Below are 57,671 nucleotides of genomic sequence, written 5' to 3' on the forward strand. Positions count from 1 at the left end.
TTCCAAGCTTAATTTTAAACTTTCCTCATTCATATACGCTAACATTAGCACTTGTTTTGTGTTGTAGTCTTGCACAATTACAGGAATAAGACCTCTTTCATCAAACTTTAATTTCTCTATATCAATCATTCTCTACATCCTTTCGATAAATTTAAATTCTCACTGGTATACCCTCTTCTTTTAAATATTTTTTAACTTCTTTTATTTCCAACTCCCTGTAATGAAACACAGAAGCCGCTAACGCAGCATCAGCTTTGCCTTCAGTAAAAACCTCTTTAAAATGCTCTTTCTTTCCTGCACCTCCAGAAGCTATAACAGGAATATTTACAGCCTCGCTTATCCTCCTTGTAAGTTCTATATCATACCCATCTTTAGTACCGTCTTTGTCCATACTTGTAAGAAGTATTTCTCCTGCTCCTAAAGACTCTACTTTTTTAGCCCACTCAACAGCATCAAGTCCTGTGTTTACCCTTCCGCCATTTATATACACATCAAAGCCCGAGCCATCACTTCGCCTCTTGGCATCAATTGCTACGACCACACATTGGCTTCCAAAACGCACAGCGGCCTGACAAATAAGGGTTGGTTGTTTCACAGCTTGGGTATTTATTGAAACCTTATCAGCCCCTGCTCTTAGAATATCTTTTATATCGTCAAGGTCTGAAATTCCACCACCAACAGTTAAAGGAATAAATACTTTTTCAGAAGTCCTTTTTACAACTTCTATCATTATTTTTCGTTTTTCATAAGAAGCAGTAATGTCCAAAAATACAAGCTCATCTGCTCCTAATTCATTGTACTCTGATGCTATCTGGACAGGGTCTCCCGCATCTTTTAAATTTAAAAAGTTAACTCCTTTTACTACCCTTCCGTCTTTCACATCTAAACAAGGAATTATTCTTTTTGCAAGCATTTATATTACCTCCAAAGAGTTTCTAGATTTATTTTCCCAGTATAAAGGGCTTTTCCAATTATCGCACCATATGCTCCCATCTCTTTAAGCTTTTTTAAATCCTCAATTGAGGATATACCTCCTGATGCTATCACTTGAACACCTGTTTTTAAAATATTTTCTAAAGCTTTAAAATTTGGTCCATTAAGAGTTCCATCCTTAGAAATATCAGTGAAAATTATCGTTTTTACTCCTATTTCTTTCATTTTTTTAGCTAACTCAACATCTTTTATTTTAGTCTTTTCAAGCCATCCACTTACGGCAACTTCTCCATTCTTTGAATCTATACCTACTATCGTCCTTTCTCCGTAATTGAAAAGGGAATAAAGAAGAAGGTCGTTGTCATATATTGCCGCTGAACCTAAAATTACATACTTAACACCTACAGAAAAAAGATAATCGATAGTTTCTCTATTCCTTATTCCTCCACCTACTTCTATCTCGGCTTTACAGTTTTTTATAATCTGTTCGATGACCTTGCCATTTACCAAATGACCTTGTTTTGCCCCATCTAAATCTACCACATGAATTCTCTTTGCTCCTAATTCCTCCCACATTTTTGCTACGTCAACGGGATTTTCATAATAAACCTCTTTGGTATTAAAATCTCCTTTTGTAAGCCTTACACATTTTTCTTCCATAATATCAATTGCAGGTATTAAAACCATTTTGCCATCTCTCCAAAATTCTTTAAAATTTTAAGTCCCACTTTTCCGCTCTTCTCAGGATGAAATTGACAAGAAAAAACATTGTCTTTAATTATAACTGCAGGAATCTGAACACCATAATCAGTCACTGCATACACATATTTCTCTTCATTGTTGGCTACATAATAAGAATGAACAAAATACGCATAATCTCCATTCTCCACTCCTTTAAGAAGTGAAGTTTCCCTTTTTATTTCAAGACTATTCCATCCCATGTGAGGAATTTTGTTATGCTTTGGAAGTTCTATTACTTGCCCTTTAAAAATCTTAAAGCCCTCAGTTTCCTTTATCTCAAAGCCTTTTTCAAATAAAAGCTGCATCCCCAAACATATCCCAAGAAACAACTTACCTTTGTCGATTTGTCTTTTTATCTCCTCTAACATGCCTGTTTTAATGAGAGTATCCATCGCATCAGGGAAAGCGCCCACTCCAGGAAGAACTAATGCATGAGCCTCTTTCACCGAGTCTACATCTTTTATAATTTTTGCCTCATAGCCTACGTATTCAAATGCCTTTTCTACACTTCTTAAATTTCCCATTCCATAGTCAATAATCCCTATCAATTTTTCACCGCCTCACTTAAGTTACGTGTAAAGTATATGCAATTCTCGCTTAAACCATATTTTTATAAAATCCCTTTAGTAGAAGGTATCCCTTCTACCTTTTCATCTATCTTTAGCGCTTCATCAAGAGCCCTCCCCAGTGCTTTAAAAGTTGCCTCTATAATGTGATGACTGTTACTGCCGTGCAAAAGCTCCACATGCAGTGTAATGCCAAAGTTGTAAGCAAAAGCTCTCAAAAATTCCTCCACATTTTCCGTTTCAAAATTTCCAACTCTTTCAGCTTTTAAAGGCAAATCACAGTATAAAAAAGGCCTTCCACTTATGTCTACAGAAACTCTCACTAAGGCTTCGTCCATGGGTACATAAAAAGTACTAAACCTCTTAATAGATTTTTTATCGCCGGCAGCCTTTAAAAAAGCATTACCCAATACAATACCTACGTCTTCAACAGTATGATGAGTGTCTACCTCTAAATCTCCCTTTGCCACCACTTTTAAATCAAAAAGTCCATGCCTGGCAAATAAAGAAAGCATGTGGTCAAAAAAACCTATTCCTGTAGCTATGTCATAATTTCCTTTTCCGTCAATATTAAGTTCAACGTATATATCCGTCTCTCTAGTTTTTCTTTTAACTTCCGCCTTCCTCATAGCAATAACTCCTTTAACCCATTTATTAAATAATCATTAGCCTCGCAACTACTCACTGTTATCCTTAAAGCTCCTTCAAGCCCTTCTACCTTTGAAAAATCCCTCACCAAAATTCCTCGTTCTAAAAGTCCTTTGTACACATAATCTGCATCTTTAAATTTTACCAATATAAAATTCGTTTTTGAGGGATAAACTTTAACGCCAGGAATTTTGCCTAGCTCTTTTATAAGACGCTCTCTTTCTTCTAAAATGTAGTTAATTCTTTCTTTTAAAACATCTGTCCTTAAAACCTTCAAAGCTATTACTTGAGATAAAGAGTTAATGTTATAAGGTGATTTCACAAGGTTTAAATACTTTAAAATATTCTCGTTAGCCACAGCATATCCCACTCTCAAACCGGCAAGCCCAAAAGCCTTAGATAAGGTTCTTAAAACAATCAAGTTTTCAAATTCATTTATAGCATCTACAATTGTATTACCATAAAACTCAAAATAAGCTTCGTCAACAACTACAATTCCATTGCTCTTTTGTATTATTTTAATTATATCTTCTCTTTCTATAACACTTCCTGTTGGATTATTAGGGTTGCACAAAAACACTAATTTAGGCTGATATTTTTCTATAACTTTAATAAAACTATCAACATCGTAATTATAATCTTCTCTCAACCTTACAGGTATTTCGACTGCTCCCGCGATTTTGCTGTATACACTGTACATAGCAAAAGAAGGATGAGGATATGCTACCACATCACCTTTGTTTATGAAAGCCAGCATAATAAGGTGGATTATCTCATCCGAGCCATTTCCCACAAATATGTTTGTAGGCACTACTCCACAATATCGTGCCAATTCTTCTTTTAACTTTTCTGCAGTAGGGTCTGGATATACATTTACTTGGGAATATTTTACAATCTCTTGAATATTTTTTATCACTTCTTCAGGAAGTTCAAAAGGCGTTTCATTTGCATCCATCTTATATCTGTAGGGAATACTGTGCACTTCATAATTTTTAAATCCTTTAATTTCTTCTCTCACCAAATTCTCAATCATTTTAAAACCTCACTTTTATAGAATTAGCATGAGCGGTAAGCCCTTCTGAATTTGCTAAAGTGATTACATCCTCTTTTACCTCTCTCAAAGAATCTTTAGAATAATAGAGAATATTCATCTTTTTGATAAAGTCCGTCACAGAAAGAGGCGAGAAAAACCTTGCTGTTCCACTAGTAGGAAGTACATGGTTAGGGCCAGCAAGGTAGTCCCCTAAGGGTTCTGGAGAATATTCTCCCACAAAGACTGCTCCTGCATTCTTGATTTCACCAATTATTTCAAAGGCATTGGAAATGTTAAGCTCTAAATGCTCTGGAGCTATGTCGTTTGCAATACCAATTGCTTCTTGTAAATCATTTACAACAATTATCGCGCCAAAATTTTTCAAAGACTTTTCAATTATTTCTTTCCTTTCAAGATATTCCATTTGCCTTTCAATTTCTATTTTTACTTGTTGCGCAACCTCCAAAGATGTGGTTACAAGTATTGAAGATGCCATTACATCATGTTCCGCCTGTGACAATAGATCCGCCGCCACATATTTAGGATTAGCAGTTTCGTCAGCTATAACTAAAACTTCACTGGGACCTGCCACCATATCAATATCCACATGTCCATAAAGAGCTCTTTTAGCCATTGCGACAAAAATATTTCCCGGGCCAACTATTTTATCCACCTTAGGTATTGACTCTGTACCAAAGGCCAAGGCTGCAACAGCCTGTGCGCCTCCAACTTTATATATTTCATTTATACCTATCCTGTCTGCAGCCACCAATACGTAAGGGTTTATACCCTTTTTGCTAGCTGGTGAAACCATCACTATCCTTTCAACCCCTGCAACTTTAGCAGGTATTCCATTCATCAAAACTGAAGAAGGATATGCAGCAGTTCCCCCTGGAACATAAATGCCAACTTGAGAAAGAGGTCTTATTATCTGCCCATAAACTATACCTTCTTTAAAATCCATCCAAGTAGACTGTTTTTGCTTTTCATGAAATTCTGTTATGTTTTTGATAGCTTTGTCAATCGCTTTTAAAAATTCTCCTTCCACTTCTTTATAAGCATTTTTTATTTCCTCTTTCGTAACTTTTACAGTACTTTTGTCAAGATTTATTCCGTCAAACATGTAAGTATACTCAAACAAAGCTTTGTCTTTTCTCTCTCTTACGTTTGAAATTATTTCTTCCACTTTTTTTGCTATTTCTTTATTCTCTAATTTACTTCTGTTGTGAAGCTTTTGCAAAATGCCATTGTCAATTCCCTTTCGAAAATCAAATATCTCAATCATTTTTGACCTCCTTAAAAGTTTCCACAACCTCTTTTAATTTTATAATTATCTCTTTTATTCTCTGGCTTTTTGTTTTAAGACTGGCTTTATTCACTATCAATCTCGCACTGGAAGGAAAAATTTCTTCAATGACTATAAGACCATTTTCTCTTAAAGTATTACCTGTCTCTACAATGTCTACAATTACCTCTGACAACCCCACAATAGGAGCAAGCTCCACAGAACCATTCAGCTTAATTATTTCTACATTTTCTCCCTTTTGCCTGAAAAATTCTTCTGCAATATTGGGAAACTTTGTTGCAACTCTTTTATTAGTAAGAAAACTGTCCTTTGCCTCTTTAGGCCCCGCAACCACCATTTTACAAAAACCAAATTTTAAATCTAAAACTTCATAGCAATCTTTTTTTTGTTCTAAGAGAATATCTTTTCCACAAATCCCCAAATCAGCTGCCCCGTGTTCTACATATGTGGGCACATCCATTGGCTTTACCAACATAAACTTCATAGAATTTTTTTGGTCATTCACCACAAGTTTTCGAGAAATATCTTTTAAAACATTCTCAGCAATTGCTGCCTTTTCAAACAAAGTTATAGCACTATCTGCCATTCTGCCCTTTGGCAAAGCGATAGAGATATTTTCCATGTTATTCCCCCATATCTATAATTTCGTCAAAGCTATTTTCATCAACATGCTTCGCTTTTTCATAACTATACATCTCTACAATTTTTCCCTCATCTCTTAAGAAAGTAGCTTTCTTGTAAGCATTACTTCTTAAGTTTTCCTTGTATTTTATTAAAACTCTCCAGGATTTATCAACAATATCTTTTTTCTGTTTTTGAAGTGCCAGCATTGACCTTTCCACACTTATAGCAAAACCTGTCGCTGGAATGTGCTCTCCAAAAATTCCCAAAAGGCCATCATACCTTCCTCCGGTACATATAGCATAACCAATCCCTTTAACAAAACACCTGAATATGATACCAGTATAATAATTAAGATTTTGCACCATTCCTAAGTCAAAACTTATATACTCTTCCATACCAAAATCTTTTAATATTCTATATACTCTTTCAAGGTAATCTATCGTTTCACCTAGTTTAGGAGTATCATAAAGCTCTTTTGCTCTTTTAAGCACTTCTTCGCCACCAAATAAAAGAGGAAGTTCACTTAAAAACTTTGCTTTTTTGCCCCTAATTCCTTTATCATTTATGAATTCTTCTATCGCAGATTGATTTTTCTGTTGCAAAAACTCTCTTAAAAGGTTTATTTCTTCATTTTGTAGCTCTAAATCTTCCACTACTCTTTTAAAAAATTCCACCTGTCCCACATCCACTTTAAAGTCCTCTATTCCAATACTTTTTAAAGCCTCTATCGCAACTGTTATTATCTCTGCATCAGATTCTTCATGATTTGTACCTATAAGTTCAATCCCTGCCTGAGTAAATTCTCTCATTTTTCCTACCTGAGGGTCATCATAGCGATAGACATTAGCGACATAGCATAACTTAAGTGGGAAACTACCTTTTAACTTTGTAGACACAATTCTCGCTATTTGAGTAGTCACATCTGGCCTTAAAGCTAATATATTTCCCTTTTTATCGAAAAACCTGTACAAATTGTTTTCATCAAACAAAACAGAAAAATTATCGCTATATTCAAAAGTAGGAGGCATTATCTCTTGATAGCCAAATTTTATAAAAACCTCTCTAAACTTTTCTTCTATTTTGCGCTTAACTCTATATTCTTCCGGCAAAAAATCTTGTACACCATCAGGCAAATATATCATTAAAACACCCCACAATTTACTCTGTCTTTGTAACGTGATAAAGTAATAAACTGTATCTCTTTTATTGTATCCTAATTTTCAATGTATGTCAAGCATAGACAAATAGGCAGAAACGTACTGAATATTATCCTGCTTACATTGTAAATCCACGCGCAAAATCAAAAAAGTGAAATTTTACATTATTTGAAGAAAACTTAAGGTTGTTGTGGTATAATTAAATGTAAAAGGAGTTAAATGGTTAAATGTGAGTAATGTATTTGCTGTTAGATGAAAAAGGTGTGGATGTTTTGGCAATTTACATAAGAGGAATAAAAGCTTTTAATCTAATTTGAAAGAAGGTGTTAAATATGCCTTTGCCAAAAGAAATATATACTTATGCAGATTATATAGCGTGGCCAGACAATGAAAGAATAGAACTGATTGATGGCCAAATTTACTTGATGATTTCCCCTTCAAGAACTCATCAAAGGATCTTGGGACAGCTTTTCTACCAATTCTTTGATTATCTCAAAGATAAATCGTGTGAAGTATATATGGCACCTTTTGATGTAAGGTTTCCTGACGGAAATGAGAAGGACGAGAAAGATATAAAGACTGTAGTTCAGCCTGATATAGTTGTTGTGTGTGATGAATCCAAGCTTGATGAGAAGGGATGTACGGGAGCTCCTGATTTGATAATCGAAATTATTTCGCCTTCAACAGCGCAGAAAGATAAACTCCACAAGTTTAACTTGTATGAAAAGTATGGTGTGAAAGAATATTGGATAGTAGAACCCGAAAACAAAATCCTAAGTGTGTTTATTTTACAGGATAATGAAAGATATGGACGACCCAACATATATACACAAGATGATAAAGTTAAAGTTTCTATTTTTGAAGATCTTGTAATTGATTTAAAAACAGTACTAATATGAATAGAAACTGATACTGTAGAAAATTTTGTGTAAACTGAATTCCTTTTTTCTTTAACATTTCTTCCGGAACTAAAAATGTTACAGTTGCTACTCCTGCAAGCGTTGATGGATAAAAGGGAGAGTTTAATAAAGAGGTGTTTTTTATGATAGAAGCTACTGAATTATTAAAGTATTCCTTAGAAGATGAGCTAAAGAGGATAACGAATATTATTATTGAAAAGTGCAATCCAGAGAGGATAATACTTTTCGGGTCAATGGCTAATGGTACTGCTAAGGAATGGAGCGATATTGACTTAGTCGTGATAATGAATACGGATTTAAGATTTGCTGATAGAACTTTATATTTAATGAGACTTACCCATCCTAGAGTAGGAGTTGATTTTTTAGTATATACACCAGAAGAAGAAGAGTTGTTTAAGAAGAATAGAAACCTATTTTATACCGAAGAGGTACTCAAGAAGGGGGTCTTATTGTATGACAGAAGTTCATAAATATAGTCAGTGGTTAGATTATGCTAATGACGATTTGAAGGCAGCAAAAGAACTGTTAAAAACTGATTTGCATAATATTAGCTGTAGAAAAAGCTTTAAAAGCCTATTTGGCTTTTAATAATGTAAATCCTCCTCAAGTCCACAATTTGATCACTTTGTTAGAATTGTGTATAAACTTGGACAAAGAATTTGAAATTTGAGAGATGATATGGAATTTTTAGACTCCTATTATATTCCAACAAGATATCCAAGTGCTCCTATTGGCTATTTACCTGGTGGCAAACCTAATAAAGATAATGCTACCAAGGCATTTGAAAAAGCTGAAAATTCTGTGAAATATCTAATTAAACTTATAGAAGATAAGAAAAAGTGATCGTCTTCCTCAGCTTAGTGTAATAAATGGAATGAACCCATAAAAAGCAAACAAAGTTTTGCTAAAGTTACACAAAGCTCTTGCCATTACTAATATAATTGTAGTATCATCATTATCCAGTCGTAATGGTAGTTGGCTCCAAACCTAAAAATGATTTATTGAAGTCCATTGAAGAAGAAATTATACCCGTTTATGCTATTGGAGATTGTGTCAAGCCTAGAAAATTTATAGATGCCATTCACGAAGGTTTTCGCATAGCATATAATTTGTAATTTTAAAAATTACATTAAATACTCCTACAACGCACTTTGCATTTAAAAGCTTAGTATAAATCTAAGGCAGAAACATGCAGTTTCTGCCTTTTATAATTTTTACTTAATAAGTTTATCAAGACTATCTTGCAGATTTTTTATGTCTTTCGAAGTTACATATTGTCCTATGCAATGTCCATTAACAAGCACATATTTATTTTCTGTATCTCTTTTAGCAAAGCTTATTTTTTCTACTTTGTCCTTGCCATACACATCAAAAGCAAAAGGTGTTTCTCCCTGTGAAATATTTTTTCCTTCATCTAATCCACTAATTTGAAGTAATACTATTCCGTCTAAGAGATTGTCCACATAATCAGCTTTAATAGCTTTCCCATCAATTTGCCAGTTATCTTTTTCACCTTTTTGTATTTGATACTCTTTTCCATCTTGGTAGAAAACTAATTTAGTTATTTCATTCTTTGGAATAGACACCACAAATTTTTCCATATATTTATATACGTAATCATCTGTCAGAAAGAAATTCTCTAAAGAAGAAGCATTGACTCTGTAAATTTTATCTCCATCAGTTTTTGCATAATAACCCTCTTGGTAATTTTCTTTTACAGGAGATTTATTTCCTATAAAAAGTGAATAGCTTTTTCCATTTTTTAAAGATACTTTTATCGCATAAGAAGGTTTGTCAAGGCCATAAGTGGATAAATCACCTTCTAATGTTCTATCAAAAGTGAGAGATGTCAAGCTGTCTAATAATTCATCAACATAAATGCTATCTGCTTTGTAATCAATAGGTTCTTTTATAAACCATGTATCGCCCTCTTTTTTAAAATCAATTAAAGTTTTCCCTTTTTTTTCTATTTTTAAAGAATTTACATCGTTATTTTTGAAGGTAAAAATTTTGTTGTCTTCTTTAACAGGTTTATTGGTTTTACTTTCATAAAAATAGTAGCCAAAAAGAACAGCGAATATTACCAGCAAAACAATAGTGGTTTTAAAAATCTTCATAATGTCTTCCTCCTATACCACATGTATCCTCCAATTATCCACATTACCAGTGGAATAGTTACAACTGTGGTATAAAAGAGTATAGCAGCTTGTTTGCCGGTCAGGAAAATCTGATTAAACTCAAGGGATTTAGGACGTATAGAAATCTGTGTTGTCTTATCCGCTAACCAGTTAGCACTGTTCATTAAAAAGTCTCTATTAGCTTCCAATGTAATTATTTTATCAGTAAACATCATGCTACTTCCAATAGCTACAATCTTCATTCCTGTCTTTGAATCGGATATAGCTAAGCCTAAGCTTAAAGGACCTTTGATATCACCTTTTTGAAAATTAGCATCTTTTGAGTTAAAATCGGTTTTACCCCAAGCTTTATCACTGGTTGAAAGCAATTGCTCTATAGTTATATTTTCTGTTGGTTTATCAGGATAAGAAATACTTCTTGACATTGGCATTACAACGTACAAGTTTGATAAATCCAATTTATTAGTTATAGTATGAAATTTGTACTGAGGAACTGGAGAAAGCGGGTCCATAAAATAATTCCTTCCTGGATCTACTACAACGTCATTGTCAAATTTTACACCCCAAGTAGACAAAAGCTCATTTACAGATTTTTGAGTCAAAGGCCCATATTCTGCCCCCATTGCAATGATTGCTTTTCCGCCTTTGTCAAAGTATTCTTTTAAAGCAGCTATTTCCTTGTCAGAAAAGTCTCTTCTTGGGTTAGCAATAACTAATAAGTCTGTATTTTTTGGTATTCCTCCTGCCTGTCCTATATTTAAATCTTCTACATTATATCCTTCTCCTCTCAAAGCGTTTTTAAAAGTCACCAAATAGTCAATGCTGTTTAATTCATCATGTCCTTGAAGAATATACGCATTTAATTTTTTAGGTTGTGTAACATCAATTATAGCCTGTGTAAACTGTTCTTCTCCATTAAAAGTAGCAGTATTAGGCTGGCTACCCATGCCAAAAATATCATAAGAATTTACTATCTGTCTTTTTTCATTAGCACCACTTCCTGCAATAAAAAGCACTGTGTCATAATCCGTAATTCCATATCTTTGAGCAATTGCCGGTTCTTTATCTGGGTCTACAAAATGGACAATTATTCTCTTTGAAACATTTCTATATTGGTCTAACAAGCTTTTTACCATATCTTTTGAAGTAGTACCCTCTTTGAAAAAGGCATAAACTGTAACATCTGTTTTGAGGTTTTTCAAAACCTGCTTTGTCTGGTCAGAAAGGGTATATTGCTTGTTTTTAGTCAAATCCCACTTGATAGGCTTTTGCGTAACTATGACATTTGCCAATATTAAAATAGCCAGTAAAAGAGCTGTCATTATAAAAGCATTAGTCCCGTACTTTAGCCTTATATTATTCATCTTTTCTCCTCCTAACTCCAACGTCTTTTGTCTACAACACGAATTGTCAAGAAAATAAAGAATATAATTACACTTATGAAAAAGACTACATCACTTAAATTCACTAATCCATTTAGGAAATTATTCAACCTGTCAAAGAAAGACAGATTCTGAAAAATAGTTTTTGCTTTTCCACTAAACACGTCTCCTAGCCAACTAATCAACCAAAACACAAGAATTAAAGCAAATCCAATTACTCCAGCTATCATTTGATTTTCTGTAAGGGAAGAAGCAAAAAGGCCTATTGATATAAAAGTCGCTCCTATTAGAAACACTCCAATATAACCTGCTATGATAGAGCCCATATCTGGTGAAGAATACAATTTAAGATAAATGGGGTATAAAAAAGTTATTACAAGTGCTACTAAATACACAAACACTGCGGAAAAAAATTTGCCAATAACAATATCAGTAACTGTAACAGGTGACGTGAGTAAAAGTTGATCTGTCCCTGTCTTCATGTCCTCTGAGATAAGCCTCATTGTCAAAATAGGACTTATAAACATAAAAACAGTGACCATACTGCTTAAGATTGGACTCAATACAGCATAATGGGTAGATAACACAAATGTTGAAAAAAAGTATCCAGATATCAAAAGATAAAATCCTAACAACACATAGGCAGTGGGCGAAAAGAAATAACCTTTAAGCTCCCTCTTTAATATTTCCCACATTTTCATCGTAGCTTTCCTCCTCTGTTGTAAGTTCTAAGAATACTTCTTCAAGACTGTAACTTAGCATTTTAAGTTCTAATATTGGGAAGGCTTTTTTGGCAAAAGCAAAAAACATATCTTTTCGAATATCTTTATCAGCAGAAGATTCCACTGTCAACTTTATCGTATTATCTGAATCAACTTCTGCTTCTACATTAGTTACTCCTTCAATCTCTTTTACACTATTTACTACTTCTTCATAAGGCCCTTCCACTTTTATAAAATATCTCCTTGAATTTTGCAATGCAGTTGATAAATTCTCTGTCTTATCTATTGCAACAATTTTCCCTTTATTTATTATAATAACTCTGTCACACACCATACTAACTTCTGGCAATATATGAGTGCTTAAAATTATTGTATGCTTTTTCCCTAACTCTTTTATAATATCTCTTATTTCTTTAATTTGCTTAGGGTCAAGACCTACTGTCGGCTCATCTAATACCAAAACATCAGGGTCTCCTATGATTGCTTGTGCAAGTCCAACCCTTTGTTTATAACCTTTAGACAAGTTTTTTATAAGCCTTTTTCTCACATCAGTCAAACCAACTTCATGTATAATTCGTTCAACATCTTCTCTTCTCTTTTTTGGAGGAACACCTTTTATACCTCCCACAAAATGGAGATATGCCTCTACGGTCATATCTAAATACAAAGGAGGTACCTCTGGTAAATAACCAATATGTTTCTTTGCCTCTATCGGTTGTTCAACAATATCATATCCTGCAATTTTTATAGTACCGCTGGTGGGAGGCATATATCCTGTTATCATTTTCATAGTGGTAGTTTTACCGGCACCATTGGGCCCCAAAAAACCAACTATTTCTCCTTTATCGACAGAAAAGCTTATGTTATCTACTGCTTTACGAGTACCATAAACTTTTGTTACGTTTTTTAGCTCTATCATCATAGCCGTCTCAACCCTCCATTTTACATAGTATGGAAATTATATCACAAAATTATTAAAAATTTGTGTACAAATTGTTAAGCATTAGTTAAGATTGTAACTTAAAGCAAAATGATAATAAGAAACTATGACAAAAGTCGTCATAGCTTCTTATTATCCCATTACCACTAAAACCTGATGACTATTTCCCTTCTTTGTTAAATCAATAGTCTTATCTGTGACAAGCTCTCCATCTATATATACTTCTTTTACACCTTTGTTAACACCATTAGGATTTCTTATATCTATTAGATATTTCATATCTTTATATTTATATTCTATCACATATTTATCCCAATTTTTTGGTATACAAGGGTCTATTATAAGTTTTTCTCCGTATTTTTTCAAACCCAAGAGGTTCTCAATTGCTATCCTGTACATCCAACCTGCCGCACCTGTATACCATGTCCAACCTCCTCTTCCTACATGGGGTTCTACTGCATACACATCTGCTGCCATGACATAGGGTTCTACTTTGTACTTCATGCACTCAATAGGGGTTCTGGTGTGATTTATAGGATTTATCATGTTGTAAAGTTGCCATGCTTTATCTCCTTCTCCAAGCTCCGCAAAAGCTAGTATTACCCATGCTGCCGCATGAGTATATTGACCGCCATTTTCTCTAACTCCTGGAACATATCCTTTTATATACCCCGGATTCAAATCCCCGTTGTCAAATGGGGGCGCTAAAAGCTTTATTATCCCTTCTTCTTCGTTGACCAAATAATTTACAACGGCCTTCATTGCCTCTTTAGCTCTAATATCTTTTGCGGCTTTAGATATCACAGACCAAGACTGTGATATAGAGTCAATTTTGCATTCTAAATTGTCTACAGAGCCTAAAGGTGTCCCATCATCAAAGTAAGCCCTTCTGTACCAACTGCCATCCCATGCATTTTCTTCTATGGCTTTTATTAATTTATTAGCTATTTCTTGATACTTTTTTGCATGTTCTTCATCCTTTTTAGTTTGACATATGGGCGAAAACTTTTGAAGAATAGTGTACAAAAACCATCCTAACCATACACTTTCTCCCTTTCCTTTGTTTCCTACCTTATTCATTCCGTCATTCCAGTCACCAGACCCCATCAAAGGCAACCCATGTTCTCCAAATTTTAATGAATAGTCTATAGCTTTTAGGCAGTGTTCATACACTGTGCCTTTTGTTTCAGATAAGTGAGGTGTGGAATATCTTTCCTCTTCTTCCTCCTTCAATGGCAAATCTTCTAAGTAATTTACTTCTATGTCCAATATAGACCAATCTCCTGTCTTTTCTATATAGTCAGCTGTTACGTAAGGAAGCCATAACAAGTCATCAGAAAACTTTGTTCTTATTCCTTTATTTACTATAGGGTGCCACCAATGTTGGACGTCTCCTTCTACAAACTGGTGCTGGCAAGCATTGACTATTTGATTTTTTGTAAATTCTGGCTCTAGATATACCATATTCATAGCATCCTGCAATTGGTCTCTAAAACCATAAGCTCCTCCCGATTGATAAAAAGCTGACCTTGCCCACAATCTACACGCAATTGTTTGATAAGGCAGCCATCCATTTACAAGTAAATCCATTGACTTGTCAGGAGTTTTAATCTGTATCCTTTCTAAAAGGTCCTTCCAAAATTCTTTTGCTTTTTCTAATTCAGTCTGAGAATTTTCCACACTTGTATATTTTGAAACAATCCTTTTTACTTCCTCTAAGCTTGTACCATGTCCTAATAGAAGTATTAGCTGCTTTTCTTCCCCAGGTTTTATATTTACTTGAAATTGTATTGAACCACAAGGGTCCAGACCTATACCTCCATTGTTTGATAAACTCTCATAACTTAAAGCCTGTGGGAAACTCAAGCTTCCTGTTACTCCTATAAACTCTACTCTGTCTCCCGTAAAAAATGATATTCTCTCTGACGCTGCCAAAAAAGCGATTCTTCCAGGGAAGTCGTCATTGTACATATTTCTTATGAGCAAAGCATCGATTTCTTTGTTGTACTCTGTAAAAATATATGGTGCTGTAAACTGGTCTGTAACCCCCAGTACTGGCCTTATATAATAAGTTACAGTAATTTTTCTTTGCTCTTGTGACAAGTTCTTAATATTGAGAATACTTATTTTTACTGAATCTTCTATTGGAACAAATTCTGTCAGTTGCTGCCTTAAACCACAGCACACACTTTCAAAAGAAGTATATCCAAATCCATGTTTTACATAGTGAACTTTTGCCTTCCCTTTGGGCAAAGGCGTAACTGTCCACACCTCACCTGTTTCATCATCTCTTAAATAAACCACTTCACCATGAGGGTCTAACACAGGGTCGTTGTACCAAGGAGTCAATTTATACTCTCTGCTGTTTTCCGCCCAAGTATACCCTGCTCCTGTCTCTGATATTTGAAAGCCAAAGTAAGGATTTGAAATGACGTTTATCCAGGGAGCAGGAGTGCTTTTGCCTTCCCACCTTATTACATATTCTTTTCCGTCATTTCTAAAACCTCCAAGGCCATTGTAGTACTCTAAAGGTATATCTTCTACTTTGGGGTCTTCAAAATTCTGGCCTTTTTTACTCCAATTTTTTTCCGAAAGGACGTTTTTCTGTTCTTTAAAAATTATTTGTTCGTATATTGACTCATTTTTGCCTTCAAACTTCAAAGTAGCGGCGGTATTTAACAAATAAATATCTTCTTCTTTTAAATTGTTTTCTTGAAGCAAATACATTCCACCGTATTTGCCAAACACATCGTAAGAAAAGCTGGCAGATATAATCTCTTTTATTCTGTCATTTAGTGGCTGTATATAACCGCCTTTATCTTTATTTAAAATTACAAGGTCAACATTTACCCCTTTCATTTTCCAATATTCATAGGCTTTCAAAAACCATTTTACCATGTCTACTTCTTCTATTTTCTCTATTTCAACCAGCACAATAGGTATGTCTCCCGATATTCCATATGACCATAAACCGGATTGACCTTTGGTATTTTTTATAATTAAACTTTCTCTTAGCTTTCGCTGAGGACTGATATACAAAAGATGTGACAACATCTTTTGTAATAAACCCAATTCCCGTGGTTTCAAATTGAGGTAATCCAGTTCTACTCTACTTCTCGTCCATGCCATCTCAAAAGCTCTTTCAACAGCATTTTCATCCTTATACTTTCCAGCGATTTTTACAGCTTCTTCGCGGCTTTGTGTCAATGCTGATACATACACTACTTTTGCTGTTTCTCCTGGCATTACCTTTATTCTCTTTCTTAAACTTACAATCGGGTCAAGAACAGCCCCTTGGGTATTGGATAGAGGTTGGTCTACCTCCAAAGCAATTGGTTTTTTTAAACTTCTTCCTCTTCCTATGAACTTTGACCTGTCTGTTTCAAATTGAGTATCTCCTATAATCTCTGCATTTAAAACTGCTACTTTATGGACTGCCCATATTTTATCTTCGTTTTGTTCTCTCGGTCTTCTGCAAACCAAAATGGCATCTTCTTCTTTTAAAAACTCAGTCTTTACAAAGAGCTTATTAAACGCCGGATGTGCTACATCAGTTGGCAAATCTGTCAAGCTTATTTCACCAAAACTTGTAACTTCCAGTATTCGCGGATGTTTGCTGTGATTCTTTAAAGTCACCCTCCTTATTTCTACATTGTCTTCTGGCGAAACTATCACCTCCATATGTGTGTCTACATTGCCTACCCTTTTAAAGTACTCTGCTTTATCTGCAGAAAAAACTACTCTGTAATTTTTGTCTTTTTCATAAAAAGGAGCATAAGTGGCAGACCATACAGTATTGGAGTTTATATTTTGAACGAATATAAAGGTGCCGTAGTCTTGTGCTACATCGTTCCTCCATCTCGTCAAGAAAATACCTCTGTCATTTTTGCTATAACCTGTGCCTCTTTCTGTAAGCATCACAAAATGCTTACCACTGGACAAAACATGGACTTCTGGCAGTCCGCTTTTGGATTCTCCCAATACCCTTACAAAATCTCCTTCTTCTTTGCGAATCTTTTCAATCTTTCTGGCTTCTTCTCTTTCTTCACGTGTAATATCCAGATACATAGGCATTTTTTCTTGAAGTAGTATTTCCGCAGCTTTTATCATTGGGTCTTTGTGAAATCTTTTTTGCATTATATTGTCATTTATAAAATTGTTCAAGGCTATAAAAGTCATTCCTTGGTGATGTGCCATAAAACTTTTGACTATCGCATTCTTTCTACCAAAAGGAACTCTTTCGGGTGTGTAGTCTATCGCCTCATAAAAACCGTATTTCCCTTCCATCCCTTCTTTTTTAAGAAATTTTATGTTTTCTAGCACGCCTTCCGCATCCACGCCAATTGCCAGCAAAGACCCATAAGGTGCTACAACTTTATCGTGAGATAATCCCCTTTTAAGCCCTAAACTTGGAATTCCAAAGGCTTTGTATTGGTAATTTAAATTTATGTCAAAGGCGTAAAATCCAGACTCCGATATACCCCACGGCATATCAAATTTTTTGCCATAATTTTTTTGCACTTTTACAGCAAAAGCGTATGTCTCATCGAGTAAAGAATTGTCATAATTTCGCATTATCAAAAGAGGCATAAAGTATTCGAACATCGTCCCTGACCAAGACACCAACCCTTTATACCTGTTTTCAACTGTAAGCATGCGTCCCAATTTAAACCAGTGCCTTTTGTCAACTTCCCTCTTTGCAATTGCGATAAAACTTGCCTGTCTCGCTTCTGATGCCAATAAGTCATAATAAGATTTTGTAAGCTTTTCCTCCTCTACATTGTATCCTATAGAGAAAAGCTGCCTCTTTTCATCGTACAAATACCTAAATTTTGTATCTTCTACAAGTTTCTCAATTGTAGCTTTTATATTTGTAATTTTTTTAGATAATTCTTCAATATTCTCTATAGCCATCAGAATTTTATCTTTTTGTCTCTTTAACAAATTCTCTTTTTCCTCTGAATCTTCATCAAAAGTTTTCTCTAACTCTAAAAGGTAATCATTGTATATCTTTTGTAATTCCTTAGGAGAAGTATATTCTTCAAAAATCTCTTTATATTTTCTAAAAAGTTCATGTTCTTTTCCATCCTCTTCAAATTCCAACCACACCAAAAAATCTTTCATTTCCTTTTTAAAAGGTTCAATTATCTTATTTAACCTTTTTGCATTCTCTTCTCTATCTTTCAATCCCTCTATTTTTTCATAAATTTTATCTAATAACATTTTCCAATTGGATGGCATCAATGTATTTTTACTTAAAGTATCTTCAAAATTTTCGTTTAAAATCTCATCCAATTCCAGCACTTTGACAGTATCTTTCAAACCTCTCGCTAATTCAATGTCCACAAGAGGTTTACTTAAAAAATCTTCCATCGCTTCTTTCACTGTTATTAAATAGCCCACTAAATTTCCGCTGTCCACTGTAGAAACGTAATAGGGTTTTAGAGGCTCTAATGTCCTTGTGTTGTACCAATTGTACAAATGGCCGTTCCATTTATCCATCTTTTCTATTGTGGCAAGAGTCTTTTCAATCCTTTCAAGCATCTCTGTTGTAGTAATATATCCCAAATCTCTTGCTCCAACTACAGAAACAAGGTAAAGCCCTATATTCGTAGGAGAAGTTCTTTCAGCAATTCCATTGGGAGGGTCCTCCTGAAAATTGTCAGGTGGCAAATAATTTTGGCTCTCTACCACAAAGTCTTCAAAAAATCTCCACGTTTTTCTCGCTATTAAACGTAGTTTTTCCATGTCCTCCTGCAAAACAGCTTTTACTTTTTTATCAATTGGCTTACTTATATAAAAAGCAATGTAGCAAGAAACTGCCCAGAGGAAAAACAGCAAAATAGCCCATATTAAACTTTGGGGCTTAAAATACATAGCTAATACGACTACTGCCAATCCTTCCAACAAAGATACCCACATTCTTTTAAAAAAGCTTGCAAAATCGTTTTTTAAGCGTTTTTCCATGTCAGCAGCTGTAACCCATTCCAACAGATTTTTTCGAGTTATGTATAACCTTACAATTGTTCTAACTATTGCATCTGCCATTATATAAGCTTGATAAGGCAAGAATATGAAATTTAGTAACGATTGGTAAAAAGCAGCTTTGACACCTTGTATCACAGCTTTGTGCCTTTTTTCCCAATAGCGTCTAAATTGGCCTTTAAAAATTCTATCAACCAAAACAGGTATGAGAGGGAAAAACACAGTCAAAGCTGCAAGTAACAACCACAAAAATCCACTTCCTGGCAAAATGCTAAATCCTAGAAATATCATCAACATCAAAGCAACTGTCACAAGACTTCTCCTTAAATTGTCAAAAATCTTCCATTTCGTTACCACAGAAAGCGGATTTTTGATGACTTCTCCTCTCCTATTTTTTATCTTATAATTCAAGTAAGGAAGTAATTGCCAGTCGCCTCTCACCCATCTGTGTAATCTCATAATATATGAATTGTATTTTGCAGGATAGCCATCAATCAATTCTATATCAGTAACAAGCCCCGTTCTTACAAAAGACCCTTCTAAAAGGTCATGGCTTAAAATAGAATTATCAGGTATGGTATCTTTTAATAGCTCCCTAAATACGTCTACGTCATATATTCCTTTTCCTGTGTATATACCTTCTCCAAACAAATCTTGGTACACATCTGATACTGCTGTAGTATAAGGGTCAATTCCACCCTGCCCACCAAAAATACGGGAAAAGAGGGTGGCATTTGCGCTTTCTATGTCAATACTTATTCTCGGTTGCAAAAGGCCATATCCTTCTACTACTATCCCACAATCTTTATCAATTACAGCTTTGTTCAAGGGATGAAGCATCGTTCCGACAAGTTTTTTAGCAGCATCAATAGGCAAATTAGTATCTGCATCCAAAGTTATCACATATTTTATTTTTAACTTAGCCACATCTCCACTAACCACGTAAAAACTTGTATCATTGCTTCCTCTTAAAAGCTCGTTAAATTCAACAAGAGCTCCTCTTTTCCGCTCCCATCCCATCCAACTTTTTTGCATTTCGTTGTATTGTCTTTTCCTATGGAAATAATAGAATATTTCCTCTCCATCTTTGGTGTATTTTTTATTTAACTTTTTAACTTCAGTCAGCGCACAATTTACAATTTTTTCATCTTCTGAAAGTTCTTCAAAAGGCGCGTCTTTAAAATCTCCTAATAAAGCAAAATACAAATTTTTTTCTTTATTCGCATGATAATACACTTCAAGACTTTCAATTAATTCTTTAGTCCTCTTTTCATCCGTCAAAAGCGAAGGAATTACCACCATTGTCGCTGCATCCTCAGGTATGCCATCTTTTAATTCAATTTTCGGCAGTACCACAGGTTTAAAAACGTGCATCAAAATCCAATTTACAAGCTGTACTGCTATTTCACTGAAAGGGATTAAAAGGATTGCTGCCGAAACAATCAGAAGCCACAAATTTCTATTTAAACTCCACAAGTATTTTATCGCGAAAATTTCACCTAACAATATACTTACTAAAATTAAAGCTATGTAGAAAACATCCGGATACCTTTTTAGAACTTTAGCTATATTTCTTACACTTTTAGTCTTGTTGTTTATTTTATTTTCAAGAATACTTCTTCCCTTACCTATGAGGTAAAATCCGACATGGTTTATGTACCCTAACTTACCCTCTTCCTCCGTTACTTCTTTGGCACATTCTATAGCCTTTTTGGCCACATATGTCTCTGAAGTATTGTAAGTTTTTGCTATTTTCTCTATTTCATGCCTGTAATAATCCCTCGACTCAAAATCCATCATAGGATATGTACCATCAGGGTCTTGCCTTAAAATTTGCTCGACTGGACTCAAACTTTCAAATATCTGTGCCCAATCAAGAGAAGAAACAGTTTTTAAACTAACAATAGCATTGCCTATGGAAATCTGCCTCTTTGCTTGCATTTGATGGGACCTTTCCGTCACATCTGCAATATTGGTATCATATTCCATTAAAATTTTATCTATATACTGTATTACATTAGTTGAACTGTCCCCTTCTTTTCTAAGTCTGTTTACCAAATGCTCAATAAACTGAAGAGGAAATCTATCTGCAACATTGATGTTTTCCCTAATCAGTTTTTTTATTTCTTCATATTTCATTTCTTTTTCTAAAAGCAAATTCAATATACTATCTGCTTTTTCCCTTTGTCTGCGAGCATCCACAATTTTTTCGCAAATTCTTTTTATCTTTTCAATCAAAGCAATACGTATCATAAGGCTTAAAGCCCACAGCTCCGAGCTGGAAAGCAAAGCCTTTGTCTGATATGCTTTTATAAAGTTGATTATAGTTTTTTCATCAATTTTGCCGTCAGAATGGAGCACTAATTCAAAGGCTATGGCATATATCCTTGGATATCCTCTAAGTAAACCATTTTTAAGCCCTGGAAGTCCGGAATAATAACTCTTTGACAAGCTTTTTCTTATTTCTTTAACTTGCTCTTCAATTATATAAAAATTGTCCAATAACCACTCTTCTTCTTGGAAAATATAGACATTTTCTTTCAAATCACTATTCAAACTTCTATAAACTGATTTAATGTAATTGTAATTTCTGTTCATTCTGGGAATAAGCAAATATGACAATTTGGTTCTTTTCATGATGTTGTGATTTTGTGCTATTTCCGCTGCATGTTTTTCCATTTCTTCAGAATTTAAAATGACATCATTAAAATCTCTCACCATGTCTTCTCTATTTAATCTATAGTTTTTTGAAATATGTACTAAAAATGCTAATAGTAAAAGCAAAGTTAAAACTAACACCCCATAGAACAAGGCAAGGTCAACTCCTTCTCCACTGCAATTTTATGCTAAAAATATTATTCCCCGAAAATTGAGATTTTAAAGCATAAAATTGCACAAAGAAGGAGGGCTTTATATAGATAATAAAAAACCTGCGCAAGCAGGTCCAGTATGTAGATAAAGTCATTTTTAATAAGTCCCCGCTTTTATGCGCAAAGTGCATTGCGTGAGTATCTTACTTTTTTACAACCATTTTTTCTTTTTAAAATACAAAATCTCCCATAAAGCGATAAGCCCCATAAAAGCTAATGTCACAAAATATCCATACTCTGTGTTGAGTTCAGGCATATTTTTAAAGTTCATTCCATAAATACCAGTGATAAGAGTAAGTGGCATCATTATTGTAGTTATAATAGTAAGAGTCTTCATGATCTCATTCATCCTGTTCGATATGGAAGACATATAAAGGTCAAGAGTACCCGTAAGTAGGTCATAATAAGTATCTATAAGGTCAAATAAACGCATAATATGGTCATAGATATCCATAAAATAAAGTCGATTTTCTTCTTTAATGAGTGTAAAATCATGCCTTAAAAAAGTATTTAAAATTTCTCTTTGAGCTGTTATTATTTTTCTTAGTTTTAGCATGTTCTTTTTTAATGTAAATATTTTATTGTAAACCACATTATCATCTTTTTTAAAAATTCCTTCTTCAATTTCATCAATTTTTTCTCCTATTTCATCTACTACTGGAAAATAATCATCTATAACTCCATCCATAATGCTGTAAAGCAAAAAATCTATTCCTCTTTCAAAGATATTAGTTGTAACTGTAGCTTTCTTGTAAATAACATCTATCAATTCCATTTTACTCCAATGTACTGTTACAACATAAGTCTTTGAAACGAAAATAAAAATTTCAGAATTTATAAATTCTTTTTCTAATTTCCGTCCCTTAAAAACATTCATCACTATAAAATAATAATTTTGATAGTCTTCTATTTTGGAACGTTGTTTTCTATGAAGGCAATCTTCAATAGTAAGTGGATGAAATCTAAAACTTTCACTTAATATTTTTATTTCAAAATCATTAGGATTTTCTAAATCAACCCATAAAAGGTTTTTGTTGTTAATTTTTTCTGAAATTATATTAGGTTCAATATCGACAATTTCCCCCTGCGAATAAGATAAACACCTAATCATTTTATTCCTCCCAAATCTTGATATTTCTCAACCATTTAGGGTAATAATTTTTAACTATCCCTTTTGCTACCCTGCCCCATCCAGCAGGAAATCCCTCTGCGGTGAAAAAAATCCATCCATCTTCCATGTCCAATTCAAAAGTTTCGCCATTGAAATACTTTTCTTTATATTCTTTTGTCAATTCTAAATGCCTTTGTGCCTCATGCGTTTTTATCCCCATTGCTAGCCAGTGAGAAGGTTCAAACCTATTTTTTTTAAGCTCTCCTAACTGCCAACCATATCTATACACTTTTATATTACCTAAATATGGTAAATCCTCTGATACATGATACACAAAGTTATTGTAAATCTCAAGATTAAGAACTCCTAAATCTAAATTAAGATATTTATTGGCAAAGTCGTAAAACAGCTCTAATCCTTTTTTGTTGTTACTATTCTTTCTTTTTGTGAATTTATAATCTTCGTTATCACTATCTTTTTTTCTTAATTTTGCGATAAAATGTCCCTCTCCTTTAAGTTTGTGAGGCCATAACCTTATGCATTTGCTTAAATCTTCTGGACCTTCTACCCATTCAGGATGTCCTTTGTCGAAGTATTTGCACACTTCACTTTCCTCAACTTCAAATTCCAGATGTTCTTCTAAAAATTTTTTTATAACTCCTTCGTTTTCTTCAGGTGAAAAAGTGCAAGTAGAATAGACTAAAATGCCGCCAGGCTTCAATAACGGCGCCACATTTCTAAGTATATTTTTTTGTATTATAGAGCAGCTCATGACATTATTTAAAGACCATATCTTCCTTGCCGTAGGGTCTTTCCTAAACATTCCCTCTCCTGAGCAAGGAGCATCAACCAAAATCTTATCAAAATACCCCTTAAATGCGGAAGCCAATTTTTCAGGACTTTCGTTTGTTATCACAATATTTCTTATTCCCATTCTCTCTATATTTTCCACCAGCGCTTTTATCCTTTTGTTGTCTATTTCATTCGCCACAATAATTCCCTTATCGCCAATTTTTGTAGCTATGTGAGTAGTCTTCCCGCCCGGCGCTGCACTTACATCGAGAATTTTTTCTCCTGGCTTAGGGTCTAATACCTCCACAACTGCCATCGCTGTAGGCTCTTGAATGTAGTAAAGTCCTAAAATATGGTACAAATGGTTGCCCGCCTTTTCTTCTTTATCATAATAAAACCCAGTTGGGCACCAAGGAATTGGGGTTATCTCAAAAGGAACAATTTTTTTAAACTCTTCTACACCGATTTTTAATGTATTCACTCTTAAGCCTTTTTGAGACTTTTTGTCGTATTCCTTTAAAAAATCTTCATACTCTTCTTTAAGTAATTGCTCCATTCTCTTCAAAAACTCTTCTTTTACTGTAATTTTCATCTTATTACTACCCCTATCTTATTGATTGAATAATATACTGACATTTTGCACAGTTCGCTCCTGGGATATCGCAGGCTAAACTAGCGCTCGATCTCGAACTCCAGCGGGGTTTCCGGGCACAATCGGCCTCCTTGCCTCAGGTGCCCGCCTCCGCCCTCCATGGCTCCGGCCCCGCTTCCGTTCTTCAGTCTCGCTAAGTTTAGCTTCTGCTCTATCAAGTCGCTTTACTTTTGCAAAATGTCAGATATATATAAAATTGACAACTAATCTTTTAGATTACTAATAACTTTCCCATTATTTTCAGCTGATAATAATATTTTATCCAAAATAACCTGGTCTTTGTAGGCTTCCTCAAAAGTGGGTGTCTCACTAAATACAATTTTATCCTCTACAATATTTGTAAAAAAGTTTATGAGACTTGCCATGTGTAAATCTACCATCCATCCAAGAGAATATTTTTCTTGGGGATATATTAACTGTACATATTTAGTAAATTTACTTTCTTTATCATAATCACCAATTATTTTCATATTCTCTTGCTTTTTATATAATACAGCATATCGAGGATGTTTTGTAGATATTTTTATTGAGCCCTTTGTACCGTATATTTCAAATCGAGTCTCCTCCTCAAGGTCAGGAGATATCCGGGAAGCTTCAATGCTTCCCCATCTATCACTTTCATCGCCTGTTCATAATGAAGGTAATTAGGGGTACATATGTCGACAGCATCAAGGTCACCATCTTCCAACATTTCTTCAATACTTTTTACACCTTTTTCAAAAAAATGTGGTATATCTTCTATGTTATTCTTGTACACAGGTCCAAGTTTCACTTCAAAAGGAAGGTTTTTAAATAATAAAGGCATTGAAAAACAAGCTATAGAATGGATTGTCCCAATAAACCCAAGCCCTACAAAACCAAGTTTTATTTCTTTTTTTGCCATTAAAATCACCTCTTTTTAAAATTCCGATATAAAAGGTATATTTTAATTATAACATTAATGGCACATAAAAAAGAACAGTCCCATTTTAAAATCGACTGTTCTTAGTGAAATTATACACATACCATTTCTTTATCGTATGTCTCTTCTAAAAAACCTAAAATGATCGGTCCAATCTTATCTATATCTACCAAAAAAGAGTCATGACCTTGCATTGAAGATATTTCCTCAAATCTGCCGCATCCTCCTGTAGCATTGAGTTTTTTGATAAAGTCTTTCATGTATTTGGATGGAAATATCATATCTGTATCTATGCCTATCATTAGTATTTCCGCTTTAATCCTCTTAAGTGCCATCTTCAAGGAGCCGTAAGGCTTTGTAATATCATGTTCATTCATAGCCCACAAAATATATAAATACGAATTTGCATCAAATCTGTTTATAAAAGATAGCCCATGATAGTTGAGGTAATTTTCCACTTCAAAGTTGTTTTCATCTCTTAATCTGTCAAATCTATGGTCAAATAGGTCACCACTTTTGTATGTTATCATCCCAAGCATTCTGGCAGTACTTAAGCCTTTATCAGGTTTATGTGGTTTATCATAGTAATCACCGCCGTAGAAATAGGGGTCATTGAGTATACATTGGATTCCTACATGATTATATGCAATATTGAGAGGAGTGAGTTTATAATCAGCAGCTATGACTATCGCTTTATCCACTAAATCCGGGTATGTCACTGCCCACTCTAAAGCTTGCATTCCTCCCATAGAGCCCCCTATAACCGCTTTTATGCGATCTATGCCGACATAATCTAAGAGAAGTTTTTGCACTTTTACCATGTCTCTTATGTTAATCTTTGGAAATCCCAAACCGTAAGGTTTCCCTGTCTTAGGGTCTATAGAAGAAGGACCTGTCGTTCCATAACAACTGCCAAGAAAGTTAGAGCATATGACAAAATATTTGTTTGTATCAATATATTTACCTGGCCCAATTAAAGGGTCCCACCAGCCCACGTTATTTTTCCCAGGATGCACACCTGCTGCATGGGCACTACCACTTAATGCGTGTTCCACAAGTATCACGTTATTTTTTTCTTTATTTAATTTTCCATAAGTTTCATAAACAATAGTAAGTTCATCAAAGCTATATCCACTTTCTGTAGTGAATATATTTTTCCCTTTTAGTGTAACCTTTTTTTCCTCAACTATCATCTACATCAACCTTTCCTTATCTATTTTTGCGATGCATAAAGGGCATTATCAAGGTCTTCTAATATATCTTCTATATCCTCAAGTCCTACAGAAAGTCTTATCATATCCTCCGTAACACCAGAAGCTAACTGTTCTTCTTTTGATAACTGCTGATGAGTCGTGCTGGCTGGATGTATAACCAAAGACTTTGCATCCCCTATATTAGCAAGATGAGTAAATAATTTTAAACTCTCTATAAACTTAATGCCTGCTTTTAATCCACCTTTTATGCCAAAAGTCAAAACTCCTCCTTGACCTCTTGGCAAATACTTTTGTGCCAAAGCATAATAAGGACTTGATTTAAGTCCTGGATAATTCACCCACGAAACGTAGGGATGAGAAGCTAAAAACTCTGCAACTTTTAAAGCATTTTGACTGTGCCTTTCCATCCTAAGAGATAGAGTCTCTAATCCTTGTGCGAATAAAAATGCATTAAAGGGACTCAAAGCAGTACCCAAATCCCTTAAAAGCTGCACCCTCGCTTTTACAATATAAGCCGCTTCACCTACATCTTTTACATACCTTATACCATGATAACTTGGATCTGGTTCTGTAAGTTCTGGAAACTTTCCATTGTTCCAATTAAATTTTCCAGAATCTACTATAACTCCACCTATAGAAGTCCCATGTCCACCTATAAATTTAGTCGCCGAATGTACCACTATATCAGCCCCAAACTCGATAGGCCGTGCAAGGTAAGGAGTTGCAAAAGTATTATCTACAATGAGAGGAATTCCTGCAGTGTGTGCAATTTCTGCTATTTTTTCAATGTCAGCAACATCAATCTTGGGATTGCCAATAGTTTCAACGTATAAAGCCTTTGTTTTATCTGTTATTTGCCTCCTAAAATTTTCAGGGTCACTGGGGTCCACAAATTTAAAATTTATTCCAAACTTCTTTAAAGTAGTTGCAAAAAGGTTGTAAGTACCCCCATAAAGATTAGTAGAAGAGACCACTTCGTCTCCCATCCCTGCTATATTAGTAACAGCTAATGTTATAGCAGCTTGCCCTGAAGATACAGCAAGAGCACCTACCCCACCTTCTAAAGCTGCCATTCTCTTTTCAAAAGCGTTAATAGTGGGATTCATCATTCGGGTATAAATATATCCTTCTTCTTTTAAGGCAAACAAATCTGCCGCGTGCTTTGTACTTTTAAAAGCAAAAGATGAAGTTTGATATATAGGAAGCGCTACAGCTCCTGTGGTCGGGTCTGGCTCCCAACCTTCATGAATTGCCAAAGTAGAAAAACCATATTTTTTAGGCATATTTCTATCTCCTTTCCTAGTTCAAATTACCTCTACCAAATCTTCAAACTCTTTTAATTGTCCCTCATCTATATCTTCCTGTAGCACTTTATAAATTGCTTTTATTTCTGCAATTTTTTCATCCTTTATTTTTTTTACAAATGCATTAATATTTGCTTTTACTCTAATTACAGCTACAAAAATATCATTTTCATATGAAGACTCCAAAATTAAAGCTCCTTCTCTCTTAAAGAAATTTAAAATTTCTTGTAGATTCAAAATATCTCCTTTGTGCATTTTAAATCTTATATAAAATGTATCTGTGAAGCTGCCTTCAGAAACTGGAAGAAACTTTGCTACATTATTACCTTTAATGTTGTAATTTAATAGTACATCAAGTAAATCTGCTACAACAGCATCCCCAGTAGGAAGTTCTCCTGCTCCTCTTCCTACAAAGACGTATTCTCCAAAACTATCTCCTTTCAATATAATTGCATTATTTACATCGCTTACTTTTGATAAAATATTGCTTTCTTCCACTACTACCGGTTCTACTCCTGCAAAAATGTTATCTTTGACTTTTTTCCCCCACGCAAGTAATTTTATTTTATACCCCCATTTGGCGATATAGTTTATGTCTTCTTTTGTAATCCCATCAATTCCACTTCTCGTTATAGAATTTACTGGCACATTTACATTGAATACTTTGCGCATGAGAATAATCAGTTTATACAGTGAATCAAAACCCTTTACATCATAATCGGGATTTAATTCCGCATACCCTAATTCTTGGGCTTCAATAAGCGCTTCTTCATAGCTTTTCCCCTTGGTGGACATTTGCGTAAGAATATAGTTAGTCGTGCCATTTATTATTCCACCTACAAAATCAATTTCATCCGTTATTTTTAATCTATCGATTTGATGAAGTATAGGTATAGCTCCTCCAACGCTTGCCTCGCATTTTAAAAATACTCCATTTTTTTCCGCTATTTCATTTAAATCCTCTCCATGTTTGGCTATTAACTCTTTATTTGCAGTTATAACATGTTTACCTTCAGACAAAGCTTCCTTCACATATTCATAAGCTGGATGAACGCCTCCAATTGCTTCAATGACTATTTTTATCTCTTTATCTTTTAAAATTTCTTCAGCATTCTGTGTAAGAAGTCCTTGCACATTTACTTTTCTTGGTTTGTTGAGATTTTTAATAAGTATCCCTTTTATTTCAGGATAAAACCCAGTGCTCTCTTTTATATGACCTCCTCTTGAAGTTATCAATCTATATACTCCTGTTCCTACTGTTCCAAGTCCCAATAACCCGATTTTTACTGTCATGTTACACCTCCCGATAAATTTTTAGGCCCTCTTCAAAATGAGAAGAGGGCCTAATAATCCGCCACTCCTCTCATCTCTCAGGTTAGATAACCTAACCTGCAGGATTTGGCACCAGACGCATATAAATGCCGGTTGCCGGGTTTCATCGGGCCAGTCCCTCCACCACTCTTGATAAGAGGTTTGTGTGTAATATATTCAATTTTGCACGTTGTAATTTATGTTATCACTTTGAAACTATAAAGTCAAGAATTTTTTTTACTCTTTCTTAAATTTTTTCAAATTTTAATATACACCGATTTTTTTTAGTGGTATAATAGTATTGCAATATTTATACCCTATCGATTATAAAAATTTAATATTTGCCACATGGGGTGCCGGCGTAACCGGCTGAGAAAAAGGTGTTGCCTTTTAACCCATCGAACCTGTTAGGTTAGTACCTGCGTAGGGATGTGGTCATCTGCCATGGCTATAATCCCCATGGTTTATTTATTTTTAAGGAGGTTTTGTTATGACACAATTGGAATATGCCCTTTCAGGCATTGTCACAAAAGAGATGAAAATAGTCGCAGAGTATGAAGGAGTGGACGAAGAATTTATTTTAGAAGGAGTTAAAAAAGGAGAAATAGTAATACCATCAAACATCAACCACAAAAACCTCATTCCCAAAGGCATAGGAAGGGGTTTATCGACAAAAGTAAATGCCAACATAGGAACCTCTGATGCATATCCCGAAATTGACAAAGAAATTGAAAAATTAAATGTTGCTGTAAAAGCTGGAGCAGATGCGGTAATGGATTTAAGCACAGGCGGCGACATTAATCAATCTCGTAGAAAAATACTTGAAAATTCCCCTGTACCTGTAGGTACTGTTCCCATGTATCAAGCAGCTGTTGAATCCATGTACAAATACGGCAGCATCGTTGCCATGCCTGAAGAATTTATTTTTGAAGTCATAGAACAACAGGCGGAAGATGGTGTAGACTTTATAACAGTCCACTGTGGTCTAACATTTGAATCATTGAAAAAGCTTAAAGACAACGGCCGAGTGATGGATGTAGTAAGTCGCGGCGGCTCCTTTACAATCGGCTGGATGCTCTACAATGACAAAGAAAATCCCTTGTATGAGCATTTTGACAGACTTCTTGATATTGCCAAAAAATATGACATAACTTTAAGTTTAGGAGATGGACTGCGTCCCGGTTGTCTCGAAGATGCTACAGATAGCGCACAAATACAAGAGCTCATCATCCTTGGTGAACTTGTCAAAAGGGCTCGCGAAACAGGAGTCCAAGTAATGGTAGAGGGACCTGGGCATGTGCCAATTGACCAAATTGAAGCAAATGTAAAACTTCAAAAACAGCTTTGTCACAACGCCCCTTTTTACGTACTCGGTCCTATTGTAACCGATATCGCCCCCGGTTACGACCACATAACCGCGGCAATTGGCGGTGCAGTTGCAGCAGCTGCCGGTGCAGATTTCCTTTGCTATGTCACACCTGCAGAACATCTCGGACTTCCCGATATGGAAGATGTCAAAGAAGGAGTTATTGCAGCAAAAATTGCTGCCCATGCTGCAGATATCGCAAAAGGTGTAAAAGGCGCTAAAGAAAAAGATTTGACTATGGCTAAAGCAAGAAAAGCTTTAGACTGGGATGAGCAAATAAAGCTTTCTATAGACCCTGATAAAGCTTTTAAATATCGCATCAATAAAAACGTATCTACAGCCAAAACTTGCAGCATGTGTGGAAAATTCTGCGCCATGAAAATTGTCAGCGAATACCTTGGAACCCCACCTATGACTTGTTAGTATAACTGACATACTTACATTGTTACGACTGTATTTGTAATAATGGGTATCGGGTGGTCTGTAAGTAGATTTCTCCTTCTTAACGTTGTCTTCAGCATTAGCTTTTTTAGGTTTAATAAAAGGCACAGTTTCGTAAATTACCCCCTTGTATTCGCCCCGAACTCCTGTTAAACTATCATAATAGTTTACAAGATAACATTATCACAAAATAAACACATGAGTGTTTTTTGAAATTTCTTGAATTTAAATTTTTAACCGTGTAATTTTTTCAATCAAAAAAGGAATTGTTCGGAAAGTCACATAAGAAATCACAAATAAATGCAATTATAACAATATCTATTAAAATACAAAACTCCAAAAGATAAAAATTATCTTTTGGAGTTCCACAATTTTATTCATTTATAACTATAATCTCATCTCCGGGTTTTATGAACCCACTTTTTAACACCCTCGCAAATATCCCTTCCATCGGCAGTATACAATCACCCGTAATTTTCCTGATCTCACAAGCTTCGTGACATTTTTTCCCTATTTGAGAGATTTCAAGAATAACCTCTTCTCCTATTTTAAGTTTTGTCCCTACCGGCAAAGTGTGAAGTTCAATTCCTTCCGTTGTTATATTTTCTGCAAATTTTCCTGCAGCCAAATCCCAAATGCCTTTTGCTTTCATCTTTTCTATACTCTCCTCTGCAAGAAGACTGACCTGCCTGTGTCCCCTTCCAGCATGAGCATCTCCTTCAAGCCCGTGGTTTTCTCTAAAATATCCCTTTTCTATAGGCTTTTTTACAGTTCCTTTCTTTTTGCTAATATTAACTGACACCACCTTTGCCATTATTAAACCTCCCTTTCATAAAGGCCTGATTTTCCACCACTTTTTTTCACAAGCATTATTTCGCTTATAACCATGTCTCTATCTATTGCTTTACACATATCATAAATCGTAAGAGCTGCAACCGTAACTGCAGTCAATGCCTCCATCTCAACCCCTGTTTGTCCAACAGTTTTAACTACTGCTTTAATGTCAATCTTTGAATTCTCAAAATCCAAATTAAAACTAATATCACATCCGGTTATCATGATAGGATGACACATCGGAATCATATGAGATGTATTTTTCGCAGCCATAATACCTGCAACCTGTGCAACAGCTAGGACATCTCCTTTTTTAATAGTTCCTTCATGTATTCTTCTTAAAGTTTCATTTTTCATATAAATACTTCCTATTGCAACAGCTTCTCTTTTTGTCTCAGCTTTCTCGCTAACATCGACCATTCTTGCTCTACCTTCTTCATTAATGTGTGTTAAATTCATATACTATCCCCCTATTTGAAACATCATTTTTTGATTCTGGCTTATTTCCTTTTCAAGATTATGCCCTGCCGGCTTACTTAAGATTGCATGTTCCAGCATTGCTCTTATCTTGTCTTCATCATTTAAAAAACTTTTAATATCTACTTCATATTTTGAATGCAGACAAGGTTTTATAGTTCCAGCTGCAGTAAGTCTAATCCTATTACAACTTGAACAAAATTTACATGACAAAGGTGCAATAAAACCAACCGTTCCCTTTGCTCCTTTTCTTTTAAAAACCCTTGCAGTGTTACCCGGTTCTGTTTCAACCGGAGTCAGTCCGGGAATGCTACTTATTAAATCATCCGACGATATATAGTTATCTTTGAATTTTGCTCCTTCACCTATCGGCATTATTTCAATAAATCTGATATGAAGCGGGTTTTCATCGGCAAGTTTTACAAAATCAAAAATTTCATCGTCATTTATACCTTTTATTACAACCGTATTAATTTTTACAGGTTCAAGTCCAATAGATAAACTTTTGTCAATAGCCCTAAATACATCATCAATATTCCCAAGCCTTGTAATCATACGGTATCGATCTTTTTTAAGACTATCAAGGCTTATGTTAACTCTTTTAAGTCCTGCTTCTTTTAAAGTATCTGCCATTTCATAAAGTTTTGTTCCATTAGTTGTAAGTGCAATGTCTTCAATGCCTTTTATTTTTGATGTTTCATAAATTATGTTCTCAATTCCCTTCCTTACAAGTGGCTCGCCTCCTGTAAACCTTACCTTTTTAATGCCAAGTTCTGCTGAAATCCTAATTATTTTTAAAATTTCTTCGTTCCTTAGAATCTCATTATGATCTTTTTTGGGTATTCCCTCCTCCGGCATACAATAAATGCACCTTAAGTTACATCTATCCGTAACAGAAACTCTTAAATAATCAACATTTCTTCCTAACCTATCTCTCATAAAAACTCTCCTTTACTCGATAATGATAATTTCTCCTAAATTGCTATAGTCATACCCTCCAAGCTTATCAAGCTCATTTTTAAATTCTTCTGAATTTATAACCTCCAAAAACTGCTTTACCCCTTCAAGTTCTAAGTACTCAACGGGAATTGCAATGTCATACTCTTCATTTGCTATCGGAATAAAATCAAGGTCCATAATCTTAGCAGCAGAAAATACCCCAAGTCCAGCATCTGCATTTCCTTTAGCTATTTGTGCTGCAACCGAAATATGAGTATATTCTTCCCTATCATAACCTATGATGTCTTTGGGATTTATACCCAATCTTTTTAATTCATAATCAAGCAAAATCCTTGTACCAGATCCCTTTTGCCTGTTCACAAACCTTGCACCTTTTTTTACAATATCCTCCAAAGAATTAATCTCTAGTAGATTACCTTTTTTAACCATAAGCCCCTGAATTCTTTTTACAAATTTTATAAGGGCAATTTTTCTGTTTGGAATATATCTTTTCACATAAGATTTATTATACTCACCCGTTTCCACATCAAGAAGGTGAATTGTTGCAAAATGTGTTTCCCTATCCTTCAATGAGAGTATTCCCCCAATGCTTCCGACATGGGCTGAAGATAGCGTGAATTTTCCTCTTTTGGCAAGAAGATCTGCTGCAATATCAAGTATCAAATCGTGGCTTCCTATACAAAGAATTGTATTTTTAATCTCGTCTTCGCTTTTTAATATGTTTACATTAACCCTTGTCCCTTTTTCATAACCCTCAAGCTCCTCAGGTATTTCCAAAACCCCATCAGCCCTTACAAGGCTCATTGTAGTACCTGCTCCCCGTTCAATTGGCGCTGCGATGTATTTACCGTCTATAAAACCAAGTTTTACTCTTACAAACTCAAGATATTTTGAAGATGACATAATTCTTTTTGAAAGAGTTGCTTCTATATATCTCTTATCCTTTATATCATATCCTTGAACAAAGTTGATAAGCTTCTTAACTATGTTTTCCATTATAAAATAAGCTGAAACAGGAAAACCTGGTATTCCAACAATAGGCTTATTGTTTACCTTTCCTAGTATAACTGGCTTTCCAGGTTTTATAGCAATTCCATGAATATAGACTTCACCTAAGGTTTCAATAACCTTTTTAGAATAATCCTCACGTCCTGCAGATGAACCAGCATTTAATAGGATAATGTCGTATTCCTTTGAAGCTTTATCAACAGCAGCTTTCAATTTCTCAAAATCATCTCTTACAATATCAAATCTTGTTGGAATTCCACCGTATTCTTCAACCTGCGCGGCAAAAACTCTCGAGTTAAATTCTATTATATCTCCAACTTTAAGTTCTTCCCCTGGTTCTACTAGCTCTGTTCCTGTTGGAATGATTGCAACTTTAGGCTTTTTATAAACTTCAACTTCAAATACTCCTCCTGCAATCAAAGCACCAATATCAACAGGTCTTATTCTATGGCTTTGAGGAAGTATAAGTTGTCCTTCTACTATATCCTCACCAATTTGTCGTATATTTTGCCATGGAATAGCAGGCTTTATTATCTCAACCTCATCTTGAGATACCCAAATTAAATCTTCAACCATAATTACGCAATCATATTCATCTGGAATAGGATCACCTGTATCAACAACTACATAATCAACTCCTTCTTTAAGCCTTACAGGATTTTTGTCTGTCGCAGTAAATGTCTTTTTTGCTACTGTTGCAATCCCGTCAACAGCAGAACTGTTGTAAAAGGGCGATGAAATTTTGGCAAATATAGGTTTTGCTGTAATTCTACCATTTGCTTCATAAGTTTTTACATATTCTGTTTCAACCTTAAAATCTTTTATTTTTTCAAGAAAAATATTTATTGCCTCATTCAAGCTTATATTTGAAAGATAGATATTTTGCCTCATAGCACCCTCCTAAAATTTATAAACTTTAACTATTTGTCCTTCAGATATGCCCTCTAATTCTTTTTCAATGTAAACATATCCAAAGGATTTTGCAAAACGAGATATAAGCCCTGATTCATAATAAGTGGGATACGCAATTAATTTTCCTTCCGCTTCTTTTATACTAACAGGTAAAAATTCTGCTCTACCCTCAGCCTTATGATAGTTTACGGCAAACCTGCACTCAACCGGATATTCTTCTCTTTCAAAATTCCTTATCCTGTCCAAATAGTGAATAACAAGGGTCTTAAATATTACCGCACACGCCAGTGGGTGCCCCGGAAGTCCAAATATGAATTTATCACCTGCTTTTCCAACAATCGTAGGTTTCCCAGGTCGTATAGCAACTCCATGAATAAAAATATTCGAATTTTTAAATGAGCTTATAACCTTGAGAGTTTCATCTTTGTTGCCGGCTGAACTGCCACCCGACATCAAAACTAAATCGCATTCACTTATTGCCGCTTGCAATTTCTCTCTTAATTTTTCATAATCATCTTTAACAATGCCGTATAGAACAGGCTCTGCTCCTTCTTCAAGACACAGAGAGTATAACAGATAGCTATTTATGTCCCTGACCTGTCCTTTATTAATTTTCTCCTTAGGGTCCACTATCTCATCGCCTGTGGAAATAATTCCAACCTTTACTTTTTTATAAACCTCCACCTCTAATATTCCAAGACTTGATAAAACCCCTATCTCGTAGGGTCTCAATTTTGTGCCTTTTTTTAAAATGAGTTCACCTTTTTTTACATCTTCTCCAATTTCAATTATGTTTTGAAAGGGCGCAGCTGGTTTATTGACTAAAATAGTTTCATCATCAAGTTTTTCTGTGTATTCAATCATAACAACAGTATCGGCACTTTCAGGAAGCATACCCCCTGTTGGAACATACATGCACTCTCCTGGCATTATATCCAGGGTTGGTTCCGTTCCTATCTTGACTTCTCCAACAAGCTTTAAAATTGCAGGTAAACTCTCACTCGCTCCAAAAACATCACTCGAAATCACAGCATATCCATCAACGGTTGATTTTCTAAAATCGGGAACATTTTCCGGTGCATATATGTCTTTTGCTAAAATTCTTCCTAACGAATTTAAAATACTTATTTTCTCTATGCCAGGTTTAAAACTAATATTTTTTTCTATTATCTCCTTTGCCTCTTTTACTGTAACAAGTTTTAAAAGTTCCATTTTAATCGTCCTTTCTTGCACATTCTGAAGCTTCACCCTTTAAAATCTCAATTCCATGCTTAAGAGCAGGTAAAACAACATTTAAGTTTTCAACAGCCCCCTTAGGGCTTCCTGGAAGATTTATGATTAAAGTGCTCTTTCTAATTCCTGCAACTGCACGAGATAGCATAGCATGTGGAGTTATTTCTAAAGACTTTGCCCTCATTGCTTCTGGAATTCCAGGAACCAATTTCTCAACCACAGCCATCGTTGCTTCTGGTGTTACGTCCCTCTTTGAAAATCCAGTTCCTCCATTTGTCAAAACAAGGTCAACTTTTAATTCATCACAAAATCTTATTAGTTCACGTTTTATATCTTCTATTTCATCTGGAACGATTCTTATTTCTTCAATAGAATATATCGCTGGATCTAAAACTTCTTTTATAGCAGATGATGTTGTGTCAATTCTCTCTCCTCTAAAACCCTTGTCACTAACAGTCAAAATAGCAACTTTAATCATTAATTTATCATCCCCTTTCTTGCTTTCCCCCACTAATTTATTTTTTTATCCTGCCCTCATTTATAATAAAAGTATAGTAATTAGTATTCCTTCTACTTGAAATAAAAAACTTTTTTCGCAAACTGCTTAAATAAGTATGGTATAGAGTAGAGACATATTGAGCAACCTTTGTATCCCGAAAAACTTTACTCCGGAAAAATCTCACGCACAAGTGGAGATTGTATGCGCAAAGTTTGGGTTTTACCTTGTGCAACAATGTGCCCATCCAAAAGAACCAGCGTGCGCTCAGTAAGATCGAGAAGGTCACGAAAATCATGACTAATAAGAAGCAGTGAAACCTTGTTTTTTGCCAGAATCTCCCGAAGAAGGGCCTTTAGTGGACTGCGTGAAGTAGCATCCACTGCTGCAAAAGGTTCATCAAGGAACAAAATTTCCGGTTCCATAGCAAACGCCCTTGCTAGCTGAAGACGTGCAAGTTCTCCCCCAGAAAGTGTATGTATCCGCTGAAAAGCAAGCTTTTCTAAATCAAAACACTTAAGCCAATCATATGCCCGCTTGGTTGCTTCTCGGGCAGAAAGTCCTCGCATGCGCAGGGGAATACTCACGTTTTGCAAAACACTCCCTGTGAGCGTTGTCGGTTGTTGAAAGACGATAGACATCTTTCGGCGAACGGTCACTGAAGACCGTCCGTCTCCCATAAAGCCAAGAACTGTAAGCCTCCCAGAAGACGGTGGAATTAGTAAGGATAAGACTTTAAGGAGCGTACTTTTTCCTGAACCATTGGGACCCGCAAGTCCCAAACGTTCCCCTTGATGCAAAACGAGGCTTATGTTTCGCAGGATAAAGCGTTCATTGCGCCGTACACTAATATCTTCGGCTATAATAACCGGCGTTTGATTCTCTATACCCCGAAAATCGGTAGCTTTGCGTTCAAACATATAATTCATACTCCTCTACCTCCTTTCTTTAATCTAATTATTTCTTGTTTTTCCCACTTCTACTTTAAGTTTTGTTGATACTGAAGGTGGGTAATAAAGGCAGTAATAGAAAACGATAAGGCAAGAAGTACAAAACTTATCGCTAACGCGCGGTCAAACTCACCCTTAGATACTTCAAGAACAATAGCGGTGGTAAGCGTGCGGGTTTCCCCAGCGATGTTCCCTCCTACCATCATTGCTGCTCCTACCTCCGAAATTGCACGTCCAAAACCGGCAATGATTGCTGTTAAAACTGAGCTACGAATTTCCCGAAGCAAAAGCCACATATATTGAAGAGGGTTCAACCCTAAAGAAAGAAAAAAATCGTGTAATTTAGCTTTTTTATCCGACGCGGCTGCAGCTACCAAAGCTACAATAATAGGCACGGTAAGAATTACTTCAGCAATGATGATGGCAGTAGGAGTATAAATCAGCTTTAGTCCTCCTAAAGGGCCGGTACGCCATAGCACAATAGCTACCCAAAGTCCCACAACTGTCGGTGGAAGTCCCATGCCGGTATTGGCTAAAGTCAGAAGAAAATCCCTGCCACGAAACGTGCTTACTCCAAGTGCAATCCCAAGTGGAAGGCCAATGGCTGAACTTATCCCTATAGCCCACGCAGCAATCCTAAGAGAAAGAAGAGTAATTTCTCTGATTTCTGGATCCCCATGAACAAGAAATTTGAATGCTCCTTTCAGGCCTTCCCAAATAAGCTCCACTTTTATTCAACTCCTACCTCAATATTTTGTAATTAGCTCAATCAAGCTTGAAAAATCCCATTTTTTGGCTAAATCTGAGCTTTTCTGCTTTTTTAAACGAAGCCTCTTTAAAACAACGTAACAACTCTCTATCTTAATTCTAATTCCCTTTTTGAGCATCTGGGAAAAAGAGCGGCATTCCGTACTTGTCTACCCCAAATTTGCCAATAAGCTCCTGCGTTCTGGGCGAAATCATAAACTCCACAAAAGCTTTGGCTCCATCGCTGTTTATGTGTTTCCCAGGATGTTTCTCGGGGTTAACCTGCATCACGTGATAAATATTAAGAAGACCCTTATCTCCTTCTCGAACAATGGTAAGATCTATTTTATCGCGGTATGCAAGGTATGTTCCCCGATCAGTTAGTGTATATGCCCGTTTTTCGTTAGCAATAAGGAGCGTTTGTCCCATTCCTGTGCCGCTTTCTATATACCACGACTTCCCCTTGGGATCAATCCCTGCTGCTTTCCATAAACTCAATTCCTTTTTGTGTGTACCCGAATCATCACCCCTCGAAACAAACGGTACACCTTTTTCAGCAATCTCCTGAAAGGCTGCTTCTACTGAAACCGCATTCTTAACTTGCGCTGGATCCTCTGAAGGACCAACCACAATGAAATCATTGTGCATTACCAACTGATAGTTTATAACATCCTTGTTGTCCACAAGTTCTTTCTCTGCTGCAGGAGCATGTGTAAGAAGAACATCTGCTTCCCCCCTTTTTCCCATCTCCAAAGCCTGTCCTGTCCCCACGGCAACCACTTTTACTTTGTATCCTGTTTCTTTCTCAAAGATCGGTAAAAGGTAATCCAAAAGCCCACTATCCTGCGTGCTTGTTGTTGTCACCAAAATTACATCTCGATTACCTGGGGAAATCTTCTCTGAAGTTTTAGAACCTGTACAACCGTTCAGAGAAAACAAACTAAACAACAAAATAGAATATAAAAGGATCATCAAAAACTTCTTTGATATTCTTGCCATGGTATTCATCCTCTTTCATCACTATTAGTTTTTGTTTAAACCTTACCCATTAAAACTGGAAAGATTCCATTCTTTAGCTTTTACCATTGAAATTAGTCCCTAACAAAGGTACAAAAAAATGCCTTCCGGAGAAGGCACTGCATCGTTTTCGCAAAGCAAGGACACAATTTTACCTTACGCATTCTTGCTTTGCATAAATGCAAATGCATTGCCTCTCCTTTCCAACACGGGAGGCATTGATGTTTCCATCAATACCCTATCGGCCTTTATCTCATAGGGCTCTTCGCCCCTTAGACATAAAGGCTCGGAGAGTTATTCTCCTTACTTTAATAATTTTTTTATCTCGATTAATTAGCTTCGTCAAGCGATCTTAGATACATAATTTTTGCCCACCCCAACATTATTTATAGTAAGAACGCCAGCATTGGTTAAAAAGACTAATAACACTTCACATTACTCTTCCTGTCATAAGATCCTTAAGTCTGTCGTAATTATCCTGAACTAATAATTTCAATTCATCTATGCGTTTATGGGTGTATTATTCACTTATTTTTTATGATTAGCTCAACCTTCTCAATTTTATGGTTTTCCATGCCAAGTGCATCGATCATACCAAGAACTGTTTTTGATATAAATTCCTGTACAAATGGATTCATAGGTACCGGGTGACCATTTATTCTCAGAAGAGCCCTTTTTGGCTGGCTCTTACAGTTTATATCATCGGCAGCTCCCTGGACCTTTGCCATTGCAAAGTCCCTGCATGATTCAAAACCACACTTTTTACAGTTAAGCCCCTGCAGCAAACAGTAACTTCTGTTCTTTATGACTTCAATGAGTTCATCCAATTCTTCCTCCTTAAGGGAGAATGGATCCACCTTTCTTATTGTGAATTCATTTTCAGTGGAAGTAGAAATGTTTGCATAAGGCATTCCTTTAAAACCCTCGATAACCAGGAAATCGAAATCCCCAAGAAGCTGGATAGTACCTACAAGTTCATCAAGCACCATTTTCCTACCAAGAAGAAAAAAGGTTTCTTCTCCACTACCGACTACAAGCTCTACCCCTGCTTCTTTGTGTTTACCAGTGTCTTTATCTGCAAAATCAAAGCCTGTATGGGTATGTTTCAGGGTGGCAACCCTGTACCCCTCATCCACTAATTTTCTAACAATTTTTGTTACAAGAGTGGTTTTACCTGTATCTTTTGTTCCTATAACACCTATTATCTTCAATTTTAATACCTCCTAGGGTATTGGCAGTTTGTCACATATGCCCCCTATTTAAGGGCTATCAAGCCTTACAACATTTGATACCAAAAGATTTGAGAAAAAAGAAAGATTCCCTCCCCTTAAACATTCAGAAAAAATACCCACCACAACTATTGACAAAGAACCTTCATAAAAAAACTCCTTTCGTTTTAGTATGCGAAAGGAGAATAGCAGCCTTCCTATTCTCCTTTCCAGGCGGGAGGCAGAGCCGTTTCCAGCACTACCCTAACGGTCTATAATCCATAGCTTTTTGCCTTAGGATTAAAGACTCGGAGAATAATTAATGAAATATTAAATTTGTCTAAAATTATTTTAACACAACTTTGTCATAAAACAATATGTATTTAATAAAAAGTATAGTGTATTCCCATTTCCCAATACAGGAATATTATGCATCTTCTCTTCTATCTTCAATTCGTAATTTGAATAGCATGCATTTTGTTATGCTATACTTTAGCTAGGATCAAATCTAGGCACTTCCTCACTTCTGTGCCGCAGATGCATACAATTGAATAAACTCCAGAAAGCTGAAAATGGCTAAGTACTGCCCCGAATATATAATCACCAATTTTGGCTTATTCTCTACATATTTCTTGAGTGCAATAGGCAGGGTTTCCCCTGTATATTTCCTTCCTTCCTCTATATTTTTGTATAATTGGAAGAATAAATAGCCTATCAGCACCATAACCCCATGGAACGCAATGAAATTGTATTTTGTACTCTTTGAAATCCTCTATTCGCAAAAATCCTTTATTTGTCGGAAATCTTCTTCCATTTCAGGCCTTAATTCATAGATGCTTATAATCTGTTTTGCGGTTTTATCAAGGTCTGTAGTAATAAATACAGAGTATTCGTCTGTCTTTTTATCATGTACTACACAACCATTGATTTCTACATCATTATCAGGCTCGGTACTTCTACAGTGACAGCCTAATGATTTACAAAGCTGCTCTTGTACGTATCTGTTGTAAGACTGTATGAATTCTTCGGCTTGTATACTTTTCCATTTTCAGTATTATGGCGTCTATTAAATTCGGAAAGCTTATATCGGCTGCATCAATATTTCCTTTCCTGATAGCTTCAAGTACTTTTTCTTTATCTTTTTTGCTTATCTGTATTATACTCTTTTTATCGGCATAATATCCTTATTTCTTAAATTACGAATTGAAGAAATATGTATAATTGCCTTGACATAATGAAAAAATAGAATTAGTTTATTACTCTTTACTCGGAAACTGTTAATAAAATAACAATATGAGGAGGATTTAAGGTGAGTGAATTTAAGTTTGAAAAACTTCTAGAACCAATTCAAATTAGGTCAATGAAACTAAGAAATAGAATTGTCATGCCTCCTATGGTTACAAATTACGCTGCTGATGATGGTGCAGTTACCGACCGCTTAAAAGTTTATCATCAGACTAGAGCAAAAGGCGGAGTTGGATTAATTATTGTTGAAGCTTCGTATGTTCATCCAAGTGGTAAAGGTTTTAAAAATGAAGTTGGTATTTACAAGGATGAATTAATTCCTGGACTAAGAGAATTAACTGAAGCAGTGCATAAATATGGAGCAAAAATTGCTATTCAGCTTTATCATGGAGGAAGACAAACCACTTCAAAAGTTACAGGAATGCAGATAGTAGCTCCTTCACCTATTCCTTGTCCAGTTAAACAAGAAATGCCAAAAGAATTATCAGTAGAAGAAATCAAAGAGTTAATAAAAGCATTTGGACAAGCTGCGAGACGTGCTAAAGAAGCAGGGTTTGATGCTGTCGAAATTCATGGTGCTCATGGTTATTTGCTCAATCAATTCTTATCACCTTATAGCAATAAGCGAACCGATGAATATGGCGGAAGTTTTGAAAACAGAATGAGATTCCCATTGGAAGTTGTCAGAAGAGTAAGAAAAGAAGTTGGGACGGATTTCCCTATTATATATCGCATGAGTGCTGAAGAATATGTTCCTGGAGGACTTACGATTGAAGATACTAAGATATTTGCTCAGAAGTTAATAGAAGAAGGAATCAATGCTCTGCATATTTCAGGTGGAGTATATGAATCTTCAGCAATGATTATCCAGCCTGCAGCTATACCTCAGGGTTGTTTTGTAGAAAACGCAGCTGCTATAAAGAAAGCAATTAATAGCAAAGTACCTGTAATTGTTGTTGGTCGAATCAAAGATCCTATTATGGCAGAGCAAATCATCCGTGAGGGCAAAGCTGATCTAGTATCAATGGGAAGAGCTTTACTAGCAGACCCAGAGTTGCCCAGAAAAGTTTCTGAAGGCAAGATTCAAGAAATAAGAAAATGCATTGGGTGTAATCAGGGTTGTATTGATCGTCTGTTCCAGGATATTGATATTGGTTGCATAGCCAATGCATTAACTGGACATGAAACAGAATTTGACATGGAAAGTTCAGCAAAGACAAGAAAGAAAGTATTTATAATCGGTGGTGGCCCTGGCGGGTTAGAAGCAGCTAGAGTAGCAGCTTTGCGTGGCCATGAGGTAATTCTTTATGAAAAACAACCAGAATTAGGTGGACAAATGCGAATTGCTGCTGTACCACCTCATAAAGGAGAAATAAATGATCTGGCTGATTATCTCATCAATCAAGTAGAAAAATCTGGTATTACGATTGTAAAAGGCAAAGAAGCAGATTTAAACACAATTCATGAGATTAAACCCGATGTGGTTATATTAGCAACAGGGTCTGAACCAATAATTCCTGAAATTCCTGGAATCAATCAGAAAAATGTTGTTACGGCCCATGATGTTTTAAAAGGGACAGTTATTGTTGGTAAAAAAGTAGCTGTCATTGGTGGTGGGTTAGTAGGTTGTGAAACTGCAGAATTCTTGACTGATCAAGGTAAAGAAGTAACAGTAATAGAGATGTTGGATGATATAGCAATAGATGTTGGAAGCTTGGTAAGAACTCTATTACTAAATCGCATGGCCGAGAAGAAGATTAAAGTATTGACAAAGAGCAAAGTTAAAGAAATATCAGGAGATAAAGTAACTATAGAAACAGTAAATGGGAACCAAGAATTAAGTGGTATAGACACTATCGTAATAGCAGTTGGTTCTAAACCCAAGAATGATTTATTAAAGTTAATTGAAAAAGAAGGTATACCTGTTTACGCTATTGGGGATTGCGTCAAAGCTAGAAAGTTTATGGATGCTATTCATGAAGGTTTCCGTTACGCTTACAGTTTATAGTTTAAAATACAAACGAGGAGGCTATCCAAAAAGTATTTTTGGTAGTCCCCTCTTTTCGCTGTATATAAGCAATAATCAACTTACACACTGTAAATATATTATTTAATTTTAATTATTAGCATATTAATAGTCGGTAACATGAGTACTACACAAGAAACTTAAAGTGCAATAATATAAAAAACAGAAGTACAAAAGACCCCTAAAACAACCCCTATTATTCCCTTACATCTCTATATTTTTACATTTTATTTTAAATTTAGTTGTGTTTATAGCCCATTATAATATACACTTCTTCATTGTCAATAGTTATAGTTGGTTCAATGTTAGCCTTTACAAGATAATCTTTCATAGTATCAACATCTGGTAAAAAATCAGCTGAAACTGGTGAAGGTAAGTTTTTATGAAGATTATTGATGGTATTTCTGCCTTGAGAATGACAGATAACAAGTTTTCCATCATTTTTCAATAGGTTTGCTATTTTAGCAATTACAACTCTTTTGTCTTCAAAATGTGGAAATACAGAATAACAAATTGCAATATCAAAATATTCATAGAGCAATGAAACTTCTATTATATCAGCACATATAAACTTTACGTTTTCATATTTATGCTTTCTGTAAGCTTGTTCAATCATCTTCTCAGAAAAATCCACTGCTACTACTTCACCTTTATCGCCGATATATGGTAGAATATATGGTATTAAAACACCAGTTCCCGTCCCAACATCAAGAACTTTATCCCCTTTTTGGGGATTGATTTTTTGCATTATATACTGTAATTTAGCTGGTTCATGATAACAAATCTCATCCCATTTTTCTGCCATCATATTAAAGTAATCTTTTTTGTTCATATTCACAAGTCACCTCAGTTAATTTCTCTCTATATGAGTTTATATCTTTCTAACATCATTATCAAGATAGGTATTAATAGCACCTCCAATCTACAAAGTTAAACTTTTTTTACAAGAATTATACCACACACTCCCTTGAATTTCAAGGAAAACTCTATACACATAAATCTGCAAAACCTCATGAAATAGCAGCAAATAACTCTAAATCAAAAAAAGCAGGGAATTCAAGCCCCTGCCCCTAAATTAAGATCTTTGACTACATCATTCACAAATTGTTCAAGTTGCATAATTTCACTACTTATCTCTTCACCTTTAGCGGTTAACTCTTCTATTATTGCACTTTCGTTAGTTATAGCTGCATTTATATCCTCTATCAAGCGTAAATTTGAATTTATCTCTTTTGGAATACTCCTCATAAGTTCTACTACGCTGTTAATTTCCTTTTCTAATGTTTTCATATTACTTTTTATAGTTTCAGCTAATTTCCTTATCTCACTTGCTATAACATTGAAACCTGCAGTAGTATCCGTCTTTGCTGCTTCTATTGATGCATTTAATGCATAAATTGATATATTTTCACCTATATCCTTAATTAATGTGTAAGCGTTAGTGATAAACTGCACCTTTTCTTCAAGATGAGCACCTAAATCCTTTAAATTGGTCATTTTATCGACTAAACTACCAGCAGCCATTGCAATATTCTCTACCTCTTTTGCATTCTCACTATATCCAATAGATACTTCTCCCATACTATGTGATAAAACATTAATAGTATTTTTGACCTCTTTGATTAAAGAGCTAAGTTTCTCATTGTTTTTATTCAATTGTTGGGTTAGCTGTTCCAACTCGAGTGATTTATTTTCAATCTCTTCCCTTTCCTTTTCTATCAATTTCTTATCGTAATATATACAATTTGATTCAATGTTTAGTTGATTGTAAATAGCCTTAGCCATTTCAAGGCAGGATGAATATCCACAGGCTGTGCAATCTACACTTCTCTCTTCTTTTGTGTATTTTAACATTCTATTGAATATTTCTTCCAATTCCTTCTCTGAAGGCTCACGCAATATATCATTATATACAGGGTATTGAACAAAAAAGTCATCCAATCGCAATATCTTATCAAAGCGGCTATAAAGTTTTTTCAATCTGATTCTATCAGACCACTTTTTGATTGTATTGTTCCGAATATTTTCAAACTCACGTTCTATCTCATCAGAGTTTTTAAGATTAAAAGTTGCAGGACCTTTATTGCAACCATGCTGACAGTTTAATATATCGACCACATCGGGTTTAAACTCATCCCTTGCCTTATCAAACTCATCTAAGTACTCATAAGCATACTGCCCTTCTACCTGTCTTATTTTAATTTTAGGATTGTAAAACTTTATATTTTCTTTTAGTCCACCTGGTTTGCTGTATAACTTTCCAAGTCCCGTTTTAAACTCTTTCCCTAATGTATCAAACCCATCATCATCATACGCATCAGATTTTTCTAATCCATTATCAAGCCTATCATACACCTTTTTAAACTTTTCATTATCCAATAGTTTACTAAAAGTCACATTGTATTTGATAAACCCAAGCCTTTTTATCTCATTTTCCTTGCCTATGCAAGGCGAAATGAAAACTATATCATCTTTTAATCCTAAATATTTCCTTAAAAATATAGCCAGACAAGCCATTGGACTATGAATTGGAGATAAGTAATCTCTCAATTCCTTTTTAACTTTCAAAATATAATCCACAATAACCGGACAGGGTTGGGTAATCAGCTTTCGATTCTTTGTCTTTTCTAAATACTTAAGGTGTGCCCATGAGCATATATCAGCTCCAAAAGATACATCAAAAACCTTCTTTACACCTAAAGTCCGCAAAGTCTTATTCAGCTTAACTATATCAAAATTCGCCCTCGCTGCTGGGGCAACAATTGCAATAAAGCTTTTCCCTTGCGCCAAATCGGCAATAAAATCTTCAGTATTATCAAGATAATATCTTGCGTCATGCTCACATGCACTAATACAATGACCGCAGGAAATACATAAATCATAATTGATATCAACTTTATTACCATCAACAACCCTGTTTGCAAATTTTGCTGGGCACACTCTTATACACTTAAAGCATCCTATACACTTATCCTTATTAAGCATTATCATATTTTATCTCTCCCATTTTTTGTTTACTCGTTATTTCATAACATCATCAACTTGCTTTTTATTCTATCACCTTTACATCCACATTAACTCTTTGAAAACAACCCCCAGCTTTATGGCAAACATCGCTTATGTTACAACAGCACAATATTTCATTTCCAACAGACCCATAGCTTTGCGCCCTGCCTTTCGACAGGTTTGCCTTTTTCGACATATGTTGATTTTAATCCTTTTCAATATAATTTTATTTGTGTACACAATAGGATGTAGATGCCTGTTAAAAATAATTTTTTGTGCATGACATAATTCAATTTCTTAATAAAATTTACATGTTTATACCGCATATATTTGTCTATATTTTATCACAGCTTTAAACTCCATGTCAACATATCCTACAATTGGCTACCACTTTGAGTTTAAGATGCTTTGCCATAGCAGTATAGCCTTTACAATAGCAGCGTTGTTCGGATCATCAATAACATCTTGCACGAAACTTTTGTCAATTTTTAATTCATAAATCAGCAATTGCTTAATATAAGTAAACAAAGAATAACCGGTACCAACATCATCAATTAAAAAATACACACCAAGACTTGCAAGGGTATTCATCTTGTTGATTACGCTCTCAACATCTTCGATTAAAAGCCCTTCAGTTACTTCCAAAATAAGTTTGCTGGCATCAGCTCCTGTCTTTTGTAGTATTGATTTTATACATTCAAAAAAATCCGGTTATTGACTTCTCTCCGTCGCAAAGCGACGAGGAATCTTCAAACTGTGAAGGAGCAATTGCTCCTTCTTTTTATTGATTTTTGTAAAATTTAATATTATTATAGTTTCATGAATCCATTATAATTGATAATTATGCCATGGAGGGCGTGCAAATTTAATGAGCGAGGGTTTTAGAAGATTAACTCCGGAAGAAGCTTTGGAAATCATAAAAAAACAACAGCGAGGAAAGTTAAAAATATTTTTAGGTTATGCTCCGGGTGTTGGCAAAACTTATGCAATGCTCAATGAGGGAAACAGGCGCCTCAAAAGAGGCCAAGACGTAGTCATAGGATACGTAGAAACCCATGGAAGAAAGGAAACAGAGGCGCAAATAGGCAACTTAGAAATAATTCCGCGGAAAAAAATCGAATATCACGGTATGATATTGGAAGAAATGGATACAGATGCTATAATTGCTCGTAAGCCAGAAGTTGTCCTAATAGATGAACTGGCTCACACAAATGCTCCCGGTTCAAAGCACAAAAAAAGATACGAAGATGTAGAAGAAATTTTAAACCACGGAATTAACGTCATAACGACGCTTAACATTCAGCATTTAGAAAGTTTAAACGACATAATCCAGCAAATAACGGGAGTTGCAGTAAGAGAAACAATACCTGACAGCATAGTTGACAACGCTGATGAAATAGTTGCTGTAGATTTGACTCCTGATGCGCTATTAAACAGATTAAAAAGAGGAGATATCTATAAACTTGATAAAGTGGATGAGTGTTTGTTAAATTTTTTCAGAAAAGGTAATTTAAGTGCCCTAAGAGAACTCATGCTGAGGCTTACCGCAGAGGAAGTGGATATAGAATTAGAAGAATACATGAAAGAGCATGAAATAACCGACACGTGGGAAACAAATGAAAAGATAATGGTGTGCATAACTCCCAATCCTTTATCCAAAAAACTTATTAGAAGAGGTGCAAGACGAGCACGAAGATTCAAATGCGATTGGGTAGTAGTATACGTGAATTGCACAAACATCTTTGCACCTAAACTTACAGAAAAGGATAAAGAAGTTTTAGAAAGCCACTTTATGCTGGCAAAACAATTAGGGGCAAAAGTCTATACATTGACAGGAAAAAGTGTCTCTGATGAACTGCTAAAATTTGCAAAGCAAATGCATATTACGCAAATAATAATGGGTCATTCTTCGAGGTCAAGATTGCAAACTTTGCTTAGAGGTTCTACTGTTATAAAACTGATTAAAAAAGCAAAAAACATCGAAATTCACGTAATACCCTACAGATGATTTTTGCTTTTTACACATTTTAAGAGTGAGGAGCAATGGCTGCGAAAAACAAATTTGCAATCTAACGATTTTTTTGTTATTTTATTACTGACCATAACAATGGTATTCAAAAAAGAATCTAATTAAAACTTTAAAAGCAGGCATGTGTTCCTGCTTTTAAAGTTTTTATATCGCATATTTCAAATTAGTGTAATAGGGCAACCCTTCTGTAATAGGAAGTTTTACTTCACCCTGTATCAGAGGTTTTGCATAATTAAAAAATTCCCCAGTAACATAATTTCCTTCACTGTTTATCCAGCTTAATGGCATCTTCTTCTCCTTATTGCACACTTTGTCAACATCTACAAGTTCAGTCTTAACAGTGTATGGAGAATCCTTCTCTCTTATAAGACCAATCATTTTACCAGTTTCTCCATCTAATGCGTATTTTACAGCCTCTCTTCCTAACATCTCTGCTTCTTCAAAATCCACTTTAGATGCCAAATGCATTGCACATCTTTGCGTCACACCCAGCCTTGTCATCTTAACTCGCTTATACACCTTTTCTTTTATGATTTTCTCAATGTAATCTCCTACTCCTCCCAGTTGAGGATGTCCAAAAGCATCTTTTTCATATGCGTTATCTCTTTTTGCAATATAATTGCCTTTTTCATCTACTATTCCTTCTGATATCGTAATAAATACGTTGCCGTATTCTTTATACGCCTTATTTACATCTTCTAAAAATTTTTCTTCATTGAAAGGTACTTCAGGAAGGTATATTAGTTGTTTAAGGTGAGGGAATCTTTCTTTAGCCAACACCGATGAAGCAGTAAGCCAACCAGCATTTCTGCCCATCACTTCAAGTACGTTAATGGTCTTAGCTTCATAAACTTCTGCGTCCAACGCAAGTTCTAAAGTGATCGTCGCTATATATTTTGCAGCACTTCCAAAACCGGGAGAATGGTCAGTAAACATTAGGTCATTATCAACTGTCTTGGGAATTCCAATTACATTTACATCAAAACCTATCTCTTTTGTATATTTATGTATTTTGTCAACTGCATCCATAGAATCGTTGCCGCCTATATAGAAAAAGTATTTGATGTTGTATTTTTTAAAAATTTCTATTAGCTTTTTATAATCACTATCATCCTCTTTGTAATCCTTTAGTTTATAACTGCATGACCCCAATGCTGCTGCAGGACTAAATCTCATCTGCCTTATTCTTTCATAAGGAATGTCAAGTATATCAATAATTTTTCCCTTTATTATTCCTTCTATACCATTTATCCCCCCGTAAATCCTATCGATTGCCGTTGACTTTGAAGCTTCCATAATAACGCCATACAAGCTTGAGTTGATTACTGCTGTAGGACCACCTGACTGTGCCACAAGACAATTACTTTTAGTATACATAATAAACCTCCATTATGTTATTCTATTTATTAACTAATAGAGTGATTTGGTTATATTATACCATAAAAAAGGATATAATAGTAGCTTTGTGATAAAATTTTATCAAATCTTCTTGCGAAAAACGAAAAAATGTAGCACAATTATAATATAAGCTTATTTTTAAAGAACAAATCGGTAAAATTTTAACAAGGGAGGAAACTTAAATGGATGTAATCGAATTAGCTGCACAACTTATGGCATTATCGGCAAGAACTGCTCCTAAAGCAACTGGAAAAGACTTTATAGAGACAAAAGTTATTACAGGAGAAGACCTTATAAGGTTAAAAGATGATATGATGAAATACGGAGAAGAATCCGGAAAGAAAAATTTTGACAGGGATGCAAAAAACGTCGCTAACTCCAGTGCAGTACTTTTAATTTCATTAAATAAACCAGAAAAAGTTGGACTAAATTGCGGCGCCTGCGGTTATAATCTTTGCACTAGTCTAAGGGATTTTAGAGAAGGTACAGAATTTGCAGGTCCCATATGCGCATGGAGATTGATTGATTTAGGAATAGCGGTAGGGTCTGCAGTTAAAACCGCTAGCATATTAAACGTGGACAACAGAATCATGTACAGAATAGGAGTAAGTGCAAGAAGGTTGAAACTAATTGAAGGAGAAATTGTTATAGGCATTCCTCTCTCTGCTACAGGCAAAAATATATATTTTGATAGATAAAGATGCCAGGATTAACCTAGCATCTTTTAAAATGACTTAGCCGCTTTTACAATATCCTCCGCCGTCAAACCATAATGTTTTAAAAGCTCTTTAGGAGAACCTGATTGACCAAACTCATCTCTTATGCCTATTCTCTTCACTTTCACTGGATATTCCTCTGAAAGCACTTCACACACTGCCGAACCAAGTCCTCCTATTATGTTGTGCTCTTCTGCTGTTATAACTTTGCCCGTCTTTTTAGCTACTTCTACTATTAAATCTTTGTCTATCGGCTTTATGGTGTGTATGTTGACTACCGTCGCTTCTATTCCTTCTTCTTTTAGTCTGTCTGCTGCCTCAATCGCTATGGCTACCATTATCCCTGTCGCTATTATCGCTACGTCTTTCCCTTCTCTTATTACTTCACCTTTTCCTAATTCAAATTTGTAGTTTTGGTCGTGGATCTCCGGTACTGCCATCCTCCCCAATCTTATGTATACTGGTCCATAGTGTTCTGCAGCCGCAAATATGGCTTGTCTCGTCTCTTCTGCATCGGCTGGGTTTATTACCACCATCCCAGGTATTCCTCTCATAAGGGATATATCCTCTATTGATTGGTGTGTCGCTCCGTCTTCTCCTACTGTTATGCCAGCATGGGTAGCTGCTATTTTTACGTTTAAGTGTGGATAACCTATGGAGTTTCTCACTTGCTCATAAGCTCTTCCTGTTGCAAATATGGCAAAAGTGCTGGCAAAAGGAATTTTCCCACAGGTAGCGAGTCCTGCTGCTGTTACCATCATATCTTGCTCTGATATTCCCATGTTAAAAAATCTATCTGGATATACTTTTTGAAAATCTGCCGTCTTTGTAGATTTTGATAAGTCTGCGTCTAATACCACTACATTTTTATTTTTTGCGCCTAATTCTACTAAGGCTTTCCCATAGGCTTCTCTTGTCGCCATAGCCATTTATACTCCACTCCCTTCAAGTTCTTGTATAGCTTTTTGTCTTTGTTCTTCATTAGGCGCACTGCCATGCCATCCTAATTGATTTTCCATAAAGGATACGCCTTTCCCTTTTATTGTATGAGCTATTATCAATATAGGTTTTCCTTTTGTAGCTTTTGCTTCTTCTATGGCTTTGTCTATTTGGTCAAAGTCGTGGCCGTCTATTTCTATTACGTGCCATCCAAAAGCTTTGAATTTTTCATTTACTGGTTCTATGTTTTTTACTTCTCTGTTTGGACCATCTATTTGTAAGCCGTTAAAGTCAAGTATTGCAGTCAAGTTGTCGAGTTTGTAATGGGCTGCTGTCATAGCTGCTTCCCATATTTGCCCTTCTTGTAATTCTCCATCTCCTAATATTACATAGACTCTATAGCCCTTTTTATCTAATTTACCTGCTAATGCCATTCCATTTGCAGCAGAAAGCCCTTGCCCCAATGACCCTGTGGTCATATCAAGTCCCGGTGTTGATTTCATGTCGGGATGCCCTTGAAGTATAGAACCGAGTTTTCTTAAAGTCTTTAATTCTTCTTTTGGGAAGAATCCTTTTTCAGCCAATACAGCATAAAGAGCAGGTGCCGCATGACCTTTTGAAAGTACAAGTCTATCTCTGTCTTCCCATTTAGGATTGTCTGGTTTTACATTCATTTTATCAAAATACAGTACTGTCAAAATATCTGCGCAAGAAAGAGAACCCCCCGGATGACCAGAACCTGCTTCTGCCAACATGTTTATGATATCTATTCTTATCTCTTTTGCCTTTTGCTTTAAAAATTCTTTGTCCATACTAATACCTCCATTTCACATGTTTTTAAATCCTTCTCCTAAAACTTCATGAGCTGTTGACAATATAACAAAGGCATTGGGGTCTATTCTTTTGACAAGGTTTCTTAGGGTTGTAACCTCTCTTCTTGTTACAACACACAATAAAACATTTTTATCCTTCTTTGAATAAGCTCCTCTTCCCCTAAGTTCTGTTACCCCCCTTTCCATTTCTTCCAGTATTGATTTGCTAATTTCCTCATAGCTATCAGAAATAATTATGGCGATTCTCTCATCGCCACTGCCTTCCTGTATGAGGTCGATGACTTTAATAGTGATAAACTCAGTAGCTAAAGCGTAAAGAGCAAGTTCTGGGCTGAAAACTATCCCTGCAAGAGTTATTATTATAAAATCTATTATAAGAAGTATTCTACCCACACTTAAGAAAGGTATGTACTTATGCAAAGTCATAGCAGCCATGTCAGTGCCGCCAGTTGTTGCACCATATTTTATTACAATGCCAAGACCTGCCCCCATTATTATGCCACCATACACTGCTGCCAATATAGTATCGTGGGTAAGAGGCTTCAAAAAAGCCAGCGCATCAATAGAAACACCTAATAAAATTGTTGAATAAAGTGTTTTTGCTCCAAAACCTGTACCCAATACTTTAGTTGAAATAAGAAAAAGTGGTATATTTATTGCTAAAGTAACAGCACCTATTGGCCAGCCAAAGACATGTTGCAAAACCACAGCAAGTCCACTTACTCCTCCAGGAGCAATTCTGTTAGGTGCCAAAAATAAATCAAGAGACAAAGTAACAAGCAATGTACCTATTGTAACCCAGAAAAAGTCCATTATTATTTTCCTAAGTGAAACTTTCATAATACATCCCCTTATCTTATGTCAACTTTTCTTTTGTGTAGCAAAACTTTGAGAGCAAATTTAGGAAGCGCCATCATCCTTTTATATCTCCAAGGCTCTTTAATAAGCCTGTATAACCACTCTAAGCCCAATTTTCTATATATGTAAGGCGCTCTCTTAACTTTTCCAGCTATTACATCAAAACTTCCTCCTACCCCCATTGCTATTTTTACTTTCAATTTATCTCTGTTTCTGTATATCCATTTCTCTTGTTTAGGAGCACCTAAAGCTACGAAGAGAACTTCTGCACCACTATTATTTATCTCTTCTAAGATTTCGCTTTCTTCCTCTTGCGTAAAATAACCATGATGGGTCCCCACTATTTTAACACTCGGATATAGCTTTTCTAAATTAACACGAGCTTGTTCGGCAATTTGAGGAGCAGCCCCCAATAGATAAATCTTCACATTTTTAGAAGATATATCTTTTATAAATTCCATCATAAGGTCAAAACCTGCTACTCTTTCAGACAACGGCTTTTTAAAAACTTTTGAAGCAAAAACAATTCCACTTCCATCTGGAACGTTTAAATCAGTATTATTTAATATTTCCATATATTCTTTATCCTTTTGCGCCATCATCACAATTTCCGCATTAGGAGTAGCAACAATGTGCAACTTGTCTTCTTTCAAAAAGTCATCTAAAACCTCTACTGCATGTCTCATCGTCACTCGATCTATTGGCACTCCAAATATATCTAATCTTTCCATCTTCACACCTCAAATTTATTATGTTCAAATAATATGTCAAAATTCTTTTTTGCTCTTTCTTTTAACTCATCTAAATACTTAGACATCTCATTTATATACTCTTTTTTTCGCTGTAAAATTGAACTTACTTTATTTAGAATGTCTTCAGCAGTAAAAGAATTAATGTCTCCTGCGCTGCTTTCACCAATGGATTTTAGAAAACCCTCCACCTTGGGGTCATAAGATATCCCGACAAATGGAATCAAAGATATAAACGCAAAAATCAAAGAATGCAGCCTTACACCTATTAATAAACTACTGCTTCTAATAATACTCAATATCTCCTCTACTTCGTATTTTTCGGTTAAAATTTCACAAGGCATTTTCATATAAGTAGCAACCCTATCGCTCTCTTCTATATCCTCATGATAAAAAGGAAGAAAAACAATCTTATATCCATAATCCTGCGCAATAAAATCTGCAGCCCTTGCCAATTCAACCCTTGATAATTCAGAATTTCCCCATTCTCTCGTGCAAATTAAAGCATATTCTGAGAAATTTAAATCAATTCCTTCTTTTTCGAGGATTTTGCCAAAAATTTCTCTATTATTACCACCAGAAAAATTTAATACAAGGTCTGCCGCTACTACCACGTCTTTTTTGACATTTAGCTGTTTCAAATACTCTTTGGATAATTCGTCTCTTACAGCTATTCCGTCAACTTTATTTAAAATTCTTGCAGTAAGCCATCTGTTAAACTTTTTATCAACTGGACCAATACCTTGTCCCATAACATACACTTTTTTCCTAAGCAATTTTCCCATAAACATTATTCCAAGATAATACCACAAACTCTTGCTACTGGTCTTATCTTGTATAAGACTTCCTCCACCACTCAACAGCACATCTGCTTGTTTTAGCGCTTTGTATATCTCTTTGAAAGAAGCCCTGTCTACTGCTTTTACGTTGTACTTTTTAGAAGTTTCATCAGGCTTATTAGAAAGAACTGTTATATCAGTTATACCTCTTTCTTTTAAACCTTCTACCAGACATTTTAGAACAGCTTCATCCCCAATATTATCAAATCCGTAATAGCCGGATATGACTGTCTTCATATCAATACTCCTTTTTTATATTTTTTAAAACCTTGTCCACTATAACTACAGAAATCAAGCTAATTAAAGCCCCCAATACCCACGCAATTACAGTACGCTCTATCGCAATCATCAGTACGCTTTCAACATGGCTAAAAGTATTGGCAATCGACAATATGCCTATCGAAGCAAATATTCCCATGATAAATGTCCAAGCTTTCGAGCCTCTAAAAGCAGCATAAATTCCCAATATAATCGCAGGGTCACCTATCAAAAATTCTTTTGTTCGAGGCCTTGCCACAAGAGTATGCTCAAGGAAATCCCTGAATTTAAGCTCTAACTCCGTCGGCTTAACAATAGGTTCATTGCCCGTCCTTGAAATGTATATAATTCCCAAAATCCCTGCTACAGCAATAGCCAACAAATGCCATACTTTTATGTCAATGTTTAAAAACTCCTTTATTTTCTCCATAAAAGTCTTCCAGTTATTAGCATTGTACATCTTTATAATGTAATACAATACATAAAAGACTAAAGGCAGTAAGAAGGAAAATTTTACACCCCTAAAATAGTCAATTTTTAACATATACTTGCTGTCAGCCATTATAGCTGCTATATAAAGAGCTCCTATGAAAGAAATCAATAATGAATTGATAAATATTTTTATTGCAGTATATGTGAAGTTTATGCTTTGCTTTTTGTCCATTATTTCTTTTGTTTTGTCTACAAAATATCCTATGCCAAGAGAAGGAAAAACTATAGAAGAAGCTAATGCTACTACTTTGACGCCTAAATCGTTAAATCTGCTGACTAGCACTAAAGAAGTCAGTACAGCCCCCAACAATCCTAATAAAATTAACACATATTCTCCAATTCCTAACATCTGTAAAAGCAACAATCCACCAGCAATAACTCCCAAACTTATGAGTATTTCCGTAAGCTTTGACTGATGGAGCTCAAAAAGAGGCTTAGCAACACCAACATTTAATCCAGCTTTTTTTATGTATTTTGTCATATCTTCAATCATAGATTGATTTTGTTGTATGTTGTAAACTGCACTTTTGGAATTATCTATTTTTGCTCTCATATAAATAATTCTCACATTTCGCTCTATTATTCCTCTGTACCATCTATTTACTATTTCAGAAGCATCGTATTTTTGAGTTTCTGCTTCTGAAACTCCAAAGACTTTTATCCCCCTATAATCATCGAACTTAGCAAATTTATTCATTCCATCTTGAAGTTTTTTCCCCATAGGCACATCTATAATACCTACATTTATGCCATTTTTCTTAAACAAAAAAGCTGCATATGATATTTTTTCTGGGTTTCCTAAGACATCAGTACCATTAAAAATTACAGTTTTTACATCAAATTTCTTCAATATATCAACATAGTCTTTTATATCTTTATCCTTTATCCCAGTAAAATTCTCAATTCGCGGTATCACATCAAAACCTAAAGACTTTACCAGTTCTAAATCGCTTTCATCAAATCCCAACCCCTTTGTTATAAAAGCATCTTTGGGTTTATTGATAACAAAGGCATAGCTACCTCTCTTTTCAAGCACTTTTAATTCGTCTTCAGGTACTCTTCTTGTTAAAGCCTCTTTAAGAAAATTGAATATCTTTACATCTTTTGTTGTAACAACTATGTAGTTTCCATACTGTTCCCTTTCCTTATCTGTAAGACTCTTTAAGTAGTCTTCCAATGCTAGATTCCCTAAGTTTGAAGACAACAAATAAAGATTTCCCACCTCTTTTAAAAGGCTTAAAGAAATTTTACCAGACTGTTGAAGGCTTTCAAGAGTAACCTCATTTACAGCAACACCTATAAGACCAGCTGATTTCATATCAGAAAGTATAGAAGTCAAGTCTCTACCTGTTGCAGAAGCAAGGTCTTTGAAGCTTTTTAAATC

General features: G+C 35.2%; 48 protein-coding genes, 2 pseudogenes and 5 riboswitches (2 of these 55 cut by a window edge). Of the genes and pseudogenes, 10 read left to right on the plus strand and 40 right to left on the minus strand.

The window, feature by feature from the left end:
• From hisIE to hisZ, 9 genes are all read right to left on the minus strand, one after another.
• Positions 1-129 carry the 5' end (the start) of a bifunctional phosphoribosyl-AMP cyclohydrolase/phosphoribosyl-ATP diphosphatase HisIE gene (gene hisIE / locus TKV_RS08940; RefSeq protein WP_049685641.1) on the minus strand. The gene continues 537 nt to the left of window position 1, outside the view, so only the first 129 of its 666 coding nucleotides appear in the window; the start codon lies at positions 127-129; its stop codon lies off the left edge, out of view.
• A gap of 22 nt (positions 130-151) precedes the next feature.
• A complete protein-coding gene (gene hisF / locus TKV_RS08945) occupies positions 152-913 on the minus strand; it encodes an imidazole glycerol phosphate synthase subunit HisF (protein WP_049685642.1) in 762 nt (253 codons plus the stop codon).
• Between the two features lie 5 nt (positions 914-918).
• Positions 919-1,620 (minus strand): 1-(5-phosphoribosyl)-5-[(5-phosphoribosylamino)methylideneamino]imidazole-4-carboxamide isomerase, encoded by a 702-nt coding sequence (gene hisA, locus TKV_RS08950; protein ID WP_049685643.1) that lies wholly within the window; start codon positions 1,618-1,620, stop codon positions 919-921.
• The gene (gene hisH / locus TKV_RS08955) at positions 1,611-2,222 is read right to left on the minus strand and encodes an imidazole glycerol phosphate synthase subunit HisH (RefSeq protein WP_049685644.1); all 612 of its coding nucleotides are present in this window, start codon (positions 2,220-2,222) and stop codon (positions 1,611-1,613) included. Before hisH ends, hisA begins: the two co-directional genes overlap by 10 nt.
• A 62-nt stretch (positions 2,223-2,284) precedes the next feature.
• Complete coding sequence (hisB, locus tag TKV_RS08960; protein ID WP_049685645.1) at positions 2,285-2,869, minus strand: imidazoleglycerol-phosphate dehydratase HisB; 585 nt, start codon at positions 2,867-2,869, stop codon at positions 2,285-2,287.
• Positions 2,866-3,921 carry a histidinol-phosphate transaminase gene (gene hisC / locus TKV_RS08965; RefSeq protein WP_049685646.1) on the minus strand — a complete coding sequence of 352 codons (1,056 nt, stop codon included), beginning with the start codon at positions 3,919-3,921 and terminating at the stop codon, positions 2,866-2,868. Before hisC ends, hisB begins: the two co-directional genes overlap by 4 nt.
• A gap of 1 nt (position 3,922) precedes the next feature.
• Positions 3,923-5,206, minus strand: a complete 1,284-nt coding sequence (hisD, locus tag TKV_RS08970; protein WP_049685647.1) for a histidinol dehydrogenase — start codon at positions 5,204-5,206, stop codon at positions 3,923-3,925.
• Positions 5,199-5,849, minus strand: coding sequence for an ATP phosphoribosyltransferase (gene hisG / locus TKV_RS08975; protein WP_049685648.1), 651 nt, complete (start codon positions 5,847-5,849; stop codon positions 5,199-5,201). Before hisG ends, hisD begins: the two co-directional genes overlap by 8 nt.
• A gap of 1 nt (position 5,850) precedes the next feature.
• Entirely contained in the window at positions 5,851-6,993 is a 1,143-nt protein-coding gene (gene hisZ / locus TKV_RS08980) for an ATP phosphoribosyltransferase regulatory subunit (RefSeq protein ID WP_049685649.1), read from the minus strand.
• A 347-nt stretch (positions 6,994-7,340) separates the two neighbouring features.
• On the opposite strand from hisZ, the gene TKV_RS08985 reads away from it, so the two are divergent.
• The 6 genes from TKV_RS08985 to TKV_RS13015 all read left to right on the plus strand — a co-directional run bounded on the left by TKV_RS08985 (position 7,341) and on the right by TKV_RS13015 (position 9,043).
• Positions 7,341-7,907 (plus strand): Uma2 family endonuclease, encoded by a 567-nt coding sequence (locus TKV_RS08985; RefSeq protein ID WP_049685650.1) that lies wholly within the window; start codon positions 7,341-7,343, stop codon positions 7,905-7,907.
• 143 nt (positions 7,908-8,050) lie between these two features.
• On the plus strand, positions 8,051-8,398 hold the full coding sequence (locus tag TKV_RS08990) for a nucleotidyltransferase domain-containing protein (protein WP_049685651.1): 348 nt from the start codon (positions 8,051-8,053) through the stop codon (positions 8,396-8,398).
• Entirely contained in the window at positions 8,382-8,516 is a 135-nt protein-coding gene (locus TKV_RS13615; RefSeq protein ID WP_236617242.1) for a HEPN domain-containing protein, read from the plus strand. Before TKV_RS08990 ends, TKV_RS13615 begins: the two co-directional genes overlap by 17 nt.
• The gene (locus TKV_RS13620) at positions 8,506-8,598 is read left to right on the plus strand and encodes a HEPN domain-containing protein (protein ID WP_236617243.1); all 93 of its coding nucleotides are present in this window, start codon (positions 8,506-8,508) and stop codon (positions 8,596-8,598) included. Before TKV_RS13615 ends, TKV_RS13620 begins: the two co-directional genes overlap by 11 nt.
• Positions 8,599-8,606: 8 nt before the next feature.
• Positions 8,607-8,771, plus strand: a complete 165-nt coding sequence (locus TKV_RS13625; RefSeq protein ID WP_236617244.1) for a HEPN domain-containing protein — start codon at positions 8,607-8,609, stop codon at positions 8,769-8,771.
• Positions 8,772-8,896: 125 nt separating this feature from the next.
• Complete coding sequence (locus TKV_RS13015) at positions 8,897-9,043, plus strand: hypothetical protein (RefSeq protein WP_158506602.1); 147 nt, start codon at positions 8,897-8,899, stop codon at positions 9,041-9,043.
• A gap of 99 nt (positions 9,044-9,142) precedes the next feature.
• Here TKV_RS13015 and TKV_RS09000 read toward each other — a convergent pair whose 3' ends face one another.
• From TKV_RS09000 to TKV_RS09050, 11 genes and pseudogenes are all read right to left on the minus strand, one after another.
• Positions 9,143-10,045 carry a DUF4340 domain-containing protein gene (locus tag TKV_RS09000; RefSeq protein WP_049685652.1) on the minus strand — a complete coding sequence of 301 codons (903 nt, stop codon included), beginning with the start codon at positions 10,043-10,045 and terminating at the stop codon, positions 9,143-9,145.
• Positions 10,042-11,430, minus strand: coding sequence for a GldG family protein (locus TKV_RS09005; RefSeq protein WP_049685653.1), 1,389 nt, complete (start codon positions 11,428-11,430; stop codon positions 10,042-10,044). Before TKV_RS09005 ends, TKV_RS09000 begins: the two co-directional genes overlap by 4 nt.
• A gap of 11 nt (positions 11,431-11,441) precedes the next feature.
• On the minus strand, positions 11,442-12,149 hold the full coding sequence (locus TKV_RS09010) for an ABC transporter permease (protein WP_049685654.1): 708 nt from the start codon (positions 12,147-12,149) through the stop codon (positions 11,442-11,444).
• On the minus strand, positions 12,115-13,092 hold the full coding sequence (locus tag TKV_RS09015) for an ABC transporter ATP-binding protein (protein ID WP_049685655.1): 978 nt from the start codon (positions 13,090-13,092) through the stop codon (positions 12,115-12,117). The genes TKV_RS09010 and TKV_RS09015 overlap by 35 nt, the downstream gene beginning before the upstream one ends.
• A 150-nt stretch (positions 13,093-13,242) precedes the next feature.
• Positions 13,243-21,894: a GH36-type glycosyl hydrolase domain-containing protein gene (locus TKV_RS09020; protein WP_236617245.1), complete on the minus strand. Its 8,652-nt coding sequence runs from the start codon at positions 21,892-21,894 to the stop codon at positions 13,243-13,245.
• A gap of 222 nt (positions 21,895-22,116) precedes the next feature.
• Positions 22,117-23,076, minus strand: a complete 960-nt coding sequence (gene corA / locus TKV_RS09025; protein WP_049685657.1) for a magnesium/cobalt transporter CorA — start codon at positions 23,074-23,076, stop codon at positions 22,117-22,119.
• Position 23,077: 1 nt separating this feature from the next.
• The gene (locus TKV_RS09030; protein WP_049685658.1) at positions 23,078-24,460 is read right to left on the minus strand and encodes an RsmB/NOP family class I SAM-dependent RNA methyltransferase; all 1,383 of its coding nucleotides are present in this window, start codon (positions 24,458-24,460) and stop codon (positions 23,078-23,080) included.
• 263 nt (positions 24,461-24,723) lie between these two features.
• Positions 24,724-25,403 (minus strand): annotated as a pseudogene (locus TKV_RS09035) (Gfo/Idh/MocA family oxidoreductase).
• Between the two features lie 110 nt (positions 25,404-25,513).
• Positions 25,514-26,614 (minus strand): homoserine O-acetyltransferase MetX, encoded by a 1,101-nt coding sequence (gene metX / locus TKV_RS09040; protein WP_049685659.1) that lies wholly within the window; start codon positions 26,612-26,614, stop codon positions 25,514-25,516.
• Between the two features lie 20 nt (positions 26,615-26,634).
• Complete coding sequence (locus tag TKV_RS09045) at positions 26,635-27,918, minus strand: homocysteine synthase (RefSeq protein WP_049685660.1); 1,284 nt, start codon at positions 27,916-27,918, stop codon at positions 26,635-26,637.
• Positions 27,919-27,939: 21 nt separating this feature from the next.
• The gene (locus TKV_RS09050) at positions 27,940-29,232 is read right to left on the minus strand and encodes a homoserine dehydrogenase (RefSeq protein ID WP_049685661.1); all 1,293 of its coding nucleotides are present in this window, start codon (positions 29,230-29,232) and stop codon (positions 27,940-27,942) included.
• Between the two features lie 67 nt (positions 29,233-29,299).
• A riboswitch (SAM riboswitch) is annotated at positions 29,300-29,410 on the minus strand.
• A gap of 179 nt (positions 29,411-29,589) precedes the next feature.
• A riboswitch (TPP riboswitch) is annotated at positions 29,590-29,697 on the plus strand.
• Between the two features lie 43 nt (positions 29,698-29,740).
• Between TKV_RS09050 and thiC the strand changes: the two genes are divergently transcribed.
• Positions 29,741-31,039 carry a phosphomethylpyrimidine synthase ThiC gene (gene thiC, locus TKV_RS09055; protein WP_049685662.1) on the plus strand — a complete coding sequence of 433 codons (1,299 nt, stop codon included), beginning with the start codon at positions 29,741-29,743 and terminating at the stop codon, positions 31,037-31,039.
• 391 nt (positions 31,040-31,430) lie between these two features.
• Here the strand turns inward: thiC and TKV_RS09060 are convergent, their stop codons facing one another.
• The 10 genes from TKV_RS09060 to mobB form a co-directional block, all read right to left on the minus strand.
• Positions 31,431-31,871: an MOSC domain-containing protein gene (locus TKV_RS09060; protein ID WP_049685663.1), complete on the minus strand. Its 441-nt coding sequence runs from the start codon at positions 31,869-31,871 to the stop codon at positions 31,431-31,433.
• A 2-nt stretch (positions 31,872-31,873) separates the two neighbouring features.
• Positions 31,874-32,350 (minus strand): cyclic pyranopterin monophosphate synthase MoaC, encoded by a 477-nt coding sequence (moaC, locus tag TKV_RS09065; RefSeq protein ID WP_003868650.1) that lies wholly within the window; start codon positions 32,348-32,350, stop codon positions 31,874-31,876.
• A 3-nt stretch (positions 32,351-32,353) separates the two neighbouring features.
• Entirely contained in the window at positions 32,354-33,307 is a 954-nt protein-coding gene (gene moaA / locus TKV_RS09070; RefSeq protein WP_049685664.1) for a GTP 3',8-cyclase MoaA, read from the minus strand.
• Positions 33,308-33,319: 12 nt separating this feature from the next.
• Entirely contained in the window at positions 33,320-35,227 is a 1,908-nt protein-coding gene (locus tag TKV_RS09075; protein WP_049685665.1) for a molybdopterin biosynthesis protein, read from the minus strand.
• A 9-nt stretch (positions 35,228-35,236) separates the two neighbouring features.
• Complete coding sequence (locus tag TKV_RS09080; protein WP_049686267.1) at positions 35,237-36,460, minus strand: molybdopterin molybdotransferase MoeA; 1,224 nt, start codon at positions 36,458-36,460, stop codon at positions 35,237-35,239.
• A 1-nt stretch (position 36,461) separates the two neighbouring features.
• Entirely contained in the window at positions 36,462-36,959 is a 498-nt protein-coding gene (locus tag TKV_RS09085; RefSeq protein ID WP_014062233.1) for a MogA/MoaB family molybdenum cofactor biosynthesis protein, read from the minus strand.
• Between the two features lie 185 nt (positions 36,960-37,144).
• On the minus strand, positions 37,145-37,906 hold the full coding sequence (locus TKV_RS09090; RefSeq protein ID WP_049685666.1) for an energy-coupling factor ABC transporter ATP-binding protein: 762 nt from the start codon (positions 37,904-37,906) through the stop codon (positions 37,145-37,147).
• 50 nt (positions 37,907-37,956) lie between these two features.
• The gene (locus TKV_RS09095) at positions 37,957-38,655 is read right to left on the minus strand and encodes an ABC transporter permease (protein ID WP_049685667.1); all 699 of its coding nucleotides are present in this window, start codon (positions 38,653-38,655) and stop codon (positions 37,957-37,959) included.
• A 139-nt stretch (positions 38,656-38,794) separates the two neighbouring features.
• The gene (locus tag TKV_RS09100) at positions 38,795-39,673 is read right to left on the minus strand and encodes a substrate-binding domain-containing protein (protein WP_049685668.1); all 879 of its coding nucleotides are present in this window, start codon (positions 39,671-39,673) and stop codon (positions 38,795-38,797) included.
• 198 nt (positions 39,674-39,871) lie between these two features.
• Positions 39,872-39,995: riboswitch (molybdenum cofactor riboswitch) on the minus strand.
• Positions 39,996-40,215: 220 nt separating this feature from the next.
• Positions 40,216-40,902 carry a molybdopterin-guanine dinucleotide biosynthesis protein B gene (gene mobB, locus TKV_RS09105; protein ID WP_049685669.1) on the minus strand — a complete coding sequence of 229 codons (687 nt, stop codon included), beginning with the start codon at positions 40,900-40,902 and terminating at the stop codon, positions 40,216-40,218.
• 204 nt (positions 40,903-41,106) lie between these two features.
• A riboswitch (molybdenum cofactor riboswitch) is annotated at positions 41,107-41,225 on the minus strand.
• A 983-nt stretch (positions 41,226-42,208) separates the two neighbouring features.
• Here mobB and TKV_RS09115 point away from each other — a divergent pair.
• Positions 42,209-44,152, plus strand: a complete 1,944-nt coding sequence (locus TKV_RS09115) for an oxidoreductase (protein WP_084574235.1) — start codon at positions 42,209-42,211, stop codon at positions 44,150-44,152.
• A 256-nt stretch (positions 44,153-44,408) separates the two neighbouring features.
• Here the strand turns inward: TKV_RS09115 and TKV_RS09120 are convergent, their stop codons facing one another.
• From TKV_RS09120 to TKV_RS09130, 3 genes and pseudogenes are all read right to left on the minus strand, one after another.
• Complete coding sequence (locus tag TKV_RS09120) at positions 44,409-45,002, minus strand: class I SAM-dependent DNA methyltransferase (RefSeq protein ID WP_049685670.1); 594 nt, start codon at positions 45,000-45,002, stop codon at positions 44,409-44,411.
• 224 nt (positions 45,003-45,226) lie between these two features.
• Entirely contained in the window at positions 45,227-47,161 is a 1,935-nt protein-coding gene (locus TKV_RS09125) for a [Fe-Fe] hydrogenase large subunit C-terminal domain-containing protein (protein WP_049685671.1), read from the minus strand.
• Positions 47,162-47,293: 132 nt separating this feature from the next.
• Positions 47,294-47,371: riboswitch (cyclic di-GMP riboswitch) on the minus strand.
• 189 nt (positions 47,372-47,560) lie between these two features.
• Positions 47,561-47,875 (minus strand): annotated as a pseudogene (locus TKV_RS09130) (EAL domain-containing protein); the annotation flags it as partial.
• A gap of 169 nt (positions 47,876-48,044) precedes the next feature.
• Between TKV_RS09130 and TKV_RS09135 the strand changes: the two are divergent.
• Positions 48,045-49,184: a universal stress protein gene (locus TKV_RS09135; RefSeq protein ID WP_049685673.1), complete on the plus strand. Its 1,140-nt coding sequence runs from the start codon at positions 48,045-48,047 to the stop codon at positions 49,182-49,184.
• A 165-nt stretch (positions 49,185-49,349) separates the two neighbouring features.
• Here TKV_RS09135 and TKV_RS09140 read toward each other — a convergent pair whose 3' ends face one another.
• On the minus strand, positions 49,350-50,582 hold the full coding sequence (locus TKV_RS09140; RefSeq protein ID WP_049685674.1) for a 6-phosphofructokinase: 1,233 nt from the start codon (positions 50,580-50,582) through the stop codon (positions 49,350-49,352).
• Positions 50,583-50,785: 203 nt separating this feature from the next.
• Here TKV_RS09140 and TKV_RS09145 point away from each other — a divergent pair, with 203 nt between their 5' ends.
• Positions 50,786-51,301 (plus strand): ferredoxin domain-containing protein, encoded by a 516-nt coding sequence (locus TKV_RS09145; protein ID WP_049685675.1) that lies wholly within the window; start codon positions 50,786-50,788, stop codon positions 51,299-51,301.
• Between the two features lie 26 nt (positions 51,302-51,327).
• Here TKV_RS09145 and TKV_RS09150 read toward each other — a convergent pair whose 3' ends face one another.
• The 6 genes in view from TKV_RS09150 to TKV_RS09175 are tightly spaced (at most 15 nt apart) and all read right to left on the minus strand, a layout consistent with a single transcriptional unit that may run on beyond the window.
• Positions 51,328-52,248, minus strand: coding sequence for a transketolase family protein (locus TKV_RS09150; RefSeq protein WP_049685676.1), 921 nt, complete (start codon positions 52,246-52,248; stop codon positions 51,328-51,330).
• Entirely contained in the window at positions 52,249-53,070 is an 822-nt protein-coding gene (locus TKV_RS09155; RefSeq protein WP_049685677.1) for a transketolase, read from the minus strand. It lies immediately after the preceding gene.
• Positions 53,071-53,085: 15 nt separating this feature from the next.
• Entirely contained in the window at positions 53,086-53,931 is an 846-nt protein-coding gene (locus tag TKV_RS09160) for a YitT family protein (protein WP_049685678.1), read from the minus strand.
• Positions 53,932-53,942: 11 nt separating this feature from the next.
• Positions 53,943-54,680: a WecB/TagA/CpsF family glycosyltransferase gene (locus TKV_RS09165; protein ID WP_049685679.1), complete on the minus strand. Its 738-nt coding sequence runs from the start codon at positions 54,678-54,680 to the stop codon at positions 53,943-53,945.
• 2 nt (positions 54,681-54,682) lie between these two features.
• The gene (csaB, locus tag TKV_RS09170; RefSeq protein ID WP_049685680.1) at positions 54,683-55,774 is read right to left on the minus strand and encodes a polysaccharide pyruvyl transferase CsaB; all 1,092 of its coding nucleotides are present in this window, start codon (positions 55,772-55,774) and stop codon (positions 54,683-54,685) included.
• Between the two features lies 1 nt (position 55,775).
• A protein-coding gene (locus tag TKV_RS09175) for a DUF5693 family protein (RefSeq protein WP_049685681.1) crosses the window boundary here: on the minus strand, positions 55,776-57,671 show its 3' portion. Its footprint extends 117 nt past the window's final position; the window shows 1,896 of its 2,013 coding nt (coding positions 118-2,013); the start codon falls outside the window, past its right edge; its stop codon occupies positions 55,776-55,778.

It is taken from the genome of Thermoanaerobacter kivui (genome assembly GCF_000763575.1).
Lineage (GTDB): Bacteria > Bacillota > Thermoanaerobacteria > Thermoanaerobacterales > Thermoanaerobacteraceae > Thermoanaerobacter > Thermoanaerobacter kivui.

What these genes read in the sequence shown, in the direction of transcription:
- hisA (WP_049685643.1), bottom strand. Translation starts at nt 1,620, where the DNA reads ATGGTTTTAATACCTGCAATTGATATTATGGAAGAAAAATGTGTAAGG.
- TKV_RS09135 (WP_049685673.1), top strand. Translation starts at nt 48,045, where the DNA reads ATGAGCGAGGGTTTTAGAAGATTAACTCCGGAAGAAGCTTTGGAAATC.
- csaB (WP_049685680.1), bottom strand. Translation starts at nt 55,774, where the DNA reads ATGAAGACAGTCATATCCGGCTATTACGGATTTGATAATATTGGGGAT.
- TKV_RS13615 (WP_236617242.1), top strand. Translation starts at nt 8,382, where the DNA reads ATGACAGAAGTTCATAAATATAGTCAGTGGTTAGATTATGCTAATGAC.
- hisZ (WP_049685649.1), bottom strand. Translation starts at nt 6,993, where the DNA reads ATGATATATTTGCCTGATGGTGTACAAGATTTTTTGCCGGAAGAATAT.
- TKV_RS09155 (WP_049685677.1), bottom strand. Translation starts at nt 53,070, where the DNA reads ATGGACAAAGAATTTTTAAAGCAAAAGGCAAAAGAGATAAGAATAGAT.
- TKV_RS09050 (WP_049685661.1), bottom strand. Translation starts at nt 29,232, where the DNA reads ATGACAGTAAAAATCGGGTTATTGGGACTTGGAACAGTAGGAACAGGA.
- moaC (WP_003868650.1), bottom strand. Translation starts at nt 32,350, where the DNA reads ATGAATTTAACACACATTAATGAAGAAGGTAGAGCAAGAATGGTCGAT.
- TKV_RS09165 (WP_049685679.1), bottom strand. Translation starts at nt 54,680, where the DNA reads ATGGAAAGATTAGATATATTTGGAGTGCCAATAGATCGAGTGACGATG.
- TKV_RS09015 (WP_049685655.1), bottom strand. Translation starts at nt 13,092, where the DNA reads ATGATGATAGAGCTAAAAAACGTAACAAAAGTTTATGGTACTCGTAAA.
- hisF (WP_049685642.1), bottom strand. Translation starts at nt 913, where the DNA reads ATGCTTGCAAAAAGAATAATTCCTTGTTTAGATGTGAAAGACGGAAGG.
- TKV_RS09000 (WP_049685652.1), bottom strand. Translation starts at nt 10,045, where the DNA reads ATGAAGATTTTTAAAACCACTATTGTTTTGCTGGTAATATTCGCTGTT.
- TKV_RS08985 (WP_049685650.1), top strand. Translation starts at nt 7,341, where the DNA reads ATGCCTTTGCCAAAAGAAATATATACTTATGCAGATTATATAGCGTGG.
- thiC (WP_049685662.1), top strand. Translation starts at nt 29,741, where the DNA reads ATGACACAATTGGAATATGCCCTTTCAGGCATTGTCACAAAAGAGATG.
- TKV_RS09100 (WP_049685668.1), bottom strand. Translation starts at nt 39,673, where the DNA reads ATGGCAAGAATATCAAAGAAGTTTTTGATGATCCTTTTATATTCTATT.
- TKV_RS09045 (WP_049685660.1), bottom strand. Translation starts at nt 27,918, where the DNA reads ATGCCTAAAAAATATGGTTTTTCTACTTTGGCAATTCATGAAGGTTGG.
- moaA (WP_049685664.1), bottom strand. Translation starts at nt 33,307, where the DNA reads ATGAGAGATAGGTTAGGAAGAAATGTTGATTATTTAAGAGTTTCTGTT.
- TKV_RS09075 (WP_049685665.1), bottom strand. Translation starts at nt 35,227, where the DNA reads ATGAGGCAAAATATCTATCTTTCAAATATAAGCTTGAATGAGGCAATA.
- TKV_RS08990 (WP_049685651.1), top strand. Translation starts at nt 8,051, where the DNA reads ATGATAGAAGCTACTGAATTATTAAAGTATTCCTTAGAAGATGAGCTA.
- TKV_RS13015 (WP_158506602.1), top strand. Translation starts at nt 8,897, where the DNA reads ATGGTAGTTGGCTCCAAACCTAAAAATGATTTATTGAAGTCCATTGAA.
- TKV_RS09140 (WP_049685674.1), bottom strand. Translation starts at nt 50,582, where the DNA reads ATGTATACTAAAAGTAATTGTCTTGTGGCACAGTCAGGTGGTCCTACA.
- TKV_RS09085 (WP_014062233.1), bottom strand. Translation starts at nt 36,959, where the DNA reads ATGATTAAAGTTGCTATTTTGACTGTTAGTGACAAGGGTTTTAGAGGA.
- metX (WP_049685659.1), bottom strand. Translation starts at nt 26,614, where the DNA reads ATGATAGTTGAGGAAAAAAAGGTTACACTAAAAGGGAAAAATATATTC.
- TKV_RS09145 (WP_049685675.1), top strand. Translation starts at nt 50,786, where the DNA reads ATGGATGTAATCGAATTAGCTGCACAACTTATGGCATTATCGGCAAGA.
- TKV_RS09090 (WP_049685666.1), bottom strand. Translation starts at nt 37,906, where the DNA reads ATGAATTATATGTTTGAACGCAAAGCTACCGATTTTCGGGGTATAGAG.
- TKV_RS09120 (WP_049685670.1), bottom strand. Translation starts at nt 45,002, where the DNA reads ATGAACAAAAAAGATTACTTTAATATGATGGCAGAAAAATGGGATGAG.
- hisB (WP_049685645.1), bottom strand. Translation starts at nt 2,869, where the DNA reads ATGAGGAAGGCGGAAGTTAAAAGAAAAACTAGAGAGACGGATATATAC.
- TKV_RS09160 (WP_049685678.1), bottom strand. Translation starts at nt 53,931, where the DNA reads ATGAAAGTTTCACTTAGGAAAATAATAATGGACTTTTTCTGGGTTACA.
- TKV_RS09030 (WP_049685658.1), bottom strand. Translation starts at nt 24,460, where the DNA reads ATGAAAATTACAGTAAAAGAAGAGTTTTTGAAGAGAATGGAGCAATTA.
- TKV_RS09005 (WP_049685653.1), bottom strand. Translation starts at nt 11,430, where the DNA reads ATGAATAATATAAGGCTAAAGTACGGGACTAATGCTTTTATAATGACA.
- TKV_RS09080 (WP_049686267.1), bottom strand. Translation starts at nt 36,460, where the DNA reads ATGGAACTTTTAAAACTTGTTACAGTAAAAGAGGCAAAGGAGATAATA.
- TKV_RS09125 (WP_049685671.1), bottom strand. Translation starts at nt 47,161, where the DNA reads ATGATAATGCTTAATAAGGATAAGTGTATAGGATGCTTTAAGTGTATA.
- hisG (WP_049685648.1), bottom strand. Translation starts at nt 5,849, where the DNA reads ATGGAAAATATCTCTATCGCTTTGCCAAAGGGCAGAATGGCAGATAGT.
- TKV_RS09060 (WP_049685663.1), bottom strand. Translation starts at nt 31,871, where the DNA reads ATGGCAAAGGTGGTGTCAGTTAATATTAGCAAAAAGAAAGGAACTGTA.
- hisC (WP_049685646.1), bottom strand. Translation starts at nt 3,921, where the DNA reads ATGATTGAGAATTTGGTGAGAGAAGAAATTAAAGGATTTAAAAATTAT.
- TKV_RS09010 (WP_049685654.1), bottom strand. Translation starts at nt 12,149, where the DNA reads ATGAAAATGTGGGAAATATTAAAGAGGGAGCTTAAAGGTTATTTCTTT.
- TKV_RS09150 (WP_049685676.1), bottom strand. Translation starts at nt 52,248, where the DNA reads ATGGCTATGGCGACAAGAGAAGCCTATGGGAAAGCCTTAGTAGAATTA.
- TKV_RS13625 (WP_236617244.1), top strand. Translation starts at nt 8,607, where the DNA reads ATGGAATTTTTAGACTCCTATTATATTCCAACAAGATATCCAAGTGCT.
- hisD (WP_049685647.1), bottom strand. Translation starts at nt 5,206, where the DNA reads ATGATTGAGATATTTGATTTTCGAAAGGGAATTGACAATGGCATTTTG.
- corA (WP_049685657.1), bottom strand. Translation starts at nt 23,076, where the DNA reads ATGATTAGGTGTTTATCTTATTCGCAGGGGGAAATTGTCGATATTGAA.